The 57,671-nt window shown below is 56.2% G+C and carries 49 protein-coding genes and 1 pseudogene (2 of these 50 cut by a window edge); 12 read left to right on the top strand and 38 right to left on the bottom strand.

The window, feature by feature from the left end; translation table 11 throughout:
• The 9 genes from tolB to ruvC all read right to left on the bottom strand — a co-directional run.
• Positions 1–996, bottom strand: the 5' portion of a protein-coding gene (tolB, locus tag BLU89_RS17145) for a Tol-Pal system beta propeller repeat protein TolB (RefSeq protein WP_074738296.1). 324 nt of this gene lie to the left of the window's left edge; only the first 996 of its 1,320 coding nucleotides appear in the window; the start codon lies at positions 994–996; its stop codon lies beyond the left edge, outside the window.
• Entirely contained in the window at positions 993–2,096 is a 1,104-nt protein-coding gene (locus BLU89_RS17140) for an energy transducer TonB (protein ID WP_074738294.1), read from the bottom strand. The genes tolB and BLU89_RS17140 overlap by 4 nt, the downstream gene beginning before the upstream one ends.
• A 15-nt stretch (positions 2,097–2,111) precedes the next feature.
• On the bottom strand, positions 2,112–2,582 hold the full coding sequence (gene tolR / locus BLU89_RS17135; protein WP_074738292.1) for a protein TolR: 471 nt from the start codon (positions 2,580–2,582) through the stop codon (positions 2,112–2,114).
• A 2-nt stretch (positions 2,583–2,584) separates the two neighbouring features.
• On the bottom strand, positions 2,585–3,280 hold the full coding sequence (tolQ, locus tag BLU89_RS17130) for a protein TolQ (protein ID WP_074738290.1): 696 nt from the start codon (positions 3,278–3,280) through the stop codon (positions 2,585–2,587).
• A 106-nt stretch (positions 3,281–3,386) separates the two neighbouring features.
• The gene (gene ybgC / locus BLU89_RS17125; RefSeq protein WP_074738288.1) at positions 3,387–3,770 is read right to left on the bottom strand and encodes a tol-pal system-associated acyl-CoA thioesterase; all 384 of its coding nucleotides are present in this window, start codon (positions 3,768–3,770) and stop codon (positions 3,387–3,389) included.
• Positions 3,767–4,390: a hypothetical protein gene (locus BLU89_RS17120; RefSeq protein ID WP_074738286.1), complete on the bottom strand. Its 624-nt coding sequence runs from the start codon at positions 4,388–4,390 to the stop codon at positions 3,767–3,769. The genes ybgC and BLU89_RS17120 overlap by 4 nt, the downstream gene beginning before the upstream one ends.
• Before the next feature lie 63 nt (positions 4,391–4,453).
• Positions 4,454–5,473: a Holliday junction branch migration DNA helicase RuvB gene (gene ruvB, locus BLU89_RS17115; RefSeq protein WP_074738284.1), complete on the bottom strand. Its 1,020-nt coding sequence runs from the start codon at positions 5,471–5,473 to the stop codon at positions 4,454–4,456.
• 4 nt (positions 5,474–5,477) lie between these two features.
• Positions 5,478–6,155 carry a Holliday junction branch migration protein RuvA gene (gene ruvA / locus BLU89_RS17110; protein WP_074738282.1) on the bottom strand — a complete coding sequence of 226 codons (678 nt, stop codon included), beginning with the start codon at positions 6,153–6,155 and terminating at the stop codon, positions 5,478–5,480.
• Positions 6,152–6,649 (bottom strand): crossover junction endodeoxyribonuclease RuvC, encoded by a 498-nt coding sequence (gene ruvC / locus BLU89_RS17105; RefSeq protein WP_074738280.1) that lies wholly within the window; start codon positions 6,647–6,649, stop codon positions 6,152–6,154. The genes ruvA and ruvC overlap by 4 nt, the downstream gene beginning before the upstream one ends.
• Positions 6,650–6,982: 333 nt before the next feature.
• On the opposite strand from ruvC, the gene BLU89_RS17100 reads away from it, so the two are divergent.
• Positions 6,983–7,195 (top strand): DUF1127 domain-containing protein, encoded by a 213-nt coding sequence (locus BLU89_RS17100; protein ID WP_074738278.1) that lies wholly within the window; start codon positions 6,983–6,985, stop codon positions 7,193–7,195.
• Positions 7,196–7,311: 116 nt separating this feature from the next.
• Here the strand turns inward: BLU89_RS17100 and BLU89_RS17095 are convergent, their stop codons facing one another.
• The 4 genes from BLU89_RS17095 to BLU89_RS17080 all read right to left on the bottom strand — a co-directional run bounded on the left by BLU89_RS17095 (position 7,312) and on the right by BLU89_RS17080 (position 12,208).
• Positions 7,312–7,656, bottom strand: a complete 345-nt coding sequence (locus BLU89_RS17095; RefSeq protein WP_074738276.1) for a hypothetical protein — start codon at positions 7,654–7,656, stop codon at positions 7,312–7,314.
• A 106-nt stretch (positions 7,657–7,762) separates the two neighbouring features.
• Positions 7,763–8,635 (bottom strand): 50S ribosomal protein L11 methyltransferase, encoded by an 873-nt coding sequence (locus BLU89_RS17090; RefSeq protein WP_074738274.1) that lies wholly within the window; start codon positions 8,633–8,635, stop codon positions 7,763–7,765.
• Between the two features lie 66 nt (positions 8,636–8,701).
• Positions 8,702–9,934 carry an MFS transporter gene (locus BLU89_RS17085; RefSeq protein WP_074738272.1) on the bottom strand — a complete coding sequence of 411 codons (1,233 nt, stop codon included), beginning with the start codon at positions 9,932–9,934 and terminating at the stop codon, positions 8,702–8,704.
• Positions 9,935–10,012: 78 nt separating this feature from the next.
• Positions 10,013–12,208 (bottom strand): primosomal protein N', encoded by a 2,196-nt coding sequence (locus BLU89_RS17080; RefSeq protein ID WP_074738270.1) that lies wholly within the window; start codon positions 12,206–12,208, stop codon positions 10,013–10,015.
• Positions 12,209–12,296: 88 nt separating this feature from the next.
• On the opposite strand from BLU89_RS17080, the gene fsa reads away from it, so the two are divergent.
• The 4 genes from fsa to BLU89_RS17060 all read left to right on the top strand — a co-directional run bounded on the left by fsa (position 12,297) and on the right by BLU89_RS17060 (position 15,549).
• Positions 12,297–12,950, top strand: coding sequence for a fructose-6-phosphate aldolase (fsa, locus tag BLU89_RS17075; RefSeq protein WP_074738268.1), 654 nt, complete (start codon positions 12,297–12,299; stop codon positions 12,948–12,950).
• Between the two features lie 196 nt (positions 12,951–13,146).
• Positions 13,147–13,854, top strand: a complete 708-nt coding sequence (locus BLU89_RS17070) for a DUF484 family protein (RefSeq protein ID WP_074738266.1) — start codon at positions 13,147–13,149, stop codon at positions 13,852–13,854.
• Complete coding sequence (locus tag BLU89_RS17065; RefSeq protein ID WP_074738264.1) at positions 13,851–14,771, top strand: tyrosine recombinase XerC; 921 nt, start codon at positions 13,851–13,853, stop codon at positions 14,769–14,771. The genes BLU89_RS17070 and BLU89_RS17065 overlap by 4 nt, the downstream gene beginning before the upstream one ends.
• 64 nt (positions 14,772–14,835) lie before the next feature.
• Positions 14,836–15,549: a CDP-alcohol phosphatidyltransferase family protein gene (locus BLU89_RS17060; RefSeq protein WP_074738262.1), complete on the top strand. Its 714-nt coding sequence runs from the start codon at positions 14,836–14,838 to the stop codon at positions 15,547–15,549.
• Here the strand turns inward: BLU89_RS17060 and BLU89_RS17055 are convergent.
• From BLU89_RS17055 to BLU89_RS16995, 13 genes are all read right to left on the bottom strand, one after another.
• A complete protein-coding gene (locus BLU89_RS17055; RefSeq protein WP_074738260.1) occupies positions 15,534–16,001 on the bottom strand; it encodes a hypothetical protein in 468 nt (155 codons plus the stop codon). The two genes, BLU89_RS17060 and BLU89_RS17055, sit on opposite strands and share 16 nt — an antisense overlap.
• A gap of 76 nt (positions 16,002–16,077) precedes the next feature.
• The gene (locus tag BLU89_RS17050) at positions 16,078–16,533 is read right to left on the bottom strand and encodes a methylated-DNA--[protein]-cysteine S-methyltransferase (RefSeq protein WP_074738258.1); all 456 of its coding nucleotides are present in this window, start codon (positions 16,531–16,533) and stop codon (positions 16,078–16,080) included.
• A gap of 77 nt (positions 16,534–16,610) precedes the next feature.
• Positions 16,611–19,523: an isoleucine--tRNA ligase gene (gene ileS / locus BLU89_RS17045; RefSeq protein WP_074738256.1), complete on the bottom strand. Its 2,913-nt coding sequence runs from the start codon at positions 19,521–19,523 to the stop codon at positions 16,611–16,613.
• A 163-nt stretch (positions 19,524–19,686) separates the two neighbouring features.
• Positions 19,687–22,395: a DUF2339 domain-containing protein gene (locus tag BLU89_RS17040; RefSeq protein WP_074738254.1), complete on the bottom strand. Its 2,709-nt coding sequence runs from the start codon at positions 22,393–22,395 to the stop codon at positions 19,687–19,689.
• A gap of 778 nt (positions 22,396–23,173) precedes the next feature.
• The gene (locus BLU89_RS17035; protein WP_245709779.1) at positions 23,174–23,416 is read right to left on the bottom strand and encodes a 3'-5' exonuclease family protein; all 243 of its coding nucleotides are present in this window, start codon (positions 23,414–23,416) and stop codon (positions 23,174–23,176) included.
• A gap of 52 nt (positions 23,417–23,468) precedes the next feature.
• The gene (locus BLU89_RS21755; RefSeq protein ID WP_245709778.1) at positions 23,469–26,648 is read right to left on the bottom strand and encodes a filamentous hemagglutinin N-terminal domain-containing protein; all 3,180 of its coding nucleotides are present in this window, start codon (positions 26,646–26,648) and stop codon (positions 23,469–23,471) included.
• Between the two features lie 42 nt (positions 26,649–26,690).
• On the bottom strand, positions 26,691–28,388 hold the full coding sequence (locus tag BLU89_RS17025) for a ShlB/FhaC/HecB family hemolysin secretion/activation protein (RefSeq protein ID WP_074738252.1): 1,698 nt from the start codon (positions 28,386–28,388) through the stop codon (positions 26,691–26,693).
• Positions 28,389–29,144: 756 nt separating this feature from the next.
• A complete protein-coding gene (locus BLU89_RS17020; protein ID WP_074738250.1) occupies positions 29,145–30,323 on the bottom strand; it encodes an acyl-CoA dehydrogenase family protein in 1,179 nt (392 codons plus the stop codon).
• A gap of 194 nt (positions 30,324–30,517) precedes the next feature.
• Positions 30,518–31,537, bottom strand: a complete 1,020-nt coding sequence (locus BLU89_RS17015) for an AraC family transcriptional regulator (RefSeq protein WP_074738248.1) — start codon at positions 31,535–31,537, stop codon at positions 30,518–30,520.
• Between the two features lie 129 nt (positions 31,538–31,666).
• Positions 31,667–32,851, bottom strand: a complete 1,185-nt coding sequence (locus BLU89_RS17010; protein WP_074738246.1) for an acetyl-CoA C-acyltransferase — start codon at positions 32,849–32,851, stop codon at positions 31,667–31,669.
• Entirely contained in the window at positions 32,848–34,968 is a 2,121-nt protein-coding gene (locus BLU89_RS17005; RefSeq protein ID WP_074738244.1) for a 3-hydroxyacyl-CoA dehydrogenase NAD-binding domain-containing protein, read from the bottom strand. Before BLU89_RS17005 ends, BLU89_RS17010 begins: the two co-directional genes overlap by 4 nt.
• An 11-nt stretch (positions 34,969–34,979) precedes the next feature.
• Positions 34,980–35,666 carry a dimethylsulfonioproprionate lyase family protein gene (locus BLU89_RS17000; protein WP_074738242.1) on the bottom strand — a complete coding sequence of 229 codons (687 nt, stop codon included), beginning with the start codon at positions 35,664–35,666 and terminating at the stop codon, positions 34,980–34,982.
• Positions 35,663–37,288: a fatty acid--CoA ligase gene (locus BLU89_RS16995; RefSeq protein WP_245709777.1), complete on the bottom strand. Its 1,626-nt coding sequence runs from the start codon at positions 37,286–37,288 to the stop codon at positions 35,663–35,665. The genes BLU89_RS17000 and BLU89_RS16995 overlap by 4 nt, the downstream gene beginning before the upstream one ends.
• Positions 37,289–37,504: 216 nt before the next feature.
• Here BLU89_RS16995 and BLU89_RS16990 point away from each other — a divergent pair, with 216 nt between their 5' ends.
• Positions 37,505–38,428 carry a LysR substrate-binding domain-containing protein gene (locus BLU89_RS16990; protein WP_074738240.1) on the top strand — a complete coding sequence of 308 codons (924 nt, stop codon included), beginning with the start codon at positions 37,505–37,507 and terminating at the stop codon, positions 38,426–38,428.
• A 33-nt stretch (positions 38,429–38,461) separates the two neighbouring features.
• Here the strand turns inward: BLU89_RS16990 and BLU89_RS16985 are convergent, their stop codons facing one another.
• The 3 genes from BLU89_RS16985 to BLU89_RS16975 form a co-directional block, all read right to left on the bottom strand.
• Positions 38,462–39,520 (bottom strand): quaternary amine ABC transporter ATP-binding protein, encoded by a 1,059-nt coding sequence (locus tag BLU89_RS16985; protein WP_074738238.1) that lies wholly within the window; start codon positions 39,518–39,520, stop codon positions 38,462–38,464.
• Between the two features lie 12 nt (positions 39,521–39,532).
• Positions 39,533–40,561: an ABC transporter permease gene (locus tag BLU89_RS16980; RefSeq protein WP_074738236.1), complete on the bottom strand. Its 1,029-nt coding sequence runs from the start codon at positions 40,559–40,561 to the stop codon at positions 39,533–39,535.
• Between the two features lie 67 nt (positions 40,562–40,628).
• Complete coding sequence (locus BLU89_RS16975; protein ID WP_074738234.1) at positions 40,629–41,600, bottom strand: ABC transporter substrate-binding protein; 972 nt, start codon at positions 41,598–41,600, stop codon at positions 40,629–40,631.
• A 439-nt stretch (positions 41,601–42,039) separates the two neighbouring features.
• Here BLU89_RS16975 and BLU89_RS16970 point away from each other — a divergent pair, with 439 nt between their 5' ends.
• A complete protein-coding gene (locus tag BLU89_RS16970; protein ID WP_074738232.1) occupies positions 42,040–42,267 on the top strand; it encodes a type II toxin-antitoxin system Phd/YefM family antitoxin in 228 nt (75 codons plus the stop codon).
• A 219-nt stretch (positions 42,268–42,486) separates the two neighbouring features.
• Here BLU89_RS16970 and BLU89_RS16965 read toward each other — a convergent pair whose 3' ends face one another.
• From BLU89_RS16965 to BLU89_RS16935, 7 genes are all read right to left on the bottom strand, one after another.
• Positions 42,487–43,032 (bottom strand): RNA 2'-phosphotransferase, encoded by a 546-nt coding sequence (locus BLU89_RS16965; protein WP_074738230.1) that lies wholly within the window; start codon positions 43,030–43,032, stop codon positions 42,487–42,489.
• Positions 43,033–43,042: 10 nt separating this feature from the next.
• Positions 43,043–44,908: a TniQ family protein gene (locus BLU89_RS16960; protein WP_074738228.1), complete on the bottom strand. Its 1,866-nt coding sequence runs from the start codon at positions 44,906–44,908 to the stop codon at positions 43,043–43,045.
• Complete coding sequence (locus BLU89_RS16955) at positions 44,908–45,885, bottom strand: TniB family NTP-binding protein (RefSeq protein ID WP_074738226.1); 978 nt, start codon at positions 45,883–45,885, stop codon at positions 44,908–44,910. The genes BLU89_RS16960 and BLU89_RS16955 overlap by 1 nt, the downstream gene beginning before the upstream one ends.
• Entirely contained in the window at positions 45,882–48,035 is a 2,154-nt protein-coding gene (locus BLU89_RS16950) for a DDE-type integrase/transposase/recombinase (protein WP_074738224.1), read from the bottom strand. The genes BLU89_RS16955 and BLU89_RS16950 overlap by 4 nt, the downstream gene beginning before the upstream one ends.
• Complete coding sequence (locus tag BLU89_RS16945; RefSeq protein WP_074738222.1) at positions 48,032–48,709, bottom strand: hypothetical protein; 678 nt, start codon at positions 48,707–48,709, stop codon at positions 48,032–48,034. The genes BLU89_RS16950 and BLU89_RS16945 overlap by 4 nt, the downstream gene beginning before the upstream one ends.
• A gap of 227 nt (positions 48,710–48,936) precedes the next feature.
• Positions 48,937–49,158, bottom strand: coding sequence for a helix-turn-helix domain-containing protein (locus BLU89_RS16940; RefSeq protein WP_143030600.1), 222 nt, complete (start codon positions 49,156–49,158; stop codon positions 48,937–48,939).
• A gap of 428 nt (positions 49,159–49,586) precedes the next feature.
• On the bottom strand, positions 49,587–49,808 hold the full coding sequence (locus BLU89_RS16935; RefSeq protein WP_074738218.1) for a helix-turn-helix transcriptional regulator: 222 nt from the start codon (positions 49,806–49,808) through the stop codon (positions 49,587–49,589).
• Positions 49,809–49,894: 86 nt separating this feature from the next.
• Between BLU89_RS16935 and BLU89_RS16930 the strand changes: the two genes are divergently transcribed.
• Positions 49,895–50,290 (top strand): hypothetical protein, encoded by a 396-nt coding sequence (locus tag BLU89_RS16930; protein ID WP_074738216.1) that lies wholly within the window; start codon positions 49,895–49,897, stop codon positions 50,288–50,290.
• 34 nt (positions 50,291–50,324) lie between these two features.
• Positions 50,325–50,627 (top strand): type II toxin-antitoxin system Phd/YefM family antitoxin, encoded by a 303-nt coding sequence (locus tag BLU89_RS16925; RefSeq protein WP_074738214.1) that lies wholly within the window; start codon positions 50,325–50,327, stop codon positions 50,625–50,627.
• Between the two features lie 46 nt (positions 50,628–50,673).
• On the opposite strand, the gene BLU89_RS16920 is transcribed toward BLU89_RS16925, so the two are convergent.
• Positions 50,674–50,943, bottom strand: coding sequence for a glutaredoxin domain-containing protein (locus tag BLU89_RS16920; RefSeq protein WP_074738212.1), 270 nt, complete (start codon positions 50,941–50,943; stop codon positions 50,674–50,676).
• A gap of 292 nt (positions 50,944–51,235) precedes the next feature.
• On the opposite strand from BLU89_RS16920, the gene BLU89_RS16915 reads away from it, so the two are divergent.
• The 3 genes and pseudogenes from BLU89_RS16915 to BLU89_RS16905 all read left to right on the top strand — a co-directional run bounded on the left by BLU89_RS16915 (position 51,236) and on the right by BLU89_RS16905 (position 54,099).
• Entirely contained in the window at positions 51,236–51,775 is a 540-nt protein-coding gene (locus BLU89_RS16915) for a cupredoxin domain-containing protein (RefSeq protein WP_143030599.1), read from the top strand.
• Positions 51,776–51,927: 152 nt separating this feature from the next.
• Positions 51,928–52,560, top strand: a pseudogene (locus BLU89_RS16910) (tyrosine-type recombinase/integrase).
• Positions 52,561–53,595: 1,035 nt separating this feature from the next.
• Positions 53,596–54,099, top strand: a complete 504-nt coding sequence (locus BLU89_RS16905; protein WP_074738208.1) for a hypothetical protein — start codon at positions 53,596–53,598, stop codon at positions 54,097–54,099.
• A 138-nt stretch (positions 54,100–54,237) separates the two neighbouring features.
• Here the strand turns inward: BLU89_RS16905 and BLU89_RS16900 are convergent, their stop codons facing one another.
• Positions 54,238–57,671 carry the 3' portion of an ATP-binding protein gene (locus tag BLU89_RS16900; RefSeq protein WP_143030598.1) on the bottom strand. It continues 2,611 nt past the right edge of the window, so 3,434 of the gene's 6,045 nt are visible here — the last part of the coding sequence; its start codon lies beyond the right edge, outside the window; the stop codon is at positions 54,238–54,240.

Raw genomic sequence — 57,671 nt, 5'->3', positions numbered from 1 at the left:
CCGTGTCGCCTCACCCCCATTGGCGGGCATGATATACAGCTGCGGGGTGCCCGAACGGTCGCTTTCAAACACGATCCGGCTGCCATCCGGAGAATAACTTGGCGCGGTTTCAATTGCAGGCGTATTGGTCAGCCGCACGCTTTGCCCCGACGCCAGATCCATCTTCCACAGATCGGTGTTTCCACCTTGGGTCAGTGAATACACGATCGAGCGGCCATCCGGCGAGAAGCGCGGTGAGAAGCTCATCGTGCCTTCCTGCGTTTTCAGCTCTTGCCGCTTCACGCGGCCGACATCCAGAACATAGATACGCGGCTGGCCGGTCTCGTAGCTGGTATAGAGCAACTGGTCACCGGTAGGCGAAAACCGAGGGGCCAACACAATCGCCGCGCTGTCGGTCAGGTATTGTACATTCGCACCGTCATAATCCATGATCGCCAGTCGTTTGCGCCGCTGATCCTTGGGGCCACTTTCCGATACGAACGCCACGCGGCTGTCGAAGTAAGCGCCTTCACCTGTGATCCGTGTATAGACCTGATCCGCAACCTTATGCGCCATCCGACGCCAACCATCTGTTGTGCCCGCAAATTGCAGACCATTCCCCAGTTCCTGCCCCGAGAATACATCCCAAACCCGGAACCGGACTGTCAGGCGCTTGCCCGATACGTTGACCGCCCCCGTCACCAGCGCCTGCGCATTGATCGCCTTCCAATCGGGAAACTGCACCTCAGCTTCAAAACTGCTGACCCGACTGATGAAGGCATCGGATGAGATTTCGCGAAACAAACCTGTTCCTGTCAAATCCGACACGACCACTCGCGAGATATCCTGCGCATACTGTGCCGCCGATGGTCCATCGGGCACGAAATTAGGAACCGCAAACGGCATTGGCTCGATGATCCCTTCATCGATTTCCAGGCGTAGCGGGCCACTTTGGGCATAGGCCGAAGTCGAAAGTAGGGTAAGGCCAACTAAGAGGCTGGTCAGAAGTTTCATCATTTGATCCGCATCCTCTCGGGATTGAATGTAATCTCAATATCTTTCCACTGCGCGTATTTGTCAGCAGGCAGGTCATATCCATCCCTCACACAGCGCAATATCGCGCGCCGTGCAGTTTGGTAAGCCTGTTTAGCCGAAGCGTCCGAGCCACCGGAACTGTTCACCATTCGCAGACTGCCATCGACCACTTTTCCATCCCGTGTCAGGGAAAACGCGACAACAACAACAGTTTTGAGCGCATCCGTCGAAAGCGACCCGACATTCCAGCATTGTGAAACGGCAACGCGCAAGCCATCCTTTTCTCCGCTGGTCAGCGGTGGGCCGGATGGTTCGGTTCCATTGCCAAGCGCTTCGGCTAGCGCGTCGTTGATCGCTTGCTCGTTTTGCGCAGGCTCTGTTGGAGCAGGTTCCGTTGTTTCGGTAATCTCGGGTTCAGGTGTTGGTGCTGGGCGGTTCGGGCGTACACGAGGGCGGGGGGATGTCCGGGGGGCCGGATTATCGACCTCTTCCGCCTCGGTCACAATTTCAGGCGCGGTCTCTTCGAGTGCTGTCTGATCTTGCTGCTCCTGCTGGGTTTCCGCCCCTTCATCCAAAGAGACCGCCGGGGTCTCGATGTCATCCGGCTTGGCTTCGGGCGGTGGAGGGGCAACCTGTTCAGGCGCGATTTTGTCCGCCGGATTCGGTTCTGCCTCGGGTCCCGGAGGAACCGGCAGCGCTGCCACCTCGGGCTCGGGCTCCTCAAGCGTCGGTGGTTGTTCGATCAGTTCAGGTTCAGGAGATATTTCTACTGTCTCTGGTTCAACCTCGGGCTCGGGTTCGGGTTCCGGCTGGGTGACGGGCTCTGGCTCTGGCAGCTCTTCCGGTGTGGGGTCCGGGGTGTCGATCTCATCAGGCTCAGCAGGTGGTTGCAGCTCAGCCGGGTCAGTCGGCAGCTCGGGTGCTTCCCGCTGTGCGGTCATGGCCGCAAACTGCTCAGCTGAAATCACTGAGACATCCTGCACGGCCATCGGCAAAGGCTCGGACCGGAAGGTCCCGCCGAAAAGCGCCCAGCTTATCAAGCTGACATGCGCAATTGCTGAAATCTTGGTGCCGGTCTCCACCGCGCAACCTCACTCTCACCCATCGTCCAGCGTCGGCCCGCCGGTGTCGGTCACCAGGCCCACGTTGGAAAACCCGCCCGCATTCAGCGCGCCCATCACCTGCATGACCTGTGCATAGGGAATGGCCCCATCCGCGCGCAGGAACACGCGGTCACTGCTGCGTTCAGCCGCAATCGCGCGCAGCTTGCCGATCAACTCATCGCGCAGAACATCTGTTGTCTGGATCTGCACCCGTCCATCTGCCGTCAGCGTAACCGTCAAAGGTTCTTCGTTGTCACCGGGCAAGGCACTGGCTGCCGTCTTTGGCAGATCAACAGGCACGCCAACGGTCAGCAAAGGCGCCGCCACCATAAAGATGATCAGCAGCACTAACATTACATCCACGAAAGGCGTCACGTTGATCTCAGCCATCGGTTGTGCGCGTCCGCGTCGCCGTCCGCGCCTGCGCCCGTTATCGCCCGAGGATTGCTGAACCGCCGCACCCATCGTCAGCTGTCCAGCTGACGCGAGAGGATGGTGGCGAACTCATCGGCGAAGGCCTCGTAGCCGCCAACGATCCGGTCGCTGTCCGCGCTGAGTTTATTGTAGAAAATCACCGCCGGGATCGCAGCCAGCAGGCCCAGACCCGTTGCGAGCAAAGCCTCGGCAATCCCTGGGGCCACAACGGCAAGGTTGGTGTTTTGCTGTTCCGCAATCTCAATAAAGGCATTCATGATGCCCCAGACGGTGCCGAACAGACCAATGAACGGTGCCGTCGAACCAACAGTGGCCAAAATGGACAGTCCTTTTTGCAGCCCTTCCGCCTCTTTCGCGATCGCTACATCCATTGAACGATCGATCCGGGCTGTCGCCCCGGCAATCAAACCACCATCCGTTCGGTGTGAGCGACGCCATTCGATCATCCCGGCCGCAAAAATCTTCTCAGAACTGCCATCCGGCTGCGTTCCGATCTTTTCGAACAGCTCGTCCAGAGGGTTGCCCGACCAGAAGGATTCATCAAATACCTGCGCCTCGCGTCGCGCCGCGCGGTAGTTGATCAGTTTTTGAATGATGATCGCCCAAGACCAGATTGATGCGACCACAAGGATCAGCATCACCACCTTGACGATAAATGTTGCACGGGCAAACAGCCCCCACATGGAGAAGTCGATCTCCTGCGCCAGCGCCAGCGTTTCAGCTTCCATGAACCTGCTCTTTAGTTTTGCCTGATGGCCGTTTGGCCTTGTTTTGCCAAACGCTAACGCAGATGGATATGAAAAGCCAACAGAACCACCCCAGAGGGTGAAAATGTTACATCAATGCGCGAATCTCTGCCGGAAGGCGCACCGGTTTGCCCTGTGCGTTCATGCAAACCGCCGTCACTACGGCGCGGAATATCTCGGTTTCACCACGTCTGACCAATTGCGACATGGTTAGCCGTGCACCCGAAAGCGAGACCATCTCGGTTTCTACCACCAACTCATCTTCGAACCGTGCCGCAGCCAGATAATCCGCCTCGATCCGCCGAACCACCCAGACGATGCCCGCATCTCGCATCGCGTTCTGATCATTACCCAGCTTGCGCACCCAATCGGACCGGGCGCGTTCTATGAATTTCAAATAGTTCGCATGATAGACCACCCCGCCCATGTCGGTGTCTTCGTAATACACGCGAACCGGGTAGTGGTGTTTCATTGCGGTGGCTCCAATCTGGCAAACAGGCGCAACGCATGAGAGCTGTCCTGCGCGGCACCCGGCAGGACCGGATCGTAGGCGGCACGGATCAGCGCGGCAATATCGGGCCGCAAGATCGTGGCGTCACCCGCAATCGCCAGAGGCGACGCAGTTCGGAATGCTGTATCCGACCACAGAAGCATGGTCTGCACCACCTGGCTGAGCGCCAGAGTTTCAGCCGGAATTTCTGAAAGGTCCTTATCCATACACAGAAACACAAATGCCGCGCGAATAGCGCCATCTTCTTCGAACCGAAAGATCCGGTACTGATTGGCTTTGGCCGCAATCAGGCGCTTTACCAAAGGCGCGAGGTCCGGGACCAGGCGATCCAAATCAGGAACCTCAAGCAGTTCCTGCCAGTCGCGAAAAAAGAACACCATGCAATTGGCGCCCAATTCCGGATCCGTCTCGGCCATCTTGTGCCCTGCGAGCGTTACGACCGCCTCGAACGCACCTTTGACAGTGGCCAGTGTTTCATCCTCGACACCAAACACGATCGGCACAATGGGTCTTCCCCAACGCGCAAACAAAAACTCTCCGCTTTCGCGGGTGAACAGTACTTCGATCTCTTGCGGAGTCACACTTGGCCCTTCATCTTTCCGAAAATACTCTCGCCGAAGGCTTAGAATTTCTGGCGCGCGGCTTCAACCAAACAGATCACTCCGCCCCTTAGGCGCAGCCATTCCCAAATGGGTCCATGCCTTCTGTGCCAGCATCCGACCGCGCGGCGTGCGCTGGATTAAACCCTGCTGCAACAGATAGGGTTCGATCACCTCTTCCAAGGAATCCCGACTCTCGGACAAGGCTGCCGAAAGTGTCTCGATCCCCACCGGTCCACCGGCATAGTTTTCGGCGATCAGCTTTAGGTACCGACGGTCGGCCCCATCCAGCCCCAGATGATCCACCCCCAGCCGGGTCAATGCACCATCCGCCAGATCGCGTGTGATCCGCCCATCGCCTTCGACAATGGCAAAGTCCACCACGCGCCGCAGCAACCGCCCCGCGATCCGAGGCGTTCCGCGAGACCGCCGCGCAATCTCGCGCGCACCTTCATCGTCAGCGGGCGCACCCAGTTTGCGAGCATTTCGGGTAACGATCTCATGCAACTCATCAACAGTGTAGAACTGCAACCGCGTCGGGATCCCGAAACGGTCACGCAGCGGAGTTGTCAGAAGCCCCATTCGCGTCGTCGCCCCTACCAGTGTAAAGGGCTGCAATTCGATCCGAACCGTCCGTGCCGCGGGGCCTTCGCCGATCACCAGATCCAGCTCGAAATCCTCCATCGCGGGATAAAGTACCTCTTCCACAGCCGGATTCAGTCGGTGAATCTCGTCTATGAACAACACATCCCGCGCTTCCAGATTGGTCAGGATCGCCGCAAGATCACCCGCCTTGGCCAGAACCGGCCCAGAAGTCATGCGGAAATTCACGCCCAATTCGCGCGCTATGATTTGGGCCAGTGTTGTTTTCCCCAATCCTGGGGGGCCATGGAACAAGGTATGATCCATCGCCTCGCCTCGCTGTCGGGCAGACTGGATGAAAATGCGAAGGTTGGCGCGCGCTTCGGCTTGGCCAATAAATTCATCGAGGCCTTGCGGGCGCAATGCACGGTCATTGTCTTCGGGCATCGGCTCGGGGCGCAGGGCCGGATCAGCATCTACCATTCAGTTACCCTTTCGGAGCCAGCAGTTTCAGCGCAGCACGGATCAGATCGGCCTCGCCCGCATCAGGCAGGTTAGCCGCTGCTTCGGCCACGGCTGAGGCCGCTTCCGACGGGCCGTAGCCCAGATTGGCCAACGCCGACAATGCCCCAGCCGAGGCCGCCGCAGTTCCCGATACCTGTCTGGCCACACTCTTCGGCACAGACGCGGGTTCACCCGGCTCGACCACTTCAAGCGCTGGACCATCCAACGCTTCGGTCACGGTGCCACCCATGGCCATAACGCCGGGGGCTTTGTCCTTCAGATCAAGTACGATCCTTTGCGCGGTCTTTGGCCCCACGCCTTTTGCGGCCTTGACCGCACCCCAGTCGCCCAAGGCGATCGCCCGGCTAACCCCATCCGGCCCCAGCGCGCTGAGGATCGCCAGCGACACTTTCGCCCCGACGCCTTGCACCGAGCACAAAAGCCGATGCCATTCCTTTTCCACCAGCGACAGGAAACCGTACAACTGCATCAGATCTTCGCGTACGACCATGTCCGTGTAGATTGACATTGCCTCACCTACCCCTGGCAGGGCCGCCATGGTCCGGTCCGAGCAATAGACGATATAGCCGACCCCGCGCACATCAATCAGCACGTGATCCGCCGCGCGGTAATCCAGACGTCCGGTGAGTTTGCCAATCATATGCGTACCTCTTTCATCCGTGCCTGCGGTGCGGCCCCATAGTAGGAATGGCAAATTGCAATCGCCAAAGCATCCGCGGCGTCCGCCCCCTTGGGAGAACAGCCCGGTAGCTGCAGCTTTACCATATGCAGAACCTGCTCTTTTTCGGCATGCCCGACGCCCACCACGGTTTTCTTCACCCGGTTGGGAGCATATTCCCCCACCGGCAAGCCCGCCTGTGCCAGCGTTAACAGCGCAACGCCGCGCGCCTGACCCAGCTTAAGTGTGCCCGCCCCGTCTTTGTTGACGAAGGTCTGTTCAATGGCTGCTTGATCTGGATTGTGCTCAGCAATGACTTCGACGATCTGATTGTGGAGCGATAGCAGTCGCTCACCCAGATCGTCTCCGTCCGATTTGCACAATCCGTTGGCAACGTGGCTCAGGCGGCTGCCATGCGATTCGATGACGCCCCATCCCAGAGTCCTAAGCCCCGGATCAATGCCCAGAATTCGCATAATTTGTCTCGGCCTGCTCTGGTTTGTGTAATCTTTTTTCCTCGACTAGCACGAAGCGTGAACATTATCCATGGAAATCGGTTTGAAGTCTAAAACCGACACCTGTGTCGCACTCGTGTTACTCCGGTCTGTTTGCGACAGTATCAGGTACGTTTTCGACGCTTTTCTAAGCAGAATTTAATCAATGATTTAAGGGGTTTTCAGTGATTTTGAGCCTTGCAAAAAATGCATAGGACACATGCAATTTCTGCGCTTGCGCGGAGCAAAACACATCACTAAATGCCGCTCAGATCGCAAGATCAGAGTTTAACACAAACCAGAAGGAAACAGGATATGGCTGCACTGGACACCACCCGCACCACCACTGGCTCATTCGGCCTCGTCGGCCGTATCGGCGCAATTTTTGCATCGGTCGTAAACGCCGTTGTCGAATGGAATGACGCCCGCGCAACCCGCAACGCGCTGAGCGGTCTGACCGACCGCGAACTGGACGATATCGGTCTGTGCCGTGGCGACATTGACTTTGTCGCCGAAGGCCGCCGCTAAAGATAGCGGTACATCACTCATACGCCCCGCCCTCCTCCCTGCGGGGCAAACAGAAACACCGCTTGCCACAAGGCACGCGGTGTTTTTTTCTTCTCAGAAGGATGCAAAGTGCCTTGTTAGAACAGAACCTTGTTCAACTGTGTCGACAGTAATACGGTCACCGGATCGGCCTGCATGATCCAGGCGCCAGCTTTTTCGACCGAAGTCCCCTGATTGAGGCTTTCGACACGTGTGTCGTAAGCAGAGGGGCCAAGATGGGATAGCAAGAACCCCTTGAATGCAAAGAACCCTACCAGACAGAGCAGCAATACCTTTGCAGGAATCGCCGATCGAACCCGCTGCGGTTTCATCACTACCAACCCATCCGACCGCATCGTAGCACGATAGCCCCGGTTGAGTTTGTGATGCTTTTTGTTCAGACGCGTGACGCGCTGATCGAATTCAAGTTGTTTTCCTGTCATGGCAGCCTCCGAAAACCGCCCCCCCGGATTGCATTCAGTGACGGTAATTAGAGAATGCGACAAAAACGTGGCGAAAATCCACAAATCTCCCGCAAATGGCCTAAATTCAGCCGTGATTGCTTAAGATTAGCGTCGTCCATTCACCAATCTCATCTCTACGGGCAAGATTAAAGCCATTTTGGAGATAAACAGATACCACATCATTAGCCTGCTCATTAAGGATTCCCGACAAGATCGCCTGCCCTCCCGCGCGCAGATTCGCGGATATCTCGGGCGACAGAGCAACAAGCGGCCCTTTGAGAATATTGGCAAATATCAGGTCGTAAGGCGCATGTTCCTTCAGGTCCGGATGGTCGAATCCTGCAGCTTCGACACAGTGAACCGCATCCGCCATACCGTTTGCTTTCAGGTTGGCCTCGGCCACGTCAACAGCGACCTCATCTATGTCGCTGGCGATAATATCACCCTCCCAGACCCGCGCGGCGGCCATGGCCAGAACGGCAGTACCACACCCGATATCGGCGATCTTGGAGGCGGTGAAACCTTCATCCAGAAGGTGATCCAAAGCCTTGAGGCAGCCCAGGGTAGTTCCATGATGGCCAGTACCAAAAGCCATCGCGGCCTCGATCAGAAGCGGAATGCGCCCTTCGGGCAGCTTACCAACGTCATGACTGCCATAGACAAAGAAACGGCCCGCTTCGACCGGGGCCAGTTCACGGCGCACATGCGCGACCCAATCGGTTTCAGGCAATTCTGAAACCACAAAGGGCTTAGCTTCGAATGCAGCGGCCAGAACGGCAAGGGCGGTCTCATCCGGGGCTTCGGTGAAATAGCCTCCGACCTCCCACAGGCCCGAACCATCCTCGACCTCGAACACACCAACGCCGGTGGGTTCTGGGTAAAGGCGCTCCATCGCCTCGCCAAGACCATCGGCTGCAGTTTTGCCGGGCAGAGTGGTCAGCGCGGTGAAAGTGGGCATTGGGACCTCCTGTCTAAGTCGCCTCTGCGCGTAGGACCGCGCGGCGCCAAGGTCAAGCGCTGGCGACTATTCAGCGGGCGCAGGGGCGTATTTAGTCAGGATCGTTTCGTTCCCCGGCTCAGGATGCCGCGGGATCAAAAGCGAAAGACCCAGAGAGATCATCGCCATGGCAGCGGCCAGGCCGAATACGGCGGCAGGTGAAACCACCCAAAGCAGACCCAAGAGTGCGGGCAGGAACACAGCGGCGATATGGTTGATAGTAAAGGCCACAGCAGCCGTGGGCGCAATATCCGCGGGGTCGGCGATTTTCTGAAAATAGGTCTTTAGCGCCAGCGCCAAAGCGAACAGAACATGATCAAACACATAAAGTGTCGCCGCCAACAGAACACCCCAACCGAACCAATAGATACCGCCATAGGCCGCAAATACGATGGCGAGGCCCGTATACTCGAAAATCAGCGTACGGCGTTCACCAAACGTGGCCACCGCTTTGCCCAGCATAGGGGCAGCAACCATATTGATCATCAGGTTAATCAGGTAGAGGCTGGTCAGTTCGTGCACCTCAAACCCGAATTTCTCAACCATCATGAAGCCCGCGAAGACAATGAAAATCTGCCGCCGTGCGCCAGCCATGAATTGCAGCGCGTAATAAAGCCAATAGCGTTTGCGCAGCACGATCTTCTTGGTCTGAGGTGTCGGCGCATCGAATTGAGGATAGGCGAACAGACAAAACAAGGCCAACAAAGCGGTCGCGCCACCGGCGGCCATGAACACAAAATTATAGGACAGATCGAACCGGTCCCATGTCAGCACGATCAGCCCATAGACCACGGCCGTCGCGGCCGAGCCCATCGCCACCAACCAGCCCAGCACCTGCGGCGCGCGTTCCTTGGGCAACCATTGCAGTTGCAACGACTGGTTTACCGTTTCGTAGTAGTGAAATCCGATCGAACTGAAAAAGGTCACGAACAGCAGCCCCCCAAGACTTGGGAACCACGCTGTCACTGCGGTCGCCACACCCAGCATCATCAATGAAATCATGGCCAGAACCTGCTCGCGGATAAACAGGATCACAGCAATTACGCCTATGGCCAGAAACCCCGGAATTTCGCGCACCGTATGCAGCAGGCCAATGTCGGCCCCATCAAAATTCGCTGCCTCGATGACAAAATTGTTCAACAAAGCACTCCACGCGTTGAACGCGATCGGCATGGTCAGCGCCATCACGAACAGGAGAGTCATGGGACGGCGCCAGAGCGGAAGACTCTGCGCCTCTGACAGAGGCATGGATTTCAGCATGAGGGTGATCTACGCCGGTTTGTCGCTTTTGGCGAGAGGAAAGCGGTTGGCGCACATTGGCTCTGCGCTGATGCAGGGTCAGTAGAAGCTCTGCGGGTCGATATCCACGGTTAGGCGGATATCGCCTTTCAGCTTCAGTGGGGCAATCCAGCGGGCGATTGCGTCCTGTATCGGCGCACCTTTGGGCGCCTTGACCAGCAGCCGCACACGGTGACGCCCACGTATTCGCGCTATCGGTGCAGGGGCCGGTCCAAAAACCTGCGCACCGACGTCGCGCAACGGCGCATCATTGCGGGCCATGGCGTTGCCGATGTCAAAGACCGGGCCAACTTCGGGGCCGGACAGGACAATCCCAGCCATACGACCATAAGGCGGTACGCCTGCCGCCTGCCTGCCTGCGGCTTCAGCCTTCCAGAACCCCTCTTCATCGCCCGACAGAATCGCCCGAATGACGGGATGTTCTGGCTGAAAGGTCTGCAACAGCGCCTGCCCGGGTTTGTCCGACCGCCCTGCCCGTCCAGCAACCTGCCGCATCAACTGGAACGTCCGCTCTGCAGCGCGCAGGTCGGCTCCGTGCAAACTGAGGTCGGCATCAATCACACCAACCAGCGTAAGCTTGGGAAAGTTGTGCCCTTTCGCCACCAGCTGAGTGCCAATGATGATATCCGCATCGCCCTGTGCAATCTCTTCGATCTTGGCTTTCAATGCCCGGGCTGAACCGAACAGGTCCGAGCTGAGCATTGCGATCTTTGCTTCGGGAAAAGTCACCTCGGCCTCTTCCGCCAGCCGTTCGATCCCCGGCCCGACCGGGGCCAACTTGCCCTCGACCCCGCAAGAGGGGCAGATTTCAGGCATCGGCTTGGTCTCACCGCATTGGTGGCACATCAGTCGTTTCAGGAACCGGTGTTCAACCATCCGCGCATCACAGTGGTCACAGGCGATCTGTTCCCCGCAGGCCCGGCATAAAGTCACCGGTGCATAGCCGCGACGATTGATGAACAGCAGCGATTGCTCGCCCTTTTCGATCCGCTGCCGCACTGCCTGCCGCAGCGAGGGGGAAATCCACGTCCCTGGCTGCATCTGCTCGGCCCGCATATCGATGGGCTTCATCTCGGGCAACACCGCGGCGCCAAAGCGCGCCGTCAGGTCGATGCGCTCGTATTTCCCTGCCTCGGCATTGGCCCAGCTCTCCAGCGAAGGTGTCGCGCTGGCCAGCACCACCCGCCCTCCGCAGATCGAGGATCGCAACACCGCCATATCCCGCGCGCTGTAATGCACGCCGTCTTCTTGCTTGTACGAGGTGTCGTGCTCCTCATCGACAACCACCAACCCCAGATTACGGAATGGCAGGAACAGAGCTGACCGGGCACCGACAACCAGTTGTGCATCGCCCTGCCCGACCATCCGCCAAACCCGGCGGCGTTCCGTCATTGTTGCCCCCGAATGCCATTCGGCGGGGCTGGCACCGAACCGGGCTTCGACCCTTGTCAGGAATTCCGCAGTCAGCGCAATCTCGGGCAGCAAGACCAATGCCTGCCGTCCCATCCGTAGCGCCTCGGCGACCGCTTCCAGATAGACCTCGGTCTTGCCCGAGCCGGTAACACCTTTCAACAGCGCCGTGCCGTAGTCGCCAGTGCGCTGCCCGGCCTGTAGCCGAGCAACCGCCGCCGCCTGATCTTCGGTCAGTTCTTTGCCCGGCAGATCCGGATCCAGATGCGGATAGGGCAAATCACGCGGACTGTCTTCTTCGCGAACCGCTCCCTGTTTGACCAGCCCCTTGACGACCGAGGATGTCACACCAGCCTGCTCTGCCAGTTCCTTTAGCGTGAACGCCAATCCGCCATAATCCCGTAGAACTTCCAGCACACGGGTCCGCGCGTCAGTCATCCGATCTGGCTGAGCGTTCCCCAGCCGGTAAATCTTACGCATCGACGGCGGATCACCAAGCCCAGGAGCGCGCGTAGCCAGACGCAGCATCGCGGGCATCGGGGTCAACGTGTAGTCAGCCACCTTACTCAGAAACAAACGCATCTCTTCGCGCATTGGCGCGACTTCCAGCACTCGGATCACCGAGCGCGCCTTGGCAAGATCAAAGCCCCCCTGCCCCGATCCCCAGACCACACCCAGCACCTTGCGTGGGCCTAATGGCACCTCGACATACGCCCCCAGAAAGCACCCGCACTCGGGCGCTTTGTAATCCAGCGTCCGGTCCAAGGGCTGCGTGGTTAGAACCGCCACCAGCTCTCCGTGATCGAAATACTCCTGAGTGCTCAACGCATATCCTTAGCAGGGGGTTTCAGCATGGGTTTCTTTGAGGTAAAGCCATCCGCGACTAAGGCCAACCCATCAAAGGACTGCCCTCATGAAATTCTTCGTAGACACTGCCGAGATCGACGCCATCGCCGAACTGAACGATCTGGGCATGGTGGACGGCGTAACCACCAACCCCTCGCTGATCCTGAAATCGGGCCGCGACATTCTTGAAGTGACCAAAGAGATCTGCGATCTGGTCGAAGGTCCGGTGTCCGCCGAGGTGGTCGCCACCGAGGCCGATGACATGATCGCCGAAGGTCGCAAACTGGCCAAGATCGCATCGAATATCGCTGTCAAAGTGCCGTTGACATGGGCCGGCCTAAAAACCTGCAAGACACTGACCGACGAAGGGCAGATGGTCAACGTGACACTGTGCTTCTCGACAAATCAGGCGCTTCTTGCGGCCAAAGCAGGCGCGACCTTCATCTCACCTTTCATCGGTCGTCTGGACGATATCAACCTCGATGGCATGGACCTGATCGCCGATATTCGTCAGGTCTATGACAACTATGGGTTTGAAACCGAAATCCTCGCCGCCTCGATCCGCACGGTGAACCACGTAACCGACAGTGCCCGCATTGGTGCTGACGTGATCACAGCACCTCCGGGCGTGATCAAGAAACTGGCCGATCACCCGCTGACCGACAAAGGCCTGGAAATCTTTCTGGCCGACTGGGCCAAGACAGGTCAGAAAATCCTCTGACCTCTGGCTCCACCGCGCGGTGCCGTCAGGCGCCGCGCCCGGCCCAACTGCCAAAGCTGATCTTTGATCAGCGCATGGCAGGCGGGAGCCCCCGCTACAACACAAACGAAATTCGCCTTCCACTTGCATTTTTTCCAAGGCAATTCCGGCGACCCGTGGTATAAGCTCGCAAAACAAAAAAACGACCGGACGGGACATGAGCAGCGAACCTAAACTCAAGGATAACCTCCGCGCAGCGATTCTGGCCGAGCCTGACGCCGTGCTGGATGACAAAGACCTGATGCAGGCGCTGGTGGCGGCCAACGAACAGGCGCGGGGTGACAATGTCATCGACCTGCGCGGCATCGCCATGCAGCGGCTTGAGGCGAGACTGGATCGCCTTGAGGATACACATCGTTCGGTCATAGCGGCGGCCTACGAGAATCTGGCAGGCACCAATCAGGTGCATCGCGCCATTCTGCGCCTGCTGGAACCTACTGTGTTCGAAGATTTCCTGCGTGCGCTCGGTAACGATGTGGCTGAAATCCTGCGCGTCGATCATATCACTCTGGTGCTTGAAACCACGGTTGTGCGTGACGACCCGGTGGTGAATCAGCTTGGCGGTGTTCTAACAGTTGCAGAACCCGGCTTTATTGACAGCTACCTGACCTCTGACCGCAACGGCCAACCCCGTGAAGTTACTCTGCGCGAAATTCGTCATCCCAATCCCCAAGTCTACGGCGAACAAGCTGACCAGTTGCGATCTGAGGCTTGTTTGAAACTGGATCTGGGCACCGGCCGTCTACCCGGTATGATTGTCATGGGTGCTTGCGACCCAAGACATTTCTCACCTCAGCTCGGAACAGATCTTCTTACCTTCTTTGCTGGCGTATTTGAACGCTCGATGCGTCACTGGCTGTCGTGAACCTGATCTCCCCAGCCTGCCGCGACGCGCTGCAGCATTGGCTGGACAGTCTGAAGGCGCTATCGGGGCGGTCTGAAAATACGCTCAATGCCTATCGCGGAGACGTCACAGAATTCCTGTCCTTCATGACCCTGCATCACAGCGAACGGCAAGGGTTGGCCGCGTTAGAGCGTATCACAGTCTCGGATATGCGCGCCTGGATGGCGGATCAGCGTAATTCGGACGTAGGCGCACGATCGCTGGCGCGCAAACTGTCTGCGGTCAAAACCTTCTATCGTTGGTTGGCCGAGCGCGAAGGGTTCGAGCCGACCGCCGTCCTGTCCACACGCGCACCCAAATTCACCAAGAAACTGCCCCGCCCTCTGGCTGAAGACGCCGCCCGCGAGATGATAGAAACGGTCGAGCTGCAGTCGTCATCCGACTGGGTGGCTGCACGGGATGTCGCGGTTGTGACACTCCTTTACGGGTGCGGATTACGCATCTCCGAGGCTCTCTCGCTGACCGGTTCAGATGCCCCCTTGCCGGATACGCTACGTATATCGGGAAAGGGTGACAAAGAACGAATTGTTCCGGTCCTTCCCGCAGCCCGTTCTGCAGTTGACCGCTATCTCCGGCTATGCCCGCACCCTCAGTCTTCTGGTGCTGCACTTTTTCGCGGTGCGCGTGGCGGTCCGCTCAATCCGGGGATCATTCAGGCAGTGGTTGCAAAGGCGCGGATGCAACTCGGACTACCGGCCACTGCCACTCCGCACGCGATGCGTCACAGCTTTGCCACCCATTTACTGTCGGCCGGTGGCGACCTGCGCGCGATCCAGGAACTTTTGGGCCACGCCTCGCTCTCGACCACTCAGACCTATACAGCAGTCGATACGGCCCGGCTGATGGATGTCTACAATCGCACGCACCCCAAAGCCTGAACCAAACCCCTGTCAACGAACTTTTTGCTTTGCATCTGCGCCGAGCATCGTACATGACACCACCATGACACTTAGATTCAAAGCGCTTTCCGTTCATCTATTCACTGCCACAGGCGCCGTTTTTGCGATGCTGGCCATGTTGGCCGCCGTCGAAGAGAAATGGAGCCTAATGTATCTCTGGCTGGTGGTTTCGTTCATCGTGGATGGCATCGACGGCCCTCTGGCGCGGCACTATCAAGTCAAGAAAAACGCCTCTGAGTTTGACGGGGTGCTTCTGGATCTGATCATCGACTATCTGACCTATGTATTCATCCCCGCCTTCGCCCTGTTCAAATCAGGGCTGATGGATGGATGGACCGGCTGGTTCGCGATCATTGTCATCACCTTCACCAGCGCGATGTATTTTGCCGATACGCGTATGAAAACCAAGGACAACTCGTTCTCAGGCTTTCCCGGATGCTGGAACATGTTCGTTATCGTGATCTTCGCGCTCGAACCTAATTTCTGGATCATTCTGTTGCTGGTCACATTGCTCTCGGTGGCTATGTTCCTGCCGCTCAAGTTCATTCACCCGGTCAGGACCGAACGTTGGCGCAGCCTGTCATTGCCGATAGCGTTTGCATGGACCTTCTTTGCTGGTTGGGCTGCTTGGGTCGACTTTCACCCCGAAAGCTGGGCCCATTGGGGCCTCGTAATCACCAGCTTGTATCTTGTCTCGGCAGGAATTGCACAGCAGATCATTCCGGCGCGCAAGGCCCGGGATTACAAGACTTCCTGAACCTCAAATTCAGTCCCGTTGTGGGTGAACACATCGCCTTGCTGCAGGCCGACCATGGCCAGATAGATCGGGCTTTGGGTCGAAATTCCCATGTAAGTTTTGCCGTCCACCTCAAACCGAGTGGTTGAGACGCACACGACAAAGCGTCGATTGTTGAACTTGATCACAGCCCCTGGCTGCACTGTGTCGGTGACGGTGAAATCGGTGTTCTCGATCACGTCTATCTTCGCGTGATGGGCATGAACGGGCGCATCGAAGGCAGCCGCCAGATCGGCGTTTTCGCGCGAGGCCGCGATATCATCCTTGTCATGCCCTTCCCGGTCATCCAGTTGCGAATCCTTCAGAAATGCATCGTAATGCGCCTGTGCGGTCGCCAATTCCTGTTCCTCCAAAGTCATCAAATGATCAATGATGGCTTTCTTGCGGGCGGCGGGATCTGTCTGGCCGGTCATTCAATTCGGTCCTTCAAATTCACTATTCTATATAGGTTGGGGCCGCGCTTCACCGATTGCAACAGATAAGTGCAGATCAGATCAACAGGCTGGCCGCGCCTTCGTGACGCAGCAGTGCCACTTTGGTCTCTACTCCGCCATCGCCGGAAAAGCCCCCCAGACCGGTCGCAGACAACACGCGATGGCACGGGATGATGACGGGTATCGGGTTGGCACCGCAGGCCTGGCCAACAGGTTGTGCAGGCTGGTCTAATTGTTTTGCGATATCGCCATAGGTTAAGGTATCGCCGAAGGGAATGGCGAACATTATATCGCAGACCTGGCGCAGAAACTCTGATCCAGCTACGGAATATGGCAGGTCGAACTGCGTTAGCCGCCCCTGATCATAAGCCCGCAATTGTGCTGCAGCTTCATTCAGCAACGGCGTATCCGGGGTGTCATCTGCTCCGCCCCACACGAGGCGCGTAATGGCCCCGTCGATCTCTTCAACGCCAAGGCGTCCAAACTGGGTATCTACGGCGATCATCGGCATGAATGCAGGCTTTCAGATCGCAACACCCTGCGCAAGCCAAGAAAAAACCCCGGCTGAAGGATCAGCCGGGGTTCAGCTCAATTCAGCGCTTCGTTGCAGCGCCCACACACGCCGGGTTGAGCGTGCAGGCCAACATCGGGCAGAATCTTCCAGCATCGCTGGCATTTGTCACCCAGGGCCTTTTCGAACACCACAGCGACGCCTTCGATTTCCGGTACACGGAAAGCTTCCGCCGGGGCCGGGTCGCCTGTGACGCTCAGGCCCGAGGTGATGCACATGTCATCGACGTCAAAGGTTGCCAGCAGATCACGGGTTTCGCTATCTTCGACATGAACAATTGGCGCTGCTTCCAGACTGGACCCAATCACCTTGTCCTGACGTTGAATTTCCAGCGCGGCCGTCACGGCGCGGCGAACACGACGGATCTTGGCCATGCCTGCCTCAAGCTCGGCATTGCGCCAATCCGCAGGTGTTTCAGGGAAGTCCACCAAATGAACCGAACTGTCGTCGCCCGGGAACCGCTCTAACCAGACCTCTTCCATGGTGAACACCAGAACCGGGGCCAACCATGTTGTCAGGCGGTGGAACAAGATATCCAAAACCGTTCGCGCAGCGCGGCGGCGTTCGCTGTCACCGTCGCAGTACAGTGCATCCTTGCGGACGTCAAAGTAGAAGGACGACAGGTCAACGGTGGCAAAGGTGAACACGGCGCTGAACACACCCTGGAAGTCGAAGGACGCATAGCCTTTGCGTACCTGCTCATCCAACTCTGCCAGACGGCTGAGCACCCAGCGTTCCAAACGCGGCATGTCCACGGGCGCAACCCGGTCTGCCTCGGTGAAGTCAGCCAATGAGCCCAGCATGAACCGCATAGTGTTGCGCAGGCGTCGATAGCTGTCGGCTGTGCCTTTCAGGATCTCTGGCCCGATCCGCTGATCGGCGGTGTAGTCGGTCTGTGCCACCCATAGGCGCAGGATGTCGGCACCGTATTGTTCGATGACCTTTTCGGGCACGATGGTATTGCCCAGCGATTTGGACATCTTGTTGCCCTTGGCATCCAGCGTAAAGCCATGGGTCACCACATTGCGATAAGGCGCACGCCCCTTGGTGCCGCAGGCCTGCAACATCGAAGAATGGAACCAACCACGGTGCTGGTCGGTGCCTTCCATGTAGACATCGGCGATACCGTCTTCGGTTCCGTCCTCTCGGTCACGCAGAACGAAAGCATGGGTTGAGCCCGAGTCAAACCACACGTCCAGAACGTCGAACACCTGATCGTAGTCATCAGGGTTGGCGATGCCATCAAGGATCTTTTCTTTGAACCCGTCGGTGTACCAGATATCCGCGCCATCCTTCTCGAACGCCGCTTTGATGCGGGCGTTGAGGTCTGCGTTGCGCAGCAGGTAACCCGCGTCGGTGGGCAAGGCGCCTTTCTTGGTGAAGCAGGTGAGCGGTACGCCCCAGGCGCGCTGGCGCGACAGAACCCAGTCCGGTCGGGCCTCGATCATGGAATACAGACGGTTGCGGCCGGTCTGCGGGGTCCACTTCACCAGCTCGTCGATCGAGCGCAGGGCCCGTTCGCGGATGGTGTCACCCATCTGGCCCATGCCATCGTCCAGCTTGCGGTCAACGGATGCAAACCATTGCGGCGTGTTGCGATAGATGATCGGAGCCTTCGAGCGCCACGAATGCGGATAGCTGTGCTTGATCTTGCCACGCGCCAGCAGCCCGCCGACCTCGGCCAGCTTGTCGATGACGGCCTTGTTGGCGTCACCCTCACCGCCCTTGCGGGACAGGATGTACTTACCTCCAAAAAACGGCAGATCGGTGCGGAAAGAGCCATCGTCCATCACGTTATAGGTGATGACCTGCTCCAACATGCCCAGATCACGGTAGAGTTCGAATTCCTCCATCCCGTGAGAGGGAGCGCAGTGAACGAACCCAGTTCCTTCGGTATCGGTCACGAACTCAGCGGCGCGGAAATCGCGGATGTCGTCCCACTCACTGTTGCCACCCTCGGCTCCAGCCAGCGGGTGAGCAAGCCCGACGCCTTCCAGCTCAGCAGCAGTTACGTCACGCACGCGGTTCCATTGATCATCGTTCAGACGCGCACGACCCAGAACATCAGCGGCCAGATTGTCGGCCAGCAGGAATTTGTCGCCAACACTTGCCCAGCACTCATCCGGCGCGCCGGTGACTTCGTACAGACCGTAAGAGATGTCCTTGCCGTAAACGACCGCCTTATTCGAAGGCATGGTCCATGGCGTCGTCGTCCAGATCACTACAAAAGCGCCATCCAGATCACCTGCGTTCACGACCTTGAACTTCACCCATATGGTGAAGCTTTCCTTGTCGTGATACTCAACCTCAGCCTCGGCCAGAGCGGTTTTCTCGATGGGCGACCACATCACGGGTTTCGAGCCTTGATAAAGCGTGCCGTTCATCAGGAATTTCATGAACTCGTCCGCGATCACTGACTCGGCATGAAAGTCCATAGTGATGTAGGGGTCGGGCCAGTTTCCGGTGATGCCCAGGCGCTTGAATTCTTCGCGCTGCACGTCGATCCAGCCCTCGGCGAACTTGCGGCACTCCTGACGGAAGTCGACAACGTTCACCTCGTCCTTGTTCTTGCCCTTCTTGCGGTATTGTTCCTCGATCTTCCATTCGATCGGCAGGCCGTGGCAATCCCATCCCGGCACATAACGCGCATCAAAACCCATCATCTGATGGGACCGCACGATCATGTCCTTGATGGTTTTGTTCAGCGCGTGGCCGATATGCAAATGGCCGTTCGCATAAGGAGGGCCATCATGCAGGGTAAAAGGCTTACGGCCCTCTTTCTCGCGCAAGCGATCGTAGACGCCGATCTCTTCCCAGCGTTCCAGCCACGCGGGCTCGCGCTTGGGCAGGCCAGCGCGCATTGGAAAATCGGTTTTGGGCAGGTTCAGCGTGTCTTTGTAATCAGGTGTTTGGGTCGTGTCGGCGCACATTGGGGGCGTCCTCAGGATGATCTTGTCGTATATGGATCGAAGCGGTCAGTGCGATAACTCAAGCACCTTTGCCCGGCGTCTCGCGATATCAGAGCGCCGGGGATATAATTCGTATAATGATGGCCAACTGGTCATGCATGGCGGGCTTATAGGACGCCCACGCCTAATGGTCCAGAGGTTCCGCCTCGTGCGGCGAATGGCGCAACGTGGCCCAGCGGTTGAGCCACGCAAGCCCCGCCAGCGCCAACCCCAGAGCGAGCAGAGAGAATACCCGGATCAACCCGCCAAGACCTGCTATGTCAATCAGAAAGACCTTGGCGACAGCAAGGCCGATCACCGCAAGACCTGCCTTGCGCATCAGACCCGACTGGCGGGCGAGTGACTGGTAAAACAGCGCCGCCCCAATCGCCAGCAGAGTGATTGTATAGGTGTAAAGCTCGGGCTGAGTGACGCCGTTGCCCTCATACATACCACCTGCGCCCTGCCAGACATGGCGGATCGTCAGACCCAACCAGATCGCCGACAAAACACCTGCAACACCAAAGCTGATCTGTTTCAGCAGAACGGGCCGAGTGACAACACGCCAGGCCGAGAAACTGATGACCAGCGCAGGCAGCAGATAGGCGATTGCAAGCGTGTTGAGGATCGGCGGACCCAGAACCGGGTCAGAAAACGGATTGAAGAGCGGATTGGCCTCAGACAAGGCCTGCGCAAGACGGATCATGCCATGCGCAGCAAAAAAGGCCGCCAGCAGGTAGCGCACATAATTCAGCTTACCCCCCAGTTCGAACCGCTGTACTTGGGCGAACGCCAGCAGCAACCAGATGATCGCCAGCAGGCCCAAACCCCAGTGGCTGTCTGTCGCACCGCCTTCTCCGAAGCTTTCCAGCCAGCGCAGCAACAGAAGCGAGAGCAATATCCCCGCAGTGGCCCATGCCGCGCTTTCCAGCAGCAGTGCAGCGACCGGGCGATTCAGAGGTTTCAACAGAACCCATCCCACGACAAATCCGATGACTGACGCGGCGTAGACCAGTGTCATTTCGGCAAGAGGAGCACTGTCGGCCCACTCCAGCCCCGGATTCAACACCAGACGCACTGTCACCGTGAAGACGCCCGCCCAGATGAACCAACTCATCGGGGGCAGTTCAAAGCGCCGATCCAGAGCAGCGGCCACAACAATCATGACCACCAAAGCCACCGTCAACGCGGCAGAGCTGAGGACGATGATGCACGCAAAACTGAGGCAGGACAGCGCGGATAAAGTCGCCAGAGCGGGACGCATCCGGTTCTCTCCGTCAATCCGCGCAAACCGTTCGGCCAGAACAACCATCACTGCACCAAGAGCGATGGCGTGCAATGCCCACGGATATGCCCCAATCACCTCGGCAGGCCGCCAACCGACCTCAAGCGCGATGGCCATGACCGGTGCGAATATGGCAGCCCCCCCAGCCCAGACCACGCCATAGCGCCCGGTCTGAAAGGATCGCCATGCCGCAAGCAATGAGATCAAAGCACCCAATATGACCAGAATCGTGACGCTCCAGGGAAAATCGGCCTCGGCAGTTTCGGCATATGTTTGGGCAAAGCGATGCAGCACCGCGCCGTCGTCCAACCCATGCACCAGAACAAACCAGATCAGTCCCAGCGCAGGCAGCACAGTCGCATCCTGCAGGGCGCGCGCGTCTTTGGCCCAGAGGATCAACGCCAATACCAGACCAGTGAGCAATGAAACACCAAGCCAGAACTCGCCGCCCGAATCCGGCCAGTGCAGGGCCAGGATCACCGACGAAACGAGAACCGCGCCAAAGGCCAGCCGGGTCGGAAATTCAGGCCATGGGTCTCCTTTCCGATGCTGGATGATCTCAGTGATCATTGGGCCTGCGTGACTTGGCCAGCTTCGCCGCGCAGGGATCGCGATGGCAATAAGCGCAAGGGCTGTGATGCAGGTCAGGTATTCGGGCTCGGTTGATGGAGACGACAGCACCAGTAGAAGCACCGCCCCATATGCGCCCGCAAGCGTCAAAACAGATATCCAAGCCCAGCGCCGGACCGTATCAATGCCCAGCCCCAACACCGCGATGATAAAGAAATAGCCATAGAGCCAGCTTGGATCATCCGAGGACCCGCCGACAACAAAGGGGGCAGCAAAGGCCCCGATCAATCCCACAGCCGCCAGCAGCGGACCGTGAAACCAGCCCAGAACTAGCCCGAACAGCGCAATGACGACCATACCAGCCAAGGCCCCCTCGGGTCCGATCAGATCATAGAGCTGACGCGCGGCCAGAACACCTCCGAACAGGGTCACCAGTCCGGCACCCGAGAAAACTGATGGGAGATAGGCGGAGGATGCTTTCTCATCATCGCCGAACCGACGACGGATCACTTCCCCTGAACCGATCAGCAGCGCACCAAAGACCAGCGCCGCGATAACCCGCGCCGTGGGGGGCAACAGGCCGTTCTCCGCCCCGTATTGCACCAGAAAAATTCCGGCCAAAGCCAGCGATAACGCCGATATGGCGTAGAACCAGTTCTCGCGCAGCCACACACCCAATGCGGCAATTCTTTCCTCACGAAAAACGATGGTTGCAGGGGGCGTGCCGGCATCCGGGGTTTGCGGTACCTCCAATTGGCTTTCATCCGAGGCAGCCGTAGTCTTTGCCGCCACCCAAGGAGCGCGTTTGACTTGGGCAGTCGTCGGCTCAGGCCTTGATGGTTTGGCCGTCTCGATGGCACCTTCCGGAAATTGCCCGGCAAGTTGCTGCTCGAGTTGATCCACACGTTTGCGCAACCGCGACTGGCCAATCAGCAGTGCGATGATCGAAACAGGAATGGCCAGAACAATCAGGCCAACGAGGACAAGCAAGGATTCCAACCGAGACCTCCAGAATGCGATGCACCAAACCTATCGTGGAGACAGGTCGGATAATAGTCTGGAAATCCGCATAGTTACCGCCCGTTGCCCTGGGTGCTTGCCTAAAACAGAATACCTGCATCAACCAGAGGATCGCCCGTGCCACGAAGAAGCCGGAATGCCTCAGGCAGAGTGTCCTGATCACGCGAAATCAGTTCTGATTATTGTGCCAACAAAGATGCAAAGCCAATTCAAACCCGCAACGCTTTCAATGACCTCAGTCCGCATTAGACAGAAACGCTGCGATATTTGGGGTCTCCGCCTTTCTGGCTAATGCTCTGTAGCGCATTGTGAAAAAGTCTGCTTCAAAAGCTTTGGCATCCAAAACCGCGCAACCTGGCTGCCCACAAAGTTATACTCACCCACCGTGATCGTCTAAGTTAGTAAAGTAGACAATTATCTTGGCATACATACTGTTTCATTTTGTTTCTAAGGTTTCGAATTTTCAGTATTGAAGATCCTGCAAAATGCTCTCCACCTCCGAAACTTAGTTCATCGCACCCCATCATCCTCGTTTTTAACTGTAAAATGACCCATAGTTTGCCCATTTTATAAGTACTTTTTGCATGCGAATCATAGCCTTAACCGAGACACATCTTCAAATGTTACTCTTTGATGTCCAGAAAATACACATAGCATGTACATTGAACCTATGTACGGTTTCTCTTGAATATTGAGCCCTCTGTTTGCGCTGATGGTTGTTTTGATGCCTTATGGGCCACGAAGTCGCCCTCTCGCATCACTGAAAATCAAAGACCAACTGCTGCGAAGTACTCAGTATCCTGATTTTTCGCCCCATTGATGCTTCTGCTTTCAATGTAACTTCGGCCGCAGCACGTGCATCTTCTCCAGCATCATGGTGCCTGAATTGAAGCCCTAACACCTCTTTGAGATTGGCCAGACCATGCCCACCATTGCCTCGTAACTCCGGCCAAGCTTGGCGAGCGATCGCAACGCTGTCTGACCATACCGACTTCAACACTTGAAGTCCCGCAAGTCGACACGCCGCGTCAAAGGCTTTCTCATCGTATCGGCTATCCGCTGATGAACACCTTGCTGCGCAGCTTGTTGGCTTCATGAATCTTGCCCTGCGCCTCAAGGCGATCAGCTTTTTCAAGATCGGCTTTTATCTGGTTTTGAGTTGTCCCAATGGGGTCTTTGATCAAGTCCCAGGTTTGGCTAGCAACCAACTTCAGCTGTTGTTGTGCTGTCTCGTCACCTGTCAGCGCAAGAGCAGAAATCTCGACCAGGTCGACTACGCCCTTTGCTGAATCCATAGGCATCTCGATGAGAGCTTCACGGGCAGCCTTCGACATCGCTTCACTTCTGTACGTCCCGAATTTCGAGGCGACGTCGAGATATTCACCGAGCGTACCGTCAGCCAGAACTTCGCGTGATCTGTAGGCCCCTTCGTAGCTTTCAAAGGCATCCTGAAGCTTGGTCAGCTCGCTACGACATTCAGCTGAAGCGCTGCCAGCGCCACAAGCGGCAGCAAAGTCTGCGTCACGTTGCAGGTCCAGTTCGTTCAGCTCTCGGAGCTTGCTGAGGTCTTCTTCGCAGCCTCCCGACTGGCATTCTTCACTCAATAGCTTGTCAACAAGATCAGAACGTAAGGCGGCTTCTGTATGTGACAGGTAATTATTCAACGCTGCGGATTGAGCAACTGCCGCCGCAGCGACAACATTGTCAGCATTGCCCCCAGATGCGAGCAGGCCTGCGACGGCACCAAATAGCTCCGCACGTTTTTGAATCTCATAGTCTGACAGCCCTGCGAGCGCAGGATCCGTACCTACAAAAATACTCTGCGCAATTCCACCTGCCGCGCCCGCCGCACAGTCCGCATCGGTGGCTTCAGCGGCGGCACAACCTGCGAGTGCATGAAGTAGCATATGACCTGCCGAGCCTTCACCACCGTTGATTGGGTTGCCATTCGCGTCAGTGAACAACCCACCGATTTCAAACCTCGCGCTGGCAGACGCCCAGCTTGAGCTGCTAGGAGTAGGTGAGTTGTTTCTAGAGCTGGTGTAACAGCTTTCCAGTTCCAGGTCGGCCGGGTTTGTCGAAACCCTTCGGCTGGCTGTCTTATTGTCCGGAGTTCCCGCAAATATCTCCACACCCGACTGTGAGGGTTCAGTCACTATGCTGTCGAACCGGTTGTCAAACGTTTCCGCTTCGATAGCGAGGCCACCGTCCGCTTCGATGCGGCCGGACTGGTTGAGGACGGTGCCATCGCGGGCAACCAGCTGCATTGTGTCACCGGACTTCAGCAGGCCGCCGCGGTTGCTCAGATCAGAGCCGCTGCGCAGTTGAAGATCGCCGCTCGCCTTGATCGTGCCCCGGTTTTCCAGATCACCACCAAAATCGAGCAGGAGATCTCCGTCAAACTCCACCTGTTCTGATGCACCGACAGACAATCCACCAGTATCCAACGTGACTGCAAGACCATCACCTGCACGCAGTTGATCAAAATGTGACGCATTCAGCCCGCCGTTCAGCGAACCCGACTGAAACTCCAGAACGGATTGACCGACCGCCAGCGCATCTGCGCCTAAGCTGGTTTGTCCGGACACCGCTACATTGGTGTTTCGCGCATTGATCTGCCCTTGGAGGTCGAGATCCCCTGCTGTCACCGAAAGATCAGCTTGTTGCCCGGAAATTAGATTGCCATCGATGATCGCCTGATCCTGAGCTGTCACCGACAGGCTTTCGACAGCTGCGATCTGGGATTCGTCGCTTGCCCGGATCTCGTCACCGGTTACCGTGACAGATTGCCCCCGTGACGATCCCGTGTGAGTAACCAACCCGTCTGTCGCCTCAATGGTCAGCTCTTCAAGCGCCTGGACCTGGCCTTCAATCCGAGCGTCATCACCGTTGAGAACCACAGACTCCGCAACCAATTCCGAACTTGCACCTGTTACGAGCTCGGTTCCGGCCGTCAGAGAAGCCATCTCAAGGGCGGCCGCCTTGCCATCGAAGGTCAGCTGTGTCAGCGCATCAACATCAATGGACTGCGCGAAGACTTCGGAGTTGCCGTCCAGCCCCACAGAGCTGCCAGTTGATGCAGCCGCAAACACCTCGCGCGCAACAATCGCGCCGGAGATGTTCAGCATCCCCGCGCTTTCCAAACGGATCGCACCGCCCGCCGCCTGACCATTGAAAATCAGGTCGCCATTGCTGGTTCTGATGTCGATCAAATCACCGCTCTCGGAGGTGATCGCACCTTCCAGAAGGATCGGACCCTGGTTGCGGACCTGGACGCGCCCGCCGGCACGGATCTGCGGTGTATGACCACCAGCAGGAGCGCCCAACGTAAGCTGCCCATCAGCCCGCTGCGCAATGTTGGTTGAGGACGCCATATCCCCATTCAGTCGCACGCCCACGCCATTTTCGGTGGCAATCAAACGGATTGCGTTGGCATACATGCCACCCAAAGCAGCGACATCCACCGCCAGAGCCGGGGCAGCCCCTTCACCGGCCTGCTCGGTGATCCCTGTTACGGCGCCGGTCTCAGGATCGTAGGACCAGTTATAGTCCACCTGATTGGCACCCGCGACGACATTGAGCTGATCCGCGCGCATCTTGCCGTAGATCGCGGCCGCTCGTGCAATCACATCGACGCGGCTGGTGTCGCTCAGACCTATCCGGTTTTCCGGGTTCAGACCTCCGGCACCGATTGTTACCGTGCCTCGGCGGACATCAAACCCTGTGAGAGCGCCATTGCCAGCAAACTGCGGTTTGCCGGTTGTCAGGGTCGCACGACCGGTGTTGATGAACCCGCAGCCGTTGCAGGTGATACCAAACTCGTTGGCGACCACAACGTCCATACGCTTCCCGGCCACCTCCAAAATACCGTTCAGCTGGGTTTGATTGCCGCCGACGACCTCGCCAATCCACAGATTAGCCTCTTGTCCCGGCGTCAAGTTTCCGTTGCCTTCAATCACACCGCCCAATTGCGTATTCGTGATCGTCGCCGAGTTGTTCAGGATCAGGTCATCCGCCTGAAAGTCGGTGTAGACATCGTGGCTGACACCCGCGCCATTCGGGGTCGAGATGTTGATTACGGCGGTGCCGTTCAGAGACTGGTCGACATGCGGACGCGGACCTGTACTTGGGTTCACAGGTTGGATGTTCTGCGCATGCAGCAGGGCGGGTTGTATCGTCAGCGCCAGCGTCAGAATTGAAGAAACGACTTTTTCAAAAACACGTCTACGCATGGACAACACTTCCCAAATTACTTTGAACGGCCAGAAATCTCATCAGAATTGCAACCTCAGACTGACATACCCAACGGTCTTGTCGGACTCGAAAGCTGGATTGGTGTTGGGTGTGGAATCCTCAGGTCGGCTTAACGCGTGCGCCACCTGCATCTGCAAAGTGACCTGACTGTTCATGATGACATCCGCACCTAGACTAACTCCTGCCAGATGGTCCTGTGACCAGCGTCGCAGCGCCGACGGCTTGATATACCCAAGATCAAGGCCAGCATTCATGCGAACCTCAAATCTGGGTGCTTTGTAAGCACCCCATTCGACAGTATTGCGGAGATAGATTCCGGTATCGCCATAAAGGCTATTGTCGTGAAAGCCCCGAACCGTGCTCCATCCGCCAATACCGAACTGCTCAATGCCGGGTAGGATATCGTCCGAGTATTGCCCGGCCAACGTACCCCGATAGGTCAAACCGCTTTTCCCAATCGGAGTAGAGAAATCAGCGCGGAGTTTTACCAGTCGGAAATCCTGATCGATGACGCTCCGTTCCGGAATGTCAGCTCCCAGCGCATCGAGTCCGGCCTTTAGGCCTATGTTCCAGAACAGCCGACCCTGCCCGATGGTGCTTTCGCCCCGAAGGCCAAGCGAGGCAACTGTGAGGCGCTGGCGCTGACTGGTGATCTCGATATCGTTGATCGAGGTTTTGGTTCTGTTCAGCTTCAGATCACCGTAGGCATAGACCTTCGATGTCTGGTTCCGCATCAACAGTCGCTCAGTCAGCAGGATCAGGTACTGGCTGCGTCCTTCTGTGACAAAGGACTGGTTGATGCCTTGAGTGATGAAGCGATAGTCGCTCGCTCCAAAATCCGCATTGAACAGCCAGTTGCCTACCGGCAAGCCCCAGTTGACAGAAACAGAATCCGAATAGCGCTCCCCGCGCTCCTCAAATGGAGTGGTGGTGATTCCGATCCGCAGCTGGTCATTGAGGTTTAACCCGTTATCGAGTCCAAATGTGCTGGTGCCTTTGATCCGGCCGGTGGACTCAAAACCGGAATTGTCGAATTGGAAATCCAAGTACCATGGGCGTCGGTCTTGCACGTCAACCTGAATGAAGGACCCACCAGGTATTTCTCCGGGCACGAGCTGGAACTGTCCGCTGGCCGACCGGGGTGCGTTAATATTCTCTAACCCCTGTTCCAGATCGCGCAGGTTCAGAAGGTCACCACGTGCATCCGCTGGCTGGCCGGTGCCGTAGACATAGCCTTCGATGCGGCCCGGCACGATGGTGATCGCCAGAGACCCGTCTGCGATATCCTGTTCCGGCACATAAGCGCGGGTCGTGATGAACCCCAGCTGCTGATAAAATGTGTTGATCTGGTTCAGCACCTCAGCGATGTCTGCTGCCGTCGCACAGGTGCCAATCAGATCGCGATAGCCTTCGGGCTCACTTTTGAATGCCTCAAAACCTTCGAGATCAATACTGCGGATCTCAAAGCAGGGGCCACCCGGGGGAGGAACATAGAGCTCCTCTCCAGCGGTCTGGTCCTGTACCACATCCTCACGTTCTTCAAATTCCCGGCGGCGTTGTTCCTGTTCTTCGGTCTGCTGGGTTTGCTGCTGAAGAATTTCGTTGCCGATGCGCTGCAAATCACCAGGCGAGACGCCTTGCGCGGAAACGGCCGTTGCTGTCAGCAGGATTGCGCTTAGACCGAGTGCTGTGGTCAGGGAGAGAGACCGCAAACCCATCAGTTGTCCCCCGCCGTTCTGAATCGATTGTATGCAGCACTGAACCCGCGCAGCGACACCGGGAAATCAATGGCCTTAGCCACCTGAGAATTCGGCCATTCTCCGCAGCAACATACTAACGGGTTCAACGGGAACTCTGTGAGGAACTACATTCAGGATGCAAGGCGGACTGCTCAAGGGAAGCCAAAGTGTGCTCGAGCTACCAAACCGGCACAAGCTTTTCTGGGAATGGCTCACCAAGTGAACAAAAAAATGCCACCGCTGGAAAAGTGCGATGGCAAATCTTTAGTGGTCAAAATTGCAATCTAAGCTGGTCAAATTGCAAACTGTTGTTGGTTTTCACAACTGTGGCGCTCCATCTGACATTACCTATCCACACATGATAAACCTTTTTAATTCAAATCACTCATATCACAGCGGCACGGTATACTGACCAAAAAATTCGTAATGAACTACCTTCTTTTCATGGAGCGACCGATTGCCTCGTCGCACCCCTTTAAAGGCAAATCCCCACTCGGTTGCTCAAGAGACCGAACCGACAATCTGAATAGAAGCGCCTTATCAATGATCCGGCGAGCCGCCGTTCGACAAAACATTACTAATAGTCAGCTGCGCGGACAAAGGGTGAATTCGCTGCAGTGGCACCAAGGTATGCAATCTCGAGTAACCGGCCGCATATGCGCGGCCGGTGTTTCGATTTTACCGATCTCTGAGGAGATTTTCAGGTCGGCTCCGCTTCACCGGTGGGTGGGATGTTCAGCCGGCCTCACCAAATCCTTTCGGTACTGGCAGATCAGACAATGTCGCTGCTCGTTTTTGTAGGGCCCGCCCGATGACCACGCGGCTGATTTCTGTCGTCCCGTCCACAATCCGCAGCATTTGTGCAAGACGGGACAAACGATCCAGTCCATAAGGCTGCAACAGCCCCATGCCGCCCAACACTTGCGTGCAGGTGTTCGCAGCCTTCACGGCGGCATCTGGCACAAACCGTTTGGCATGAGCGGCCATCAGAGGGCCTTCGGGTGTGCCAAGGGATTCTGCCGCTTTGCGATAAAGCAGCTTGGAGGCTTCAAGATCGGTTGCAACCTCGCCCAGCATCCACTGGATCCCGTCCAGATCGAGGTTCTTGCCGCCAAACATCTTGCGGTTCTTGGAATAGGACAGAGCCGTATCCAAGGCAGCTTGCATCAATCCACAGCATCCTGACGCAATCGACACACGGGCGATATCGATCGCCATGAGCGAGCCTTGCAAGCCCTGACCGATTGGCAGGATGATGTTGTCTTCGCTCACCACGACCTTGTCCATGTACATCTCGGCCAGAGGCAGGAAGTTGTAGGATGGGGTATCGTAGAGCGGACCAAAGCTGAGGCCCGGAGTGTCGGCCGGGATGGCAATCATCGCCATATCCTTGTGGCCGGGTGTGTCACTGGTTTTGACCACGGTGAAATAGATGTCAGCCTCGGTCGCCAAGCTGACCCATGCCTTCGCACCGCTGATCGTCCAAGTGCCGTCATCATTGATCACGGCGCGCGAATACATGTTTGTTGCGTCCGACCCCGATTGCGGTTCGGTCAGTGCAAAGTTCGCCAGCTTGCGGCCCGAGGTCAGATCCCGCGCCCATGTTTCCTTGAAGGTATCTGTGCCATAGCCGCAGCCCGCGAAGGTACAGATGTTATGCATCGACAGGGCAAAGGCATAGGCGCCATCGCCCAGTCCCAGTTGTTCATAGACCTGAATACCTTCTGACAGCAGCAAGCCCTGACCACCAAACTCCTCGGGGGCGTAGAGCCCCGTCAGGCCAGCGGCTCCGGCCTTGTCAGACGCATCACGGGGCCACTTCTTTGCGGCGTTCCAGGCGTCCACATTGGGCAAGATGACCTGCTCGGCATGGTCACGTGCGGCTTGGAGTATGGTGGCGAGTTTGTCTGACATTGGTCGGTCCTTTTGTGAGCGGCTCTTTTCACATGACGCCACACATCAGCAGCTGCTGAGCAGGCAGCGGGTCAAGCTTCTAGAGGAGAACCAGGTGAGAACGCCATGTATTGCGCAATATTTAGCAGGAGAAACTTCTTCACTCTATCTCGCGTGGTGACAGGGTATTGTCCAAAAGTGACAAAAAGCGCGTCTCAGATATTCGTCCTGCGATACGAACTGGGGGTGCTGCCGGTCCAGCGTTGAAAGGCCCGGTGAAAATTGGCTGCCGAGGAAAATCCGACATCAAGTGCGATGGCCTCAACGCTTTTGCGCCCCGCCTGCAGGTCGCGGATTGCGATGTCGCGCCGCAGGGCATCCTTTATGGCCTGAAACGACGTGCCATCCGAGTGTAGCCTGCGGATCAGGGTGCGCGGGGTCATGTGCATTGCGGATGCTGTCTGTGTCAAGGTCGCCGAATCCCAACCTGTCTGACCCAGATACGTGCGCACCCGCAGCGATTGGGTGTGTTCGCGGGAAGAGGTAAAAATCCAGTCTCGCGGCGCGTTTTGCAAAAACCGGTCAAGATCAGCTGTGCTTCGTGTCTGCACAGGGCCCATTACATTCGGATCAAACGCGATGGCGGTGGCGGGTTGGCCAAACCGCAGTGGTGCAGGAAAGATAATCGCGTAATCCTGATCAAAGTCCGGGCGATCAAACGCGAAATCAACGGCCTTAACCGGAACCTCATGCCCTGCCAGCCAAGACATGAGCCCGTGGGCAAGTTTGAGGATCAGCATATGTCCAAACCGCTGAAGCGGCACTTCGCCTTGTGGTTTCAGGGTAAGCACCAACGCGCCTTCAGCGTCATCCAGAACAAACTGATAATCATCCAACAGCAAGTTCCAGAAGGTCGAAAACCGGTAAAGAGCCGATGACAGAGACGTGGCCTCTCTGACAGTCGTCAGAAGGTGTTGTAGAGCCCTTGGCCGGACGGGTCTGCTCCAAAGCCCCATCATCTCATCACCGGTCTCAACTGCGGCAAGTTGATAGAGGCAAACGATCTGATCCAGCGTGACGCGACCATTCGGCGAGCGCGTATCCGCGTTCAGACCGGACCGGCTAAGCAGCGCCGCCATCTGCGCCTCTGGGCACAGGGCACGCAGCGCCGCCAGCCAGTCATCGACAAACTGGCTGGAAACCGTGGAAAGGATCGTTGGCGTAACATTGGTCATAACACGTCAGGAGGTATCACCAATTCCGGGTGACATGAAATGCGGCACATGCAGATGTCGACCTTCGCAGATGACAGAATGTCAATGTCTCAACCACATAACGCTCTGCTTGAACTCATTTCAGTGGGTTCAGGTGACTTCGAACAACGCTGCGGCCCCCATGCCTCCGCCAACACACATGGACGTAACCACGTATTTTACACCACGACGCCTCCCCTCAAGCAGAGCGTGCCCGACTTGTCTCGCGCCTGTCATACCATAGGGGTGGCCAATCGATATCGCACCGCCGTTCACGTTGTAGATTTCGGGATCGATCCCAAGATGGTCGCGGCAATACAGAACCTGGCAGGCAAAGGCTTCGTTAAGCTCCCAAAGGCCGATGTCTTCGATGCGAAGACCTGCATTCTTCAGCAGCTTTGGAATGGCATAGATCGGGCCGACACCCATCTCTTCCGGTTCGTTTCCTGCAACAGCCATGCCGCGATAAATACCTAGCGGTGTGAGGCCCCGCTGCTCAGCCATTTTGCCTTCCATGAGCACACAAGCCGAGGCACCGTCAGAAAGCTGGCTTGCGTTTCCGGCAGTGATCACGCCTCCTTCGACAACCGGGTTCAGCTGGCCAAGTGTTTCGGCCGTCGTACCCGGCCTGTTGCCTTCGTCTTTTGACAAGGTCACTTCTTCCAGGGCTTCCTCTCCGGTTTCGCGATTCTTGACCCGCTTTATCGCAGTGATCGGGACAATCTCGTCATCAAAGGCGCCAGCAGCCTGAGCCCGGGCCGTCCGACCTTGGGAAAGTGCAGCATATTCATCCTGGGCGTCACGACTGATCCCATATGCCTGCGCCACATTTTCCGCCGTCATCAGCATCGGCATATAAGCATGTTCAGATTGGGCGATAACGTTTGGATCTTTCTCATCGCCCGCCCATTTCAGATAGGCATTCTGCAGGGTGGAAATATTTTCCTGCCCGCCTGCCACGGCGACATTCTGACCATCCACAATGACCTGCTTTGCAGCCGTCGCAATGGCCATCAACCCGGAGGAACATTGCCTGTCGATCGTCTGTCCTGCCACCGTATTGGGAAGGCCCGCCGCCAGCGCCGACAAACGAGCGACATTCATGCCTGCTGTCCCCGCCGTAAGGACCGATCCGATCACGACATCTTCGATCGTACCGGGGTCCACGCCTGCACGTTCAACAGCGTGCTGAATGGCGTGCCCCATCATGGTAGGGGATTTAATGTTGTTCAGCGCACCCTTGAAGGCAACCCCAATCGGGGTTCGGGCGGTTGAGACGACAACGGCTTCTCTCATGATTTTTCCTTTTTGGCATCAAAATACGCGGTAAGTGTCACGCCCGAGGTTGCGAGTTCTTCCAACAAAGGCGCAGGCGTGAACCACATCTCGCCATAGGCGCCAAGCGACTGCCGATAGTGGTTCATGCGCCCCAGAATCTGGCTTAATCCAATCTCGTCGGCATAGTGCATTGGGCCGCCGCGCCAGTTCGGAAAGCCATAGCCATTGGCCCAGATCAGGTCGCAATCACCCGGGCGCGTTGCAATGCCCTCTTCAAGGATCAAGAAGCCCTCGTTGATCAGGGGGAACAGACAACGTTCAAGGATTTCCTGATCGTCGATTTCCCTGCGCTTCACGCCATGCAAGTCCGCCAAATGGGCACTGATTTGAACAATCTCAGGGTCTTCGACCCGTGTCCGCCCCTCGTAGACATAGCTTCCTCGCCCGGTTTTCTGACCCAGTCGGCCTAGTTCAAACAACCTGTCCTGCACAGCCTGGTATGTCGGGTCATGCGCGATTTCACTACGCCGTTCCTGACGCACGCGTGCGCCCACATCGACTCCGGCCAGATCTGCCATCGCATGAATGCCCATGGCCATGCCGAAGCCTTCAAGGACGTTATCCACCTGTTTCGGTGTCGCCCCCTCTAGAAGCAGACGGGATCCTTCGCGGAAGTATGGTTCCAGCATCCGGTTTCCAACAAAGCCGTAGCACACGCCAACCGTGACAGGGAGCTTTCGGATCTTCTTTGCGACCATGATTGCCGTTGCAATGACATCGGGAGCGGTCTTGGCGCCCCGCACCACCTCTAGCAAGCGCATGACGTTCGCCGGGCTGAAGAAATGGAGACCAATCACATCCTCCGGACGGGACGTGACCGCAGCTATTTCATCAAGATCCAACGTCGATGTGTTTGAGGCCAGTATCGCGCCGGGTTTAGCGTGCTGGCCCAACGCTTCGAAAATCTGGCGTTTGACATTCATGCTTTCAAACGCCGCTTCAATGATCAGGTCGGCCTTCGCAAGGTCTGCATAGCTAAGCGTCCCAGTGGCGTTGGCGGCGATTGCCTCTGCCCGATTGGCACTAAGCCGCCCTTTTTGGGCCGCGCGTTGGAAATGCTCCCTGACCTGATCCAGCCCCTGTTCCAGCGCAGTTTGTGTGGTTTCCAGAAGCGTGACCGGATACCCCGCCTGCAGAAAGGCGATGGCAATGCCGCGCCCCATTGTTCCGGCACCGATCACGGCGACCGATGAAATGCTACGTGGTTGGTCAGCACGGGTAACGCCGGGAACCTTGGTGCATTCACGCTCTGCAAAGAACAGATGCCGCCCCGCGCGCGATTGAGGTGTGTCGAGCAGTTCAGCGAAACCCGCCTTCTCTTGTGCCAACCCCTCGGCCAGCGGCATTTCGCACGCGGTCTCGATGGACACCAAACATCGTTCAGGGGCGACAAGGTTTTTGGACGTGTGCGCTATCTGGTCTCGGAAACCCGTCAGATATCCCTTCGGATCAGGGTGTGTGACGGTCATATCCGCACAACTGCGTTTTGGATCGCCCTCATGGCTGACACGGGTGGCAAAACCCAAAACATGCGCGCGAAAATCCTGGTTGTTTTCAAACAGTGCGTCGACCAGCCCGCAAGACAGGGCATATTCGCCTTTCACGGGATCACCCGAGAGGATCATTTGCGTTGCCGCTTCCAGCCCGGCAATCCGGGGTAGTCGCTGGGTGCCGCCGGCACCAGGCAGCAGCCCCAGTTTGATCTCAGGTAGGCCCATCACCGCATCCGGCGTGGCGACACGGTAATCACAGGCAAGCGCAATCTCCAGCGCGCCACCCATAGCGGGACCTGCTATCGCGGCGATAATAGGTTTCTTGCTGGTTTCAATCGTTACACACAGGTCTGGCAGGTCCGGCTTGTCCCAGACTGCCCCTGTACGAAACTCAGCGATGTCAGCGCCGCCGCAAAAGAGCGGCAGAGCCGAGCATAGAACGATAGCTTTGACCTGTTCATCGGCGTCCAACTCGTGGATGGCCGAGGAAAGCGCCTGCCGCATCTTCAGGCCAAGAGCGTTCACTGGCGGGGCATTCAGCTCAATGAAAGCGACACCCTCGGTGTGTTTAATGGAAATCATGTTTGGAAACCTCAATTGGACTGTTTGGCAAGATCTTGTTCGATCTCTGCCCAATCGTCGAAGTGGATTACATTGCAGGGTGAATTCACGTTCTCGAGCCAGACAAAGACCGAGATGAACGGCTGGTCATAGACCCGGGTGGCATGGGGCTCGCCAGCTGCGTTCCATATAAGTGATCCAGCCGGATAATCCTGCCAATCGCGAGTGCCAAACCGCCAACCAGATTTCTCGGACAGGTTCAGATAAAGCTCTGGCGCATCGTGGTTGTGGTCCCGATACAGCGTCCGTGGACCCAACATGAAAATGCCAAGGCTGAAATCGGGATGATGATGCCCACATGCGTCCGGCCCAATCAGCAAAGTATGCAGGTTACACTTTGCATATCCTTCGCCCAAATCGGCATCAGGTGGATAGAATTGGGCGTTGTCTTCGCGCCAGGCCAGATCCTCTTTGGCAGCTTTCAGACAACGTGCGATTTCTTGCAATTCGGGGGCGACAATCCCGGCGATGGCGTTCTTCAGAACCTCATCGTGCCGGGTTCCTTGGGGAGGTAAATCAATGAGCCTCTCACCCTTCAGGTCCATGGCTGCCAGCTTGTCCAACGTCAGATCAACGCCGCGCGTGGCAGCTCTGTGAGCCTGCAGATAGGTGACAATGGATTGAATAAGCGCCTGAATACGGCGTTGTTTGTCTGTCATGATTTAAAGTCCGAGCGCGTTGAAATATCTTTCCGCACGAGTTTCTTGTCGAGCTTGCCGACGCTGGTTTTAGGTAGGCGGGCGACAAAGATTATCTCGTCTGGAACTGCCCATTTTGAGATCTCGCCTGCGTCAACCCGCGACTGGATTTCTTCCATGACTCTCAAGCGCACAATATCCGGGTCGGCATCCTTTGCGGCTTGAGCGACCAACACTGGCCTTTCGCCCCATTTCGCGTGCGGCAGCCCGATTGCTGCGACGTCCTCAACGCCGCTGCAAAACGATGCTATGTTTTCCAGGGCCAGTGAGGATATCCATTCGCCGCCGGTCTTAATCACATCCTTGAGGCGGTCAGTAATCTGCAACGATCCATTCTCGCGGATATACCCAACATCCCCGGTATGCAGATACCCACCGTCCCAAAGCTCATCCGAGGCTTGCGCATTATCCAGATAGCCTTGTGTCAACCAGGGAGCCCGAGCAACAACTTCGCCGGTTGTTTCGCCGTCATGTGGGACGTCCTGCATATCCGGTGTCACAACACGAAGGTCGACAAGAGGGCCGGGAAAGCCGGTTTGCGCCTGCATCTCGGGGTCATTGCTGGACAAATCGGCCACCGTCAGAAACGGACAGGTTTCGGACATCCCATAGGCCGCATGCAAGGATATGCCTGCCGCCGCGGCGCGGTCCTGCAGGCCTCGCGGCAAAGCGGCCCCGCCAATGATCACTTTCCATCTGTCCAGGTCAATTTGTGGGCAGCCCGGATGGTCGAGCACCATTGACAGAACCGTGGGCACGCAGTGTGAAAAGGTGACGTTTTCGTCTGCAATCAATCGCAAGATTGTGTCAGGGTCATATCGACCGGGATAGACCTGACGCAGCCCCAGCATCGTTGCGGCATATGGAAATCCCCAGCCGTGGACGTGAAACAAGGGCGTCAGCGGCATGTAGACGTCGCCGCGATGAAATCCGGCATTCCCGGGCCATGCGCCGAAACCTGCGATCAAGCCCAATGTGTGAAGGACCAACTGCCGGTGTGAATAGCTCACCCCCTTGGGATTGCCGGTGGTCCCGGTCGTATAAAACAGGGTTGCCGTTTGGTTTTCATCGAAGTCCGGGAAGTCAAAGCAGCCTGGGGCCTCGCCTATCCACTCTTCATACCCTTCTCCGTCTCCAATCGGCACGATGATGATGTCCCGATCAAAGCCCGATTTGATACCCTCAATGAGCGGCATGAAATCGCGGTGCACGATGATCAGATCCGGTTGCCCATGGTTGATCGTATAAAGAACCTGAGCAGGAGACAGACGCACGTTGATCGTGAAAAGGGACGCGCCCATCATCGGGATCGCGAAAAAACACTCAAGATAACGGTGCGTATCCCAATCCATGACACCGACGCGCATGCCCTCATGTATCCCGCTCGCCTTTAAAGAATTGGCAAGTTGGCGCACGCGTTTGCCCAAGTCCGCGTAGCTCAGTCGCATTTCGGTGCCGCTGACGATCTCTTGGCTGGCTGACGCGAGCTGGGATCCGGCCAGCAAGTGTTTAATCAGCAACGGATAGCCATATGCATTTGGCGAAGGTGAAAGTGGTGGCATGAAGGTGGAATCCCATAACATCTCTATCTGCTAATCTGGCATTTCTCACCCAGTTGAAGAATTGAAAGAAATTTCCTTTCATCAAGAAATTCTAACCGATCACATCGCACCGCGAATTGCGTGCTACCCCCTGACAGGTTATGAAAAAGAGTATCAATACCCTGCTATATTCGCGCCCGTCGTCGGATAACTCTGCTTGAGGGTAAGCAGAATTGATTTCATCGAGGAGATGCAGCAATGACCACTCACATGCCCACGCTGGTTTCACTGCGCGCTTTTGAGGCGGTGGCGCGTCACAAGAGTTTCCGAAAGGCCGCTGACGAGATTTGTGTGACGCATGCGGCAGTCAGCCACCAGGTCAAAGCATTAGAAACAACAATCGGTGTTAAACTACTGGAACGCACAAGCCGTTCGGTCGAGCTAACACCGGCTGGCGAGCAATATTACCCGCCAATACGCGAACACATTCAGGGAATCATCAAAGCCACTCGGCGCATCCAGACACCTGAGGAACCGGACGTGTTGCTCGTTCAGTCCTACGCAAGTTTCAATACAATGTGGTTACAGCCCAGATTGGCAGACTTTCTTCAGGATAATCCGGACACACGCGTGCGCATCGTCTCTACCTTTGAAGACGGTGATTATGACATGCACCGGTTCGATGTGGGCGTGTTCAACGCGCCACCATTTGACAAACGGTTTGACTATAGCCCCTTGTTCGAAACGGATATCTACCCGGTATGTGCTCCGGAGGCCTTGAAAGCCGCAAGCGGTGGAATGCCGCTGGAAGAGCTAAGAAATTTCCTGTTGCTGAGTGTCCCAAACACATGGAATGAGCCGGATGACTGGGACTGCTGGTTGGATGCGGCGGGCTTAGATCGCGAAACGATGAAATTTGGCTCTGTTTTCGACAATTACCCGCTGGTCCGTGAAGCTGTTCTAAAAAATCACGGTATCAGCGTCGCAAGAGCACCGTTTTGCACGCGTGACCTTGAAAGGGAGCGCCTGGTCAAACCGTTTGATATTTCGGTGCCCGAGCCAGGCAGCTGGTATCTGGCGACGCAAAAAGAACGTGCACCCAACCCAAAGCTCGATACGTTTGTTGACTGGCTGTTCGAACAGATCGAAGCCGACCCAACCATGCGGCTATTTCGGGCCTGATCTGATGAATTCCAGCTTTGTCGTCAGCGCGCGTCAGGACTGACGTGCGCCTGCTTCGGATGCGACGCGAGGGACGAGTGCGCGAACCAGTTCAGTCATATCCAGTGAGCCGACTGTCTTCTCCCCATCCTTGACGACATAGGCGTGTGACGTATCCCCGCCGGACCGCGCGATCATGCTTTCGAGCGTGTCGTTCACGTCCACTTCGCCATGGGCATCTTCTGGCACTTGGCCACCGTCCAGCGGGGTCATGATCGAGCGGACCCGCAGAACCCGTGCTCGGTTGATGTCGCTCACGAAGTCTTCGATGTAAGGATCGTTGGGGTTCAACAGAATATGCTGCGGCTCGCCCTGCTGCACGACAAAGCCGTCTTTAAGGATCACAAGGTGATCGGCCAGCTTCAACGCCTCATCTAGATCGTGAGTGATGAAGATGATGGTCTTGTGCAGCTCTTTTTGCAGCTCGAGCAGCAGGTCCTGCATGTCGGTTCGGATCAGTGGGTCAAGAGCCGAGAAAGCCTCGTCCATCAGCATGATCGGTGTGTTCGCGGTCAGCGCCCGGGCAATGCCCACACGCTGTTGCATCCCACCGGACAATTGCGCTGGATAATGGTTCTCGAACCCGCTCAGACCCACGCGATCCAGCCACTTGGCGGCTTCACGGTCGCAAGTCGCCTCGTCCTCGCCGCGCACCGAGAGCGGCATGCCTGCGTTCTTCAGCACGGTCTTGTGCGGCAATAACGCGAACTTCTGGAACACCATCGACATCTTTTCCTGTCGAGCATGGCGCAACCCGTCCTCGGACAGTTGCATCACATCCTCACCCTGCACGATGATCTCGCCCGCAGTGGGTTCGATCAATCGGTTCAGGTGGCGGATCAGCGTGGATTTGCCCGAGCCTGACAGGCCCATGACAACTGTGATTTCGCCCGCCTGCATATCGACGTTGATGTTGTTGAGACCCAATACGTGCCCGTGCCGTGCCAACAATTCTTCCTTGCCCATGCCTCCTTTGACATGCTGCAACACGTCCTTGTCGCGGGTGCCAAAGATTTTATAGAGCCCGGACAGGCTGACCATTGGTTGTGTCATCGAACAGGCTCCTTAGTGTTTGACTTGGGTTTTATCGACCCGTGTGAGAGCTGCTTTGGACACGCGATCAAGGATCACTGCGAGCAGCACGATGCCGATGCCAGCGACGATGCCCACACCCAGTTCAAGGTTCCGGATACCGCGCAACACGTTCACGCCCAGACCGGGTGCCGACACCAGGGAGGCGATCACGACCATGGCAAGGCTCATCATGATGGTCTGGTTTATTCCGGCCATGATATTGGGCAACGCCAAAGGGAGTTGCACCCGCAACAGTTTCTGGCGATCTGTCATGCCAAAGGCATTGGCCGCCTCAATCACGTCCCTGTCGACAAGCCGGATGCCCAGATCGGTCAGGCGGATCACAGGGACAATCGCGTAAAGGATGATTGCAATCCCGTAGAGTTTGGATTCCGTGACCGAGAACAAGAAAATCAGAGGGATCAGGTACACGAAGGTCGGCAGGGTCTGCAGCAGGTCGAGTAACGGAACCACGCTTTTTTGCAATCGGTCAGATTTCGACATGGCAATGCCAATGGGTACACCGAACAGCACCGATATCGTCGTACATACAAAGATGATCGACAGAGTCTGCATCGCCACATCGTAGTGGTCTACGACGGCCAGCAGCATAATCGAGACGGCGACGAAGATCGTCACAGGGCGCGAACGCGACGCGTACCAGGAAATCGCCACCAGAAGCGGGACCATGATGAACCATGGCGTCGCTTCAAACAGCCAAAGTGCGCCATCCAATATCCAGCTCAATGGCTGTGTGATCGGGTCCAGAACGGTTTTCAGGACCGGTTTGGCTGCCAGAAACCCTTCTTCGATCCCGTTGGTTACATCGCGCGACTGCCATATGCGGTTGCAGCTTTCGTGCAGATTATCAAACGAGGGAATTGGAATGAGCGGCCCAGAGGCCTCTTCTCCTCCTGCTTGCGCCGCAAGGTCCGCCAGCGAAAGAGGCGCTTTATCGTCTGGCGTGCCACACCATTCGCTCAAACCCAATGCGCTGAATAACTTGTCATAGAAGGCCATTTATCCCACTTTCCGATCTTCTTCAGTGCGTTAGGGGCATCACTGAGGATGCCCCTGTTCGTGCAGTTTACTGCAGCAATGCGGAAAGTTTGTCGCGCGCAGCATCGTTAAGCCACGCCCCCCAGACATCCTTGTAGGTCGTCAGAAAGTGCACAGCACCTTCATCGTAGGAGGCATTGTTGTCCTCGACCCATGCCAGCGTTTCGCCCATCTGTGCGTTGGTGAAGGACAGATTTGTCATCAGTTCAGAGATTTCTGCGTTTTCGGCCATGAATTCCTTGGAAAGAACTGTAACCACTTCGCTGCGGGGGAAGGCGCTCATTGCTGGCGTCTCGCATTCCGCCGTGATGTTGCAGGCATGCTTTTCAGGGTCATGGGGGCCCATTTCGACCAGGGTCATCGGGTATTTGCCCAATACCGATGTCGGTGCCCAATAGAAGCCGAACCACGGCTCTTTGTTTTCGTAGGCGGCCGCGATCGAAGCCGCAAGGGTTTCGCCTGATCCATGTATAAAGTTATCAATGCCTGCATCAATCAACCCACCTGCCTTCAGCAGGTTGGTACTGACATTCAGACAGGTCCATCCCTCGGGGCAGTTGTGAAAGCGATTTCCGACGAGTTCGGGGTTGGCTGCGATGCCTTCGATTGTTGCCAGTTCCGGATGCGCCTCCACAAGGTAGTTCGGAACAAAGAACCCTTCGACACCGCCATCTGACAGAACTTCGGTCACCGGAATGATCGCACCTGAGTCAACCAGCCCTTGGTAAGCCGGCGCGCCGTTTGTCCAGAGTTCAGTCAGAATATCGGGCTCTCCGGTCTCGGATACGGATGCCAGCGCAGGGTTGCCCGAGAGCGGAACCGTGGTCACTTCGCAACCATAGCCTTGCTCCATCAGAAACTTCGAGACCGCGGTCACAATTTGCGCTGACCCCCAATCGGCCTGCATCAGTGATACTTCACCGCATTCGTTTGCCTGGGCCGCCGAAGCGGTGATTGCCGCAGCAAATACGCACCCGAGACCGGCTGAAATCTTGAACATTTCTTTCCTCCTTGTCATCGGCGAAACAGGGGCAGAGAAACGCTCCAAGCCAAAATTCGCCTTGTTTGTAGTGATGACTTGTACCGACAGGCCTAATAGCAAAAAACTGAAAAGAATTTTGGATCATGTACAATTGTTTACAGGTGGAGAGTTGAAGCCAGGCTCGAATTTAGTGACCTCCGTTCCAACGTAAGCTTCTTAGATGTAAATCCATAGGTGGCTTATGCGTGTGTATTATTGCCTCTTCTCAGGAGTCGGCAGTAGGAGTGATCAAACCCGGGGACGTCCGTTCTGTGCTCTGAGTCAAAATTCGCTACGCGGATAACCAATGGCTGGTTCGGGATGAACCGATGTTGGATATCTGAGAAACAAGGACAAAACTGAGTGTGGTTGAAACTGCCTACAAGATTGGCAAAGTTAGCGAATAAGGGGAGTTGCCATGCTATTCACAATACAAAAGGCGAAGAACCAGTTGCCGGAACTCATCGACGCAGCGCTAGCCGGAGAGGACGTTGTGATAACAATAGGAACAAAGCCTGCTGTGAGGCTGGTTGCAATTCCACAATATGATTTCAAGCTCGGCGTGTTGGAGGGAAAGGTTGGAGCCACGCCAGATTTTCTTGAACCGTTATCTTCGGATGAGTTGAAGGCGTGGGAAGATCGGTGAGGCCAGCGTAAAGTCGGCTGACCAAACGGCGATCAAATTAGAACGCACATGGAGATGAGAAAAAGTCTATCGATTTTTTCAGGGAACCACCTGCCTGCAACTAATTGAAAGTCGCTGGTCTCGGAGGATCTGCTTCAACGACACAAAGTGAAAGCCGGCATCTTCAGCTCCACTCGAATGCAACCAGTCCGACCAGTTTTCCAGTAATCATGTGCTCTGTTACCGTTCAGCGATCATACCGAACCCCAGATAGGTCGCGGGCACTTTGTCTGTGAGCCAGACACCGTTGTCGGCACGAAAGAACTCAAAACCGTCCTCATACATGCGTTGCGCCTCGACACGTAATACAACTGGTTTTCCGTGTCGCTGGCCGACGCGCTCGGCTGTATCAGGGTCCAATGAAAGGTGGACCTGCTTACGGCGTCCGGGGTTCAACCCGTCGGAAAATATTGCGTCCAAATTGGCGCTGGCGGTGCCATGGTACAGTTCATCAGGCGGGCATTGCGACTCCAGCCCCAGATCCACATCAACTGAATGGCCTTGGGCTGCTCTAATGCGCTGACCATCATCAGACAGGGTGAAGCGTTTCTTATCGTTGCTTTCGACAAGCTGAGTGAGTTCGTCGCGGCTTAGCTTGCGGTTGGCTCTCTTCAGCTTCCGCAGCAAATCATCAACACGGACCCACCCGTGCTTATCAAGCTGAAGACCGATCTCTTCAGGTTTGTGCCGAAGCACCAGACTCAGGAACTTGCTTTCTCTACTCATCTCAACACCTTCACAACTCCGGCCAGGCAATTTCATCATGCGAGAACGGCAGGCGATTGGCCAGCTCTTCTACGCCGGAGGTCACCTCACTCCGCCTGAATATGCGCCCACTACACTCTTCCGGCATTTGGATAAACGGAACCCGCTCCTTTATGAGCTGGTCGCTGACTTTCCGGGTGCTGCCCCCACGAAACTCAGCATAGTGCTTTCCGGGAATATACCGTTGGAGAAATTGATCGACGGCGCCATACGGCACTACCTGGACCGACTTTCGGGAAATCGGGTGACGCGCCCGAACCAGCTCCAGATATCTTTTGTCCACCAGATATCGGACCGCAGATGCATTGATCCCAAAGAACTCCGCCAGAGTTGATCGCAGGTATCCGTCCGGTCTGATCAAACGCAATGCCTCAGCGACCTCTGCCGGGTCCAGAAGCACAGACAAATACCCGTCTTGTTCGATATCCCTGACAACAGTCTTCAGTTCGCCATTCTGGATCAGTCGCACCACATCGACTGCACCAGCAACAGCTTTACGACAGACGGACTGAATACCGACGAGCCCATCCGCTTTTGCCACCGTTGCGCATGGGGCGATACTGGCGAGAAACGCATCGAGTTGCCCTTCATCGTAGTATGGTCGCCCGACAGGGGAGCCCGCGATGGGTCTGATGATCCCGCCTGCAACCAGAGCACCAAACTGCGCCCTGGGAGCATTGATCTTTTTCTGAGCCGCTACCTGACAGATCGCCCTGGTAAAGCTTTTGACCAGCGGCGCCAATGCCTGTGCATCGCGCACAACACCTTTCGCAGAATTACCTGCCTGAGGATCCGGTCTTAGAAACCCGTTTGCACCAAGCAGTTCAATTGTCTGACGACGCCCCAACCCCAGATCCCGCCGCAAGGTTTCAACACTGTGGACACGACGGGTTGCACAGGGTTTGCCAAGCACCAGCTCGCCTTTTCCAATGGGATAAGTTTCGACGAAGAACTTTCTGACAAGATCTCGCAACGGCTCGTATTGCTCTGCATGAGACTGCTCAAGCCAGCTGAACAGGCAGCCGTAGTTTCTACGCGAAAGTGATATGGGAGAACCGGCCTCACGATGCAGACGCCTCAGCAGGCGAAACAGCCCTTTCTCGCCTTCGGACAGGAACTCAAAACCCCGCGCACCTGCACGACGCTTCTCATTATCGGATAAATGCTTCAGCTTTGCATCGATACCAAACAGATCAACAACTCCGAAGATCTCAGCGCCAAGTGCAACCGCGCCGAACCCGATATTATCGAGCCATGTGCCCTGTTGTTCACCCGCCAACCGGCGGGTGAGATAGTCTTCCAGACCTGTTGAGACCTGAGCTGCAACCAGCTCTCTCAACTGATCTGTGCCCAGATTGAGATCGCGGATTCGCCCGGCAAAATCATGGGGACCACGGCTGTGCGAATAGCTGTCGTCGTCATACAACCTGACCTGGTGGTGAAGGCATGTCCCGATCGAGGGCACATGCCAGGCGCATTTCTGGGCCGCGCCACCGCCAGTGTCTGCGCTGATGTCGTCCGCGACACACTCCGGACAGAACCGCAGACGCCTGCGCGTGATCCAGCGTTTCTCGATAAGCTGCCCGGCCAGCCGGTACTGCCCGGTAGACACTTTGCAAACAACACCACGCATCAGTTGAGCAAGTTCCACTCCGCCGAGACGGGCAAGGATCGAAAGGGCCCGTTCATCGCCGTCTGCGATAGCCTGAAGCGTAAAGCCCTGATCGGTGCAGAACTCCGAGGCAAAGGAAAGACCATTCGCCCAGGCAAGCCGGGATGCGAATGATGCCGGGGTCTCCCCCGGCATCAAAGGAACAAGGATCGGCAACACTTGCATTATGCAGCCCCCCTCTTGATTGCTGGCGCTATCTCCAGCTCTGCACCGCTGAGAAGCTGGCCCGTCTTAATGGAGCGGAAATTCTCAGCAATGAATGGGTTCAATGCATCAACGCAGCGCTTCTGTTTCCGATAGGCCCCCGCGAAGTGACTTTGTTCAAGGGTTTGGTTCCCATTGCGCAATGCCAATTTGATAGCCGATATGATCAGCCCAATTTTCGACCCGAACTCGTAGCGGGCCGCATGTAGCAGTCGTCGCGCGAATGCCGATGTCTCAAGCGTCTTGCCGCGCGACAGTTTTGCCGCATCGAGATAGGCACCCAGCACGCCGATCACCTCATGCCCATGGGCGGCATAGCTCATCGGCGCAAAATGCACGGGCTCAAACCTTCGGCTGAGCTGTTCATCCCGGTTGATCAGATCCAGCAGTTCGCAGGTGCCACTGAGGATTAGGCTGACCGGCCACTCAGCGTATTCCAGGCACGATTTCCAGACCAGCATCACCTGGTCAAATTCAGACTTCGACTTGGTCCGAAGGATATGCTGCGCCTCGTCAAAGTGTAAGAACAGCGTTTTATGGGAGCGCGCCTGATGCATCACCTGCCGCCAGATCGAATGCCCTGTTCGCGATCCTTTGCTCTCATATCCATATGCTTTGAGCGTATCGAGACCAACACCTTTGATCGTAGCTTCTGACGCCAGACGCACAGTCAACGCCTGTAGATATGGCTTTCCATAAGCCACATGCGGATGCTTCTGCAGAAGGTGCTCGATGCCAAAACTCTTACCGGCACCAGCATTGCCAATGACAACAATGCCGCGCTGCGCCGTCACCCTGCCAGCAGCTGTATGCGCTTTGCGTCGGTAGAGAATATCATCGATCTGATCCCGGAGTTCCAGGTAAGGATCATGGGCGATAAAGCGGTGTTCAAGGTCAGCCACGATGTGGCTGACCTCCTCACGGGACAATTGCGTCATTGCCCGTCCTCCATGCGCCAGCGCGGACGCGAGACCGGCATGGTCTTCTCCGCGTCGTCCTCCCCGGGAGTGTTCTCCGGCAGCTGTCGTGGCGCCACCTCCGCCCTGGCAATCACACCATCAAGGAGACCTCGTTTTTTCCTGGAAACCGAGGGGGTAATGCCCGCCACGACCTCCAGTCCAAGCCAGAGATGCTCCCGATTGCGCTCAACATCGGCTTTTGTCGGAGCAAGCGCTGAGAGCCCGAGCCGTTGAGAGGCAGCGCGATCCTCCTCCGAGAAGTCTGCGAATGCCTGATCAATGATATCTTGCGTCAGTTCTGCCTCCGCCTCAAAACGGCGGCGCAGATTGCTGCAGGCCTCGGTCCACAGATCCAGCGACAGACCATCAAACCCTTTTGCCAGGGGGCGGGCGACAACCCAGACACCATCGAGTTTGACCTCAATCAGACCAAGGTCCTGATGATCCACCCGGATCTCAACCTCGAGATCGGGATTGGACAGGAAATGGTGCCGGACCATCTCACAGGTGTAGAAGATGCCCGCAAACCGAACCCCGCGCCCGGAAATGCTCCGGGTATATTTCCGACCGAAGGCGCCGAGGCGCTCAACCCGGCTCGGAGGGCGGGGCTTGCCAACGGTTGAACACAACTCCCGCCAGCAATTCAGCGGTGTCTGACCTCCGATGCCTCCGTGCGGCTTGTTGTTGTAAACATCGACAACAAAGCGAACCAGGATCCGGGTCAACTCGTCATCAGCAAGTGCAGCATAGTCTTCAGGTATGAAGTCACCTTTTTCGACGATGTTCGAATAGGTGCGCGCACTCAGACATTCCATCAACTCTACACCGAAGGTCCTGAAGCAGCGCTCGATATGTCCGCGAAGCTTGGGCACGCCCGCTGGCGGGAACATAACCGTTCCCCGTAGGTCGGTTACCGCGCCCCGGAAGTCAAAGTTCGCAAAGGCCGCGCCCTGATCCGAAGCAACAGTTTCAAAACCGGTACCCGGCCAGTCTGGAAGCGCGCAGCCAAAGAGACGGGCCAGATCCCCCTTATCCCGGGTTGCCAAGTCCAGTGCTGCAATCGCATCTTCAGTGTTTGGCGACGCGCAGACCTTCACCGAAAGGATCAGCCGCGTTCGCACATCAATCACTACATAAATCCAGCGCCGCCCTTTCGGCAGCGCTTTGATCTGCTCCTCGGTCAGATGACCGAAGACACCGGCCTCGGCGAAGAAGGTGATCAGATCGACCTTCCACTCATCAATTTCCAGCCGCTCTCCGGGACGCAGGACGTTCAGACCCTCGCCGATGATTGCAAAATGTCGGTTGGCCGCTTCCAGCCCCTGGCGCTGGCACATCACATGATAGGGCTCAAGACGACATATCTCCCTGTAGATTGTACTTTCTGCGGGAATGGCCAAAGGCGGCAGGCCGCGATCGACTCGATACGCATTCGCCAGTCGGAAGGCCCGTTTGGTCTGGCGAATGACACTCTTCTTCGACGGGCGCTTGAAACTTGCATATCGATCCGCGCATTTGCGAAGCAGGGCAGCGCTCTCCGGACCAAATTTGACCTTCGTCCGTCCCGCAAGATAGCGTTTGTCTATGAGCGCTAGAACGCACCGACCACTAGCCTCATAAGCGCGGACCCAACGCAGCAAGGCCGAAGAACCTGGCGGGTCAATCTCGTTGCTTGACCGCTTCTTTCCTCCATATTTGCACTTCCCGGCATCCTTATCAGGCTGTGGAATCTGCACCGTGATTTCCGGCGCCACACTCCGAATCCAGATCTCCACATCTTTCCAGTAGCGGCCAATCTCTCCGCGTGCTTCAGCATCCAGAAAGAGATCACACCAGGCCTGGCGGAAGAAGACCGTTGAGCGCTGTTTTGCAGGCAGATGGGTGACAATCTGATCGGCAAACTGCACGCGCTGCAGGACGGCCTCTTCACTGTGATAGCCATCACGAATGGTGATATGACCGGTCTTCAGACCTTTGTTGATCTCATCATAGGTTAGCTCATCAAAGACAATTTCTCCTTCACTCCAACGACTGATGATGACACCTAACGGCCCTTGCTCCACGAGAAGACCCGGGATGCCACCTTGCTGAACCTGCGAATAGGGCTCGAGACGAATGATGTCAGTCATTGCACGCCTCCCTCGACCAGCATGTCCAGGTCGATAACCCCGTCCTGTATTGGACGCAGGACACCGGCATAGATCGCTTTGAAGATTTCCGGCCAGGCCCTGCCGCCAATTGCCGCTCTCGCAATCAGCTCGCGGATCGTGACCGGCAGATCGATCTCAGCCGCAAGCTCTGCAATTATCGCAGCCGCTTCCGGATCATCCTCACGCCTATACGCAAACAGGCGCCGTGCATTCAGCGCCTCCCACTGGTCGTAGTTTTCCTCAGTGATCAGTACCAGATTATCCGCAAAGTCATCGGGCATCGCTGCCGCGACATAACCCAGCTGCTCCTCAAGGTTCTGCGCTCTGGCGCGCGCTGCCGGTTTGATCTCGGCAGCATACTTGCTCCCATCAGCGAAGGTATAAAGTTGATCCACTCTTTTGCTACGCTTACGACCATCGGCATCGATGTATTCAATGGCAGGCGGCTGCTCGACCATGTCAGCCACAGGATACAGCGCTGATGTCGTGGTGAAGGCATCAAACTCACCAAGGCTGTCGAAGACGACTTTCTGACTTTCGCCCCCGTGGGGTCGAAATGCGCCTGTTTCAACATATGTGCGCCCTCGCGAGCGCTCAGACAGATTACACGTTGAACGGCTGTCCAGCGGGGCTTTGAAGATTTCTTTTTCCATGTGTTCTGATGTTGTGCGGGATCATTCCCTGACCAATATGATCAGAGTGAACCACACAATTTCCTCTTGTCGGATTGTGGAAAGCGGCCGAGCACGACCCATCGGGTCAAAAGACCCGGCCGCCAGACTTGACTTTTGAGGGGATTCGAGAGACCTTCTGCTTGTCGGGTACCAATCGACCTGAAGGCCCCTGAGAGTCCGCTCTCGGGGCTTTTCTATTTTCTAGATCATCGTTTCATATCCCCCTTCTTTCCAGAGGCAGCCACTGGCCACAGGTCTTCGACACGAAATCCCGTGCGCTCGGCTACGGCTGCTTCGATCTCCGCCGATCGCCTGCGTCCGGCAAGCACATTCGACACCGCCGAACGACTATACCCGATGCTCTCTGCGAGCTCGGTGATTGTGGTCTGAGCCATCCCGAGATGCAGTTTCACAATCTGCTGGCGCATTTTGTTGGCATCCACGGCTCGTGGCCTCCGTCCGGGACTGGCTATTGCGCTGGTGCTGAAACGAACGTTCCAACACCCCCGATTCTAGGGACATCTCCGCCGGACAATCAAGAGAAAATCCGGCCCCAAACACCCCGTAAATAACTGATTTTCAATATTAGTTTTGATTATTAACTTACGTTAGGAGCGCACTACGTGAATGTTCAATTCTGTTATTAACTTAAGTGGTGAAACAGACGTTTCTGGACGAGGGAAATGCCTTGCGGCGGTCACGCCCTCGATGCGTTGTGAGCTCAGACGACCACAACCCGGGGCTGCCGCACGGCACTGTCTCTGAGACCACGAGAGGTGCCGAGAAAGAGGAGTTGGTAGCAGCTGATTTACTTTTGGAAGCCGATGTAGACATGCCGGCTCCAGGAAGGCGCGGCTTAATCTTTCAACCGGAAGAGGTCCGCGACATCAAGATTCAGAGCGTCGGCTATTTTGATGACGGTTTTGAGACCGGGATTTCTCTCCCCGCGCTCAATTCCACCAATATATGTCCGGTCCAGATCCACCGCATGGGCAAAGCTCTCTTGCGAGTAGCCTTGCGCCTTGCGGGCTGATCTCAGGTTGTTCCCGAAATCATCTGCTGTGAACCGATTTCTCATCCCTTGAAACGGCAAGAAAGATGTTTAATCGTCTACGGACTTATCGTATCATATTGTGGGGAAGGCTTTATTCTGAGGATGTTCACATGTTTGATGCGTACCCTGACGGCAAGATCGAAGCCGATTCAGAACAGTTTGCGCAGATGAGCGGGATTGCCAGATCGCGCCTAGCTGAAGTGAACGGTATTCCCGGCGCGGGTCTTGGTTCGATGTTCAGACGCCACCTCGCGCTTTCCAGACTGAATGCGCAGCTTTCATTCTATGGCTGGGCGATCCGAAAAGATGGAACTCTGTTTGAGGTACCGGTGCGTGGAGGGCCCGCGAAGTTACGCAAGGAAGACGGGTCAAACCCGCTCCCTGGCAGCGTCGAAGAAATCAACGAACATGCGAGAATTATGTATACCGAAACCGGAAAATTGTTCGATCCGACAACAGGCCGCCGTTTGCCAAATTCTGAGCGGCATCGCTTTGGTATCGTTTAGACGTGCAAAACCTGTGCGATGCGAGTGACGTGATATGGCCGATCTCGAGCTTCCCGACATTCCAGACGTAGTTTTCGCTGAATTGCAGTCCTTGGCGCGCCGATCAGAGTTGTCAGTGGAGGACTACGCCAAGGACGTCATTTGCGATGCGGTCGCTCAATTCTGGCATAGCAGTAAGGATGACATCACGATCACGCAACTTCAGGCAAATCTGGAAGCGATCTTGAGGGTTGCGGAGCGAGAGCCGGTTTTCATCGTGAGAGAGGATGGTCAGCGACATGTAATCCTGCCACCTGAGGAGTTTGAGCGTATCAACAGGTCAACTGAAGACCGATGATCGCCGGGTAGACGTACGGTGCTTTGCGGGCATTGATCATATCAGATCAACGTTTCCAGAAGCACTTAGATTTCGGTTTTTTAGCTTTGAGATATTTCTTCAGATCGGTGAAGCCACCGACCTTTACCCCATCAATGAAGATGAGAGGTGTTGTAGCAATGTGGTGCATGTCTTTGAACGCATCGGTTTCCCGCCGTTTCCGCAAGATGTGTTCTTTAATCTCAAAGTTCTGTTGCCGCAGTAGATCGCGGGCTGCCGTCCCATAACCACATGTATAGTTCGGTAGGTCCATGCGATACAGAACAGCCTTGGGCACTTGAACGACTCCGCTTATCTCTTGCCGATGTCGGACTTTGCTGCCCTAAGCGCAAGGCGAAATCGGTAAGTTTATCGTTGGGGCAAGCGGCCCATTCCGGACACTGAGCACCCAGGCAAGATTCTGCGGTCGCAGCCCGCTTTGCGGTCATTCGCTGCAAGCGCAAAATCTGGTCTGGTTCGAATTCACAGATCGCGGACAAAGCTGCCGCCCAGTTCAGATCGGCGAATGTCGGATTCGGTGATGCAGCCTACGATTGAGCTTGGTCTTACTGACGCATAAGGTTGACTATATGAATTGCATTCGAAGTTTTGAACTGCACTGCGCTATCCTGCTGATCATGTCCTTGGCAGCACCTTCGCCAGCATTGGCGCAGAGTTCGTTGCGAGATTTTTCCAGGTGTCTTCCTCCTGTAGCGGCTGGTCAAAGCGATGAGGAAGAATGCAGTTTGACCTATATGGCTCCGCCGCTCTTGAGGCAGGATGTTTTAGTGACTGATTGCAATTTTCTATCCGGCCAGTTCGCGTCACAAGAAAAGAACTTCAAGCTGTTTCAATGCTCTGTTGCCAATGGAACGAAAGAAGCTGTTGAATCCTTCCGCTATGGAGTCCTCTATTTTGGCTCAAACAGTGACACGCGTTTGGCAGAAGGCGGATTTGAGGAAACGCATCGGTTCAGCACGCCCAATATCAATGGCAACCTTCAACCGGGTGAGAAGCGCACCTTCACCTTTGTTGGTCCTGATGTCCCGATTCAAATGGATGCGGATCAAATCGAAATAGTTGTTGAGGTCATCGGTGTTTATGTATCTGGCAGCCGAAGGCTTCGGTAGTCGTAATCAAAGCGGCCATTCGACCTGCCCGCAGCATCGGTCAAACTGGGCTCAGAGTGGACCTCGGAGGCAGCGCAGCGTGTCGTGATAAAATGCTCCGGTCAACGTCGGGTTGTCGTTTTGGGAGGGCATGGCGGATCGGAGGATCAGTCATGGAAACACCAAATTTACCTGCCATTCGCGCACTTCGCCCTGCCTGGAACAAAGGGCGTATCGTCGGCAAGAAGCGACCACTGAAACCAAAACATGTCTGGGCAATCCGAGTTCGCCTCGAGCTTGCCGAAAATCATCGCGATCTTGCGCTCTTCAACATGGCAATCGACAGTAAGCTTCGCGGCTGCGATCTGGTGAAGATGAAGGTCGCCGATGTCATGTCATCGGGTCAGATTAAGGAACGGGCTTCGGTCCTTCAAAGCAAGACGCAGAAACCCGTGCGCTTTGAGATATCAGAGGGCACACGTGCCTCTGTTGAGAAGTGGATGGAAGATGAGCTGATGGTCGGTTCGGAGTACCTTTGGCCCGGCCGACTTCATGAACGCCTGTACATCTCGACACGCCAATATGCACGGATTGTCCGCGATTGGGTCACGTCGATCGGCCTCGAAGCAAGCGCCTACGGCACCCATTCCATGAGGAGAACCAAGGGCACTTAGATCTACAAGAAGACCGGAAACCTACGCGCTGTTCAGCTTCTGCTTGGCCATACTAAGATGGACAGTACAGTCCGGTATCTCGGCGTCGAACTCGAGGATGCCCTAGCAATCGCCGAAGCGATAGAGATCTAAAGTCAACGGGCCGCTCTCGCGGGCGGCCCATTCCGGACACTGAGCACCCAGGCAAGATTCTGCGGTCGCAGCCCGCTTTGCGGTCATTTGCTGCAAGTGCGAACTCCCGGCTCTGTCGAACTCACACATCGCGGACAAAACCCCCGGTCGCCCTAAAGGCTTCTCTGGCGACACTACAGACAAGACTGGGGTTAGCAGGCAACGTGTGCATGAAGCCATTTCCCGCGCTGAGGGCGTCAGTCATTATCCCACCCCCTTCAATCCATTCCCGAAAGGCAACGCATCATCCTGGCGGAACTCTGGGGCATATCCTGGGTATGATTGGAGGCCTTTGTGTATCACCGTAACCACAAGTCCAATCGTCGATGTTAATTGTATTCAGAAGGGGTTGCGGATCATCTTCGCGATGACGGCGGATATCGGCCATCCCATCAGCGTGATTGACTGTTTGCGAAACTGATGAGTGAACTTTCTGCGCAAACCCTCGTTGGCTATGGTCACGCAACGGACCAGCCGTGGACGTTCCGGCACTCAGGATAATGGCGAATGCGGTGACGGATGTAATCAGTGTCTTTTTCATGTCTTGGTCCCTTTCAGTTGAGCGTGTTTGTACGCTGCGTGTGGAACCAATCTGGCAATCTGTGGCTCAGTTTTATTGCGCTGACGCGTCAAGGTTTTGAGAAAAGGCTTCAAGTTGACCCCTATTTACTTCACCTTCCGCAATGGAGGGCCTCAATCAGGTTAACACTGGTGTTGCTACAGTCGTCCACGAAACTGGTGGACTGCAAGTCGGCAGTGTTCAAACAGAAAGGGCTCGCTGCCGACTTCGGTGCCGTTGCAGCAAAGCCCCCTGCCCCAATAGTAGCTGATCACGAGGGCGGCCCTAAGCCGTCATTGCCTGGCGCTTTCGTTGCCGCACTGCGGCGTCGCATAAGCTGCCGTTGGCATCTTTTATCGCCTGATCGCGGTGATTAGGTGAGATGAAATGATACTCGTCACCCGGCAGTCAGGCGGATAGTTAGAGGGAGATAAAACGTGATTCATTTGGTAGCGCCGTTAGGCGGAAAGGTTATCGGAAAAGCTGCCAGTCACGAAGATGCCTGGTGGCTTTGCAGTCGCTACGGTCTCGCACCGCTACCGCTCGCGGATTCCAGTGTTGTTGATTTGGTGGATGCCGAGGATGGCACCAAGCTTTGGACAGTTCGGTGCGAGCATGTCGAGTTTCCATTCGATCGAGGCGCATTTGAAAATCGGAAAAGAGATAGTCTGGCCGAATTGGACAATGGTCTACCAGCTTGGCCAGTCGCCGAAGAAAACGGGATAGCTTTCAGCACATTCAAAGCACGCCTCAGGCGCGGCTGGTCAGGGGAGAGGGCTGCGACTGAAGGCACGCGAGACATATCACCCAATCCGGATGATGAATGGGAGAAAACGGCGCTTGAGAACGGCGTTTCGGTGCGCGCATATCGAGCCCGAGTGCAAGCTGGCTGTCCCGAAGCCATTGCCGCAACCATGGGCTTGAGCTGGCGCAAGTGGTGACGGCCCAAAGGAGACCTCGATGGACGCGCCCCACGCCGCAGCACAGCGTCACCGGTCCAGCCGTTCGTGCATCGCCCAGCATTGGTATGCCAACTCAATATCAGGTCCGACGCAGGTAAGACGCGGTAAATGCTCCACCTATTGGCTGGATACTGCGAACCTCCAAATATCTTGGGTACGCTTCTCGTCAGATTTTTCAGTGCGTCGCCACGAGTGGGATTTGATAGAGATCGGGCCGAAATATTGCTCGTATGCCGCCCGACCTTTCTTTGACAAAGTCACCATTTGACCGTTCGCATAGCGCCCATCGTCGTCGATGGATTGACACAAGCCATCACGCCAAACAATCGTCTTGGCGCACCAATCTCCATCGCCATCATAGTACACGTAAGGATCATTGGTGATGCTGTGCCAATTCAGTAGCTTTGCAACCTCAGGATTGAGAACGAGAACTTGCGACGGCGTCAGGTCGAGCTGATGTGGCAAAAAACGGCACACTGGGTCTGGCTTCTGAGATTTGCTTGTGTCCAGAGCGACCAAATATCCGAGGCGCACAACACGACCGAGTTTGGAGAGCGCGTCATCAAGGCTCGGCACTACCGGAAACTCCAGCCTGTCACACATCAATTGCTCAACAATCAAGGCATCTCGCGAATCCTTTGCCTCCCACTCTCGGAACTCCCCGATCACAATTCCAAAAAACGGATCTGCTTCTGCGATATCTAGGGCAACATTTTCCAACCACTTATTCAGCTTGTCCCCCCAAAGATGCCGAGGAATATCTGGCCAGGGCAGTGTGGATGGCCTCTCTTCGATAGTCGGGAGTTTCGCGCGATCCGGATCACAGTGTAATTCATGGAGAATCAAGCGTACTTGGTCAAAACTGATATGATCCGCGAACCAAAGCTCACGGACGACATGGCGAAGTGCTCGAATTGTTACCTCTGAGTGCGGGCGTCGATACGTCAGCTTCATGTCAACTCGAGATAGCTTCGCCTCTTGTCGCTTTGAGGCATCATGCCCAAACGTCTGGAAACCACCCCACGAGTCGATCAACCGTGCCACTCGAAGTCGGATCTTGATGGTTGAGACACCGGAGAAATCCTCCAGCATTTCGACAAGGCGCATCCAGTGTTCGGTCCAGCCTAGTGGATCGTCCAGCAACAGCGCGTGCGAGTGTTCGTCACGCAAAGCTGCCCCGCTAGCCCTGTCGTTCAGCGCGAACTCCAATGAATAGAAGGGCGGCAGTTCAGTTGAAGGCAACTGCAAGGGTTGTCGCCACTTCGAACCCAAGAAAAAGGCAGACGCTGAAACACCAACGTCCGGATCGCTCACCAAGCCTGCGAGATCAGCCTGAAAAGCTCGCCGGATATCACTGTTCTCCTGTGATTGCACCAACAAGTCCATGGCGCGCATTCGTTTTTCGCCACCTTCACCGAGCAGCCTTCGCAAGAGCAATTCGACGACAGATGCTCGCCCCTGATCCAAGAGATCGCGGACCAGATTAGCCGTCTGAAGTGCTAGGTCGGTCGCCCCCATTTCCAAGGCCATTTCCACTAGCTTGACGACAAGTTCATCGTCGTCTTTCAGCGTGTCGGAGAGAGGCAGATCGCTCCCGGCCTGGAAATCTCGTCCCACCCGAATGTTGTCCTCCAAACGGTTCCACAATCCGGCCCATGGCACCGTTTCAAAAAGGAGCGGGAAAATCTCATCGATCGACCACAAAGTTGTTGAGACACCATACTTGGTCGCCGCAATGTCTTCGACGAAATCGTGGAGCGCGGCGTTGTGTACATCGCTCTCCCCAACGATGTGCCTAATCTGGTGATGCCGGAAACGACCGCGGCTGCTAGGCCAACTCCATCCGGTCTCTAGATCACCTTTGAACGGTTTTAGGATTTCTATGGCACGTTCGTTCCTGTCTGCTTGAACTGCTTTTTCCGCAAAGGCCTTCGCGATTTCCCAGTCTTTTGCGACCTTCGGGTGTTTTCCTAGGAAGCTATCCGTCTCTGCCCATGTCGCAGCCCCAATCACCCGAATGATGGCTTTCCGTAGGCCATAGCTGATCCCGTCAATGTGCCAGTTTTCGTTTCTTTTCTTATGGTATTGGGCCTCGTGTTCGATCTCGACGGAGATTTGCTCGAAGTCCACCAAGTGACCGTAGTCTCGGTTGTCGGGGTTTTCATCATCTCCGGATTTCTCCTCGGATTGCCACCTGTTTCTGGCGGTTTCCGCCAGCCTCCCACCATTGCGTTTTTTCGCAGCGTCTTCGACTATTCGAAGGAGCGTGGTCTTGACGTAGGGTGGAGCGTTTGTTCCGATCGCGCGGACAACTACTTCTTCTAGACCGTCGAGTTGTTCGCGAGGTGCAACCCGGAATAACCTTTCAAGGAAGGCACCCGTTTCAGTCGTACTCCTCCAGCCATCATGAAGCCATGGCAGTGCAAGATTGCACCACACCAGCAATGCGACATTCGCCTTTTCCGGGCTCCTGACGACCAAGCCATGCAGGCAGGAGTCAAGAAGACCGAACCACGAGAATGCTCCACAATCCATGGCCCATTGCACTGCGCTCCAAGCCATAGTTGCGTCTGGAACCGATGCTTCAAAAAGCACCTGTTGCGCCATTCGCGCCGCTTTGTCATATCCGCTAGTGTTCTGCAGCCCATCAACGAGGCGAACCGCAACAAGAGAACGGGATTTTCGATTGGAGGGATCATCCTGGTTCGCAAGCGCCAACACGTCGGTCCAAAGTTCGTAGTCACCATCTTTCTTTGCGGGTCGATACGAACCGAGAGCTTCCGACCGGAGACCTCGCAAGATCGCCTGTGCGGTTTCAATATCGTCAACTTCCGCGCAGGCGATTGCGAACTCAACTTTCTCTGAAAGCGCTTCTTGCGGATCATCGGCTCGGATATCCTGGAGCGCGGCGTTCAAGCGTTCGATCGCGCGTTCGCGATCACCATCCAAGTTGAAGAGACCAAGGATCAGTTTCCGGCGAAAATCAAGCCACCAACGAAACGCCGTTCCTTCTTGCAGGATAAGTTGATCATACGCGCGAACCAACGGCGTGTAGTCTGCTTTGGCCTGCTTGATCAATTCTATGAGTGCCAACGCAATCTGCGCCGCCAGGGTCGGCATCAGATGACCGACAGACCAGTCGTCGTCGTTGGTTCGCCTTGCCGACGCGAGGAACTGCATCGCTTCTGATGTGACGCGAGAAACCTCGCCAAATTGGAGGGAACCACGTGTGCGGGCTGCGCCAAGTTGACGGCCCAACTCAATCAAGTGGTGTTGCGCACCCCTGAAAAGGCGCTCTTTGGGCGTCACGATGTCCGGCAGAGGCATATCGAGCGCCGAGAACAAGGACGCAACTGACACCAACTCCACGCTGGCTGGACCAATTGCCTCAAACAACTGGTATCGCTCGTGGTCGAGTGGCTTGGGCGACAACAGCTTCGCGATCGATCGCGCAAGCGCCTGATCACCGGCACGGAATGCCATTCGAGCGGCAGAGAGATGCCAAGAGGAATGCAAGTCCTGAAACGAAGAACATTCGGTGAGAGTCTTCA

The organism is Ruegeria halocynthiae (assembly GCF_900106805.1).
GTDB classification, from domain to species: Bacteria; Pseudomonadota; Alphaproteobacteria; order Rhodobacterales; family Rhodobacteraceae; genus Ruegeria; species Ruegeria halocynthiae.
The sequence above is the reverse complement of the archived record's forward strand: the minus strand, read 5'-3'. Positions and strand labels throughout refer to the sequence as shown.

Coding starts and splice junctions, on each gene's coding strand:
- ruvC (WP_074738280.1), bottom strand. CDS start 6,649: ATGCGAATTCTGGGCATTGATCCGGGGCTTAGGACTCTGGGATGGGGC.
- BLU89_RS17090 (WP_074738274.1), bottom strand. CDS start 8,635: ATGCCCACTTTCACCGCGCTGACCACTCTGCCCGGCAAAACTGCAGCC.
- BLU89_RS16955 (WP_074738226.1), bottom strand. CDS start 45,885: ATGACGCAATTGTCCCGTGAGGAGGTCAGCCACATCGTGGCTGACCTT.
- BLU89_RS17025 (WP_074738252.1), bottom strand. CDS start 28,388: ATGGGTTTGCGGTCTCTCTCCCTGACCACAGCACTCGGTCTAAGCGCA.
- BLU89_RS17055 (WP_074738260.1), bottom strand. CDS start 16,001: ATGACCGGCCAGACAGATCCCGCCGCCCGCAAGAAAGCCATCATTGAT.
- BLU89_RS16945 (WP_074738222.1), bottom strand. CDS start 48,709: ATGGAAAAAGAAATCTTCAAAGCCCCGCTGGACAGCCGTTCAACGTGT.
- BLU89_RS16930 (WP_074738216.1), top strand. CDS start 49,895: ATGTTTGATGCGTACCCTGACGGCAAGATCGAAGCCGATTCAGAACAG.
- BLU89_RS16985 (WP_074738238.1), bottom strand. CDS start 39,520: ATGACACAACCAATGGTCAGCCTGTCCGGGCTCTATAAAATCTTTGGC.
- BLU89_RS17000 (WP_074738242.1), bottom strand. CDS start 35,666: ATGACAGACAAACAACGCCGTATTCAGGCGCTTATTCAATCCATTGTC.
- BLU89_RS17050 (WP_074738258.1), bottom strand. CDS start 16,533: ATGCCGATGATCGCCGTAGATACCCAGTTTGGACGCCTTGGCGTTGAA.
- BLU89_RS16935 (WP_074738218.1), bottom strand. CDS start 49,808: ATGAGAAATCGGTTCACAGCAGATGATTTCGGGAACAACCTGAGATCA.
- tolQ (WP_074738290.1), bottom strand. CDS start 3,280: ATGGAAGCTGAAACGCTGGCGCTGGCGCAGGAGATCGACTTCTCCATG.
- tolR (WP_074738292.1), bottom strand. CDS start 2,582: ATGGGTGCGGCGGTTCAGCAATCCTCGGGCGATAACGGGCGCAGGCGC.
- BLU89_RS16975 (WP_074738234.1), bottom strand. CDS start 41,600: ATGTTCAAGATTTCAGCCGGTCTCGGGTGCGTATTTGCTGCGGCAATC.
- BLU89_RS16970 (WP_074738232.1), top strand. CDS start 42,040: ATGCTATTCACAATACAAAAGGCGAAGAACCAGTTGCCGGAACTCATC.
- BLU89_RS16915 (WP_143030599.1), top strand. CDS start 51,236: ATGAATTGCATTCGAAGTTTTGAACTGCACTGCGCTATCCTGCTGATC.
- BLU89_RS17100 (WP_074738278.1), top strand. CDS start 6,983: ATGGCTGCACTGGACACCACCCGCACCACCACTGGCTCATTCGGCCTC.
- BLU89_RS16990 (WP_074738240.1), top strand. CDS start 37,505: ATGACCACTCACATGCCCACGCTGGTTTCACTGCGCGCTTTTGAGGCG.
- BLU89_RS17085 (WP_074738272.1), bottom strand. CDS start 9,934: ATGCTGAAATCCATGCCTCTGTCAGAGGCGCAGAGTCTTCCGCTCTGG.
- BLU89_RS17070 (WP_074738266.1), top strand. CDS start 13,147: ATGAGCAGCGAACCTAAACTCAAGGATAACCTCCGCGCAGCGATTCTG.
- BLU89_RS17020 (WP_074738250.1), bottom strand. CDS start 30,323: ATGTCAGACAAACTCGCCACCATACTCCAAGCCGCACGTGACCATGCC.
- BLU89_RS16950 (WP_074738224.1), bottom strand. CDS start 48,035: ATGACTGACATCATTCGTCTCGAGCCCTATTCGCAGGTTCAGCAAGGT.
- ruvB (WP_074738284.1), bottom strand. CDS start 5,473: ATGGTAGATGCTGATCCGGCCCTGCGCCCCGAGCCGATGCCCGAAGAC.
- BLU89_RS17095 (WP_074738276.1), bottom strand. CDS start 7,656: ATGACAGGAAAACAACTTGAATTCGATCAGCGCGTCACGCGTCTGAAC.
- BLU89_RS16960 (WP_074738228.1), bottom strand. CDS start 44,908: ATGCAAGTGTTGCCGATCCTTGTTCCTTTGATGCCGGGGGAGACCCCG.
- BLU89_RS16980 (WP_074738236.1), bottom strand. CDS start 40,561: ATGGCCTTCTATGACAAGTTATTCAGCGCATTGGGTTTGAGCGAATGG.
- BLU89_RS16965 (WP_074738230.1), bottom strand. CDS start 43,032: ATGAGTAGAGAAAGCAAGTTCCTGAGTCTGGTGCTTCGGCACAAACCT.
- BLU89_RS21755 (WP_245709778.1), bottom strand. CDS start 26,648: ATGCGTAGACGTGTTTTTGAAAAAGTCGTTTCTTCAATTCTGACGCTG.
- BLU89_RS16995 (WP_245709777.1), bottom strand. CDS start 37,288: ATGTTATGGGATTCCACCTTCATGCCACCACTTTCACCTTCGCCAAAT.
- BLU89_RS16940 (WP_143030600.1), bottom strand. CDS start 49,158: ATGCGCCAGCAGATTGTGAAACTGCATCTCGGGATGGCTCAGACCACA.
- BLU89_RS17005 (WP_074738244.1), bottom strand. CDS start 34,968: ATGATTTCCATTAAACACACCGAGGGTGTCGCTTTCATTGAGCTGAAT.
- fsa (WP_074738268.1), top strand. CDS start 12,297: ATGAAATTCTTCGTAGACACTGCCGAGATCGACGCCATCGCCGAACTG.
- BLU89_RS16925 (WP_074738214.1), top strand. CDS start 50,325: ATGGCCGATCTCGAGCTTCCCGACATTCCAGACGTAGTTTTCGCTGAA.
- ybgC (WP_074738288.1), bottom strand. CDS start 3,770: ATGAAACACCACTACCCGGTTCGCGTGTATTACGAAGACACCGACATG.
- BLU89_RS17015 (WP_074738248.1), bottom strand. CDS start 31,537: ATGACCAATGTTACGCCAACGATCCTTTCCACGGTTTCCAGCCAGTTT.
- ileS (WP_074738256.1), bottom strand. CDS start 19,523: ATGTGCGCCGACACGACCCAAACACCTGATTACAAAGACACGCTGAAC.
- BLU89_RS17060 (WP_074738262.1), top strand. CDS start 14,836: ATGACACTTAGATTCAAAGCGCTTTCCGTTCATCTATTCACTGCCACA.
- ruvA (WP_074738282.1), bottom strand. CDS start 6,155: ATGATTGGCAAACTCACCGGACGTCTGGATTACCGCGCGGCGGATCAC.
- BLU89_RS17010 (WP_074738246.1), bottom strand. CDS start 32,851: ATGAGAGAAGCCGTTGTCGTCTCAACCGCCCGAACCCCGATTGGGGTT.